We start from the raw sequence: 55,088 nt of genomic DNA, 5'->3' as shown, positions 1-55,088 counted from the left end.
GGACGTCTTCGATCTTGCTCATCGGTCTTCCTTAACGCTGGTAGATGGGGAACCTAGCGCACAGCGCCGCAACCCGTTCCCGCACATTCGCCTCGACGGCGGCGTCACCGTGCTCGCCCTTGGCGGCTAGGCCGTCGAGCACGTCGGCGACCATGTTGCCGATCTCGCGGAATTCGGCGGGGCCAAAGCCGCGGGTAGTGCCCGCGGGGGTACCGACGCGGATGCCGCTGGTCTTGACCGGGGGCAGCGGATCGTTGGGGATACCGTTCTTGTTGCAGGTGATGCCGGCGCGCTCGAGCGCCTCGTCGGCATCCTTGCCGGTGATGCCAAGCGGGGTGAGATCGATCAGCGCCAGATGGGTGTCGGTGCCGCCGGAGACGACATCGCTGCCACGCTCCTTGAGGGTCGCCGCGAGCACCTTGGCATTCTCCACCACCGCAGCGATGTAGCTCTTGTAATCGGGGCGCAGCGCCTCGCCGAACGCGACCGCCTTGGCGGCGATGACGTGCATCAGGGGCCCGCCCTGGAGCCCGGGAAACACCGCCGAATTGAGCTTCTTGGCCAGCGCCTCGTCATCGGTGAGGATCATGCCGCCACGGGGGCCGCGCAGCGTCTTGTGGGTGGTGGTGGTGACAACATGGGCGTGGCCGAACGGCGTCGGGTGCAGCCCGGCGGCGACGATGCCGGCGAAATGCGCCATGTCGACCATGAAATAGGCGCCGACCTTGTCGGCGATGGCGCGGAACCGGGCGAAATCGATGACGCGCGGATAGGCCGAACCGCCGGCGATGATCAGCTTGGGCTGGTGCTCGACCGCAAGCGCCTCGACCTGATCATAGTCGATCAGATGGGTGACCGGATCGACGCCATACTGCACCGCGTTGAACCACTTGCCGCTCATCGCTGCACGCGCGCCATGGGTGAGATGGCCGCCGGCATCGAGGCTCATGCCGAGGATGGTCTCGCCCGGCTTGACCAGCGCCAGCATCACTGCGCCGTTCGCCTGCGCGCCCGAATGCGGCTGGACGTTGGCAAAGCCGCAGCCGAAGATCTGCTTGGCGCGTTCGATCGCCAGCGTCTCGACCTCGTCGGACGGCGCGCAGCCCTGGTAGTAGCGCTTGCCGGGATAGCCTTCGGCATATTTGTTGGTGAACACCGAGCCCTGCGCCTCGAGCACCGCCTGGCTGACGATGTTCTCCGACGCGATCAGCTCGACCTGGGTCTGCTCGCGGGTCAGCTCATGCGCCACGCCGGCGAACACCGCAGGATCCGCCTCGGCAAGGCCGCGGGTGAAGAAGCCATCGAACTGGACGGCGTGCAGGTCTTGAGGCTGGGTGCTCATGCGAACTCCTTGGCGGGCGCGCCGCCGGTCTGGATCGTGGGGGCGGACAATTTGTCGACCCGCTGCTGATGGCGGCCGCCGGCGAACTCGGCGGCAAGGAAGGCGGCGAGACAGGCCTTGGCCATCTCCTCGCCGATCAGGCGGGCGCCCATGGCGATGGCATTGGCATCGTTGTGGACCCGCGCGAGTTCGGCCGAGAGCGGCTCCGAAACCAACGCGCAGCGGCAGGCGGGATGGCGGTTGGCGGCAATCGAGATGCCGATGCCCGAGCCGCACAAGGCAACGCCGCGATCGGCGCGGTTATCGGCGAGCGCCTGGGCAACGGCATAGCCGTAATCGGGATAGTCGACGCTGGCGCTGCCATCGGTGCCGCAATCGAGCACCTCGTGGCCGGCGTCGCGCAGCCAGCCGGCAAGCGTCGCCTTGAGCGACACGGCGGCGTGATCGGAGGCGATGGCGATGCGCACGGCGACAGGAGCCTTTTCGGCGAGTGACGGGATGGCTTGCGCCCTTACCGCCGCGACGGCCGCTTGGCCAGCCTCAGCGGGGATGTCGCCGACGTGGCCGTGCTCCCTGCGTCCGAAGCGTTGCGCCGCGAGACAAGTTGAGGAAGTTGTCACTCGGATAGTCGATTCTCAACTTTGATCGTTTCGATTTTGGCGACGATGAGAAAGATCCACTGTGGGTAGCAAACCCGCGGCATGTAGGACAGCGTCGCGCCGATCTGTTATGCCAAGCCCATGAAATCACTCGTCCGGATCGAAGCCGCGGCCGTCGCGGGCGGGTTCACCGCCGCCGAGTTCCTGCGCATGGTGAATGCGGGCGCCTTCTCCGACCTGCGCGTAGAGCTGGTTGCAGGGGAGATCGTCAAGATGATGCCTGCGTACATGGCGCACGGGGAGGCCAATGGGCGGCTGTTCGCGCAGCTGCTGCCGCTTTACGCGGGCACGGCAAGGCTGGCGATCGACCTGATCGTGCAGCTGGACGAGCATAATGTGCGCGCGGTGGACATTGCGGTGACAATTCCGGACGTCGCCAGCGACCGCGCGGTCGATCCGGCGGACGTGATCCTGGCGGTGGAGATTGCCGAGACCACGCTCGGCCGCGATCTCGGCGAGAAGCTGGCCGCTTATGCCCGCAGCGGCATTCCGCATTATTGGGTGGTGGATCTCGCCCCGCAGGTGATCCACGTCATGGCCGATCCGGAAGGGGAGACCTATCGCCAGCGCAGCGTCGTGCGCTTCACCGAGCTGCTCGCCGTGCCGACGACGGCTGCGTCGATCACGCTCGGCTGAATGGCCGCCGTTGCCGGCGGGTAGCGCCGGTCACGCGGCCTTGCGCAACTCGAGCCGGCTCCAGATCTCGACCAGCGCGCCCGTGAGGTCGCGCATCATCGCCTCGTCGTGGTTCGGGCCGGGGGTGAAGCGCAGCCGCTCGGTGCCGCGCGGCACGGTCGGATAATTGATCGGCTGCACGTAGACGCCATATTCGGCGAGCAGGATGTCGCTGATCTTCTTGGCCTTGACCGGATCGCCGACCTGCACCGGCACGATATGCGTCTCACCGAGCATTACCGGCAGGCCGGCCTCGACGAACATCGTCTTGAGCAGGGTCGCCGAGGCCTGCTGGCCCTCGCGCTCGACGCTCGACGCCTTGAGGTGGCGGACGCTGGCGAGCACGCCCGCGACCAGCACCGGCGACAGCGAGGTGGTGAAGATGAAGCCCGGCGCATAGCTGCGGATGACATCGACGATGGTCTGGTCCGCGGCGATATAGCCGCCCATCACGCCGAACGCCTTGCCGAGCGTGCCCTCGATGATCGTCAGCCGATCGGCGACGCCGTCGCGCTCGGAGATGCCGCCGCCGCGCGGGCCGTACATGCCGACGGCATGGACCTCGTCGAGGTAGGTCAGCGCGTTATACTTGTCGGCGAGATCGCAGATCGCGGTGATCGGCGCGACGTCCGCTTCCATCGAATAGACGCTCTCGAACGCGATCAGCTTGGGCGCGGCGGGATCCTCGGCGGCGAGCAGCTCCTCGAGATGCGCGAGATCATTGTGGCGGAAGATCCGCTTTTCGCAGCCCGAGTTGCGGATGCCCGCGATCATCGAGGCGTGGTTGAGCTCGTCCGAAAAGATCACGCAGCCGGGCAGCAGCCGGGCGAGCGTCGACAGCGTCGCCTCGTTGGAGACATAGCCGCTGGTGAACAGCAGCGCCGCTTCCTTGCCGTGGAGATCGGCGAGCTCCGCCTCGAGATCGACATGGTAATGGGTGTTGCCGCCGATGTTGCGGGTACCGCCGGAACCGGCGCCGACATCGTGCAGCGCCTCTTCCATCGCCTCAATCACCTTGGGGTGCTGGCCCATGGCGAGATAGTCGTTGGAGCACCAGACGGTGATCGGCTTGGGGCCGTTGTGACCGGCGAAGCACCGGGCATTGGGGAACATCCCCTTGTTGCGGAGGATGTCGATGAAGACGCGATAGCGGCCCTCGGCATGGAGACGATCGATCGCCTGGGTGAAGACGCGCGAATAATCCACTCGCTGCGTGTCGGTACCGTCCACAGTCATGATCGCAGTTGCTACGCCTCCGCCCCGCCCGATGCCAGGCAATTTGGCCACTATCCGTAATCGATCAAGGTATGATTGACCTTGGTCAAATTGTCCCAGGCGGCATCATAGTTCGGCCAGCGTGACAAAGCCGCGAGTCGCCAGCGCGGGCGTGAGCGCGCGCTCGGCGGCGCCGAGGCGGGTGAACACGGCGACGCCTGGCGGCGCCTGCTCGCGCCATGCATCGCCATCGGTGAGATGGGCGATGCGCCGCGCGATGCCCGCGCCGCCATCGACGAAGCGCACCGGGTGCGGCGCTGCAGCGGCGAGTTCGGCCTCGACCAGGGGAAAGTGAGTGCAGGCGTTGACGACAACGTCGATCCGGTCGCCACCGGGCTGGCCGAACAGGCCGGCGAGCACCGCGGCATAAGCGGCGGGCGGAGTCGGCAACCCGTGGAGCCTGGCTTCGGCCAGTTCGACCAGCGCCGCCGAGCCGTGGCGGATCACGGTGCAATCGCCGGCGAACCGCGCGGCCAGATCGTCGACATAGGCCTGGCGCACGGTGGCATCGGTGCCGAGCACGCCGATGGTGCGGGTGAGGCTCAGCGCCGCGGCAGGCTTGATCGCCGGCACCGTTCCGACCACCGGGAGATCGAGCGCGGCGCGGACCGCGGGCAGCGCGATGGTGGAGGCGGTGTTGCAGGCGATGACGATCAGCCGCGGGCGGAAGCGCTCGGCGAGCCGGCCAAGCAGCGCCGGCACCCGCGCGGCGATCTCCGACTCGGTCTTGATGCCATAAGGGAAGCCTGCCGAATCGGCGGCGTAGACGAACGGCGCGGTCGGCAGCAGCGCCCGGGCCGGCGCGACGATCGACAGGCCGCCAACGCCCGAATCGAAGAACAGAATGGGGCGACGATCCATGATCGCCGCCATATGCGGTGCGACGGCCAAGGCAAGGGCCGCGATCGACGGCCGCCGCACCAGCATCAATAGAACCGGCCTGATGGAGGTTGTTGCCGATTTTTGCCCCAATCCCTATGTATGTTGGCAAGGGGGACGACGTGCCGACAGCGATATTCTGGTTAGCACCCGCTTGCGCACTCGTGCTCGGCTATCTGCTGGGCTCGATTCCTTTCGGCGTGATCCTGACGCGGCTCGGCGGTGCGGGCGACCTGCGCACCATCGGCTCGGGAAACATCGGCGCCACCAACGTGCTGCGCACCGGCCGCAAGGGGCTGGCGGCGGCGACCCTGCTGCTCGACATGCTGAAGGGCGCCGCGGCGGTGTGGATCGTCGAGGCGCTGTTCCCCGGCAATGCGCTGATCGCGGCCGCCGCCGCCTTTATCGGCCATTGCTATCCGATCTGGCTGCGCTTCAACGGCGGCAAGGGCGTGGCGACGCTGATGGGCATCGCCGTGGCGCTCTACTGGCCGCTGGGCCTGATCTACGCGGCCGTCTGGCTCGGCCTGCTCGCGACCGTGCGTGTATCGTCGGTGGCAGGGATGGCGGCGGCGGTGAGCGCGCCGGTGGCGGCGGCGCTGTTCGGACGGTTCGATCTGGTGATGCTGCTGCTTGTGCTGGCGGTGATCGTGCTGTGGAAGCACGGCCCCAATATCGAGCGGCTGATCACCGGCACCGAGCCGCGTATCGGGCGCCAGCATGGCTGACGCCGCTCTCGCGCGGCTCCGTCTCCTTCGCAGCGCCGGGATCGGCCCGGTCACCTATCGGCAACTGCTCAGCCGGTTCGGCAGCGCCGAGGCGGCGCTCGATGCCCTGCCCGCGCTGGCGCGGCGCGGCGGCGGCCAGCCACCGACCGTGCCGGCGCCCGCCGCGATCGAGCGCGAGATGGCGGCCACGGCGCGGCTCGGCGCGCACTATCTGTTCCACGACGACCCTACTTATCCCGCGCTGCTGGCGCGGATCGACGATGCGCCGGCGGCGCTGATCGTCCGCGGCGACGTCGCGCTGGCCAGCCAGAGCTGCGTCGCCATCGTCGGCGCGCGCAACGCCTCGGCGGCGGCGTGCCGGATGGCGCGCGCGCTCGGCCATGCGCTGAGCGCCGAGGGCGTGACGGTGGTGTCGGGCCTCGCCCGCGGGATCGACACCGCGGCGCATGGCGGCGCCCTGCCCCGCACGATTGGCGTGATCGCGAGTGGCATCGACGTCGTCTTTCCGCCGGAGAATGCCGCGCTGCAGGAGCGGATCGCGCGCGAGGGCCTGCTCGTCGCCGAGCAGCCGCCCGGCACCGAGCCGCGCGCGCGGCACTTTCCCTACCGCAACCGGATCATCGCCGCGCTGTCGCTCGGGACGGTGGTGGTGGAGGCGGCGCCGCGCTCGGGCTCGCTGATCACCGCGCGGCTCGCCACCGAGGCCGGGCGCGAGGTGATGGCGGTGCCGGGCAGCCCGCTCGACCCGCGCGCGCAAGGCTGCAACCTGCTGATCCGCGAGGGCGCGACGCTGGTGCAGACCGCCGAGGACATCCTCGAGCAGATCCGCCCGTTCGATCCCCGCGCGGTGCGTGCGCCCGCCCCGTCATTCGCCGGCCCGCCGCCGGCGGATGCCACCGATGCCGAGCGGACGCGGCTCACCGCGCTGCTCGGGCCGGTGCCGGTGATGATCGACGAGCTGATCCGCCAGGCGGGCGCGTCGCCGGCGGCGGTGCAGACGGTGTTGCTCGAGCTGGAACTTGCCGGGCGGCTGGAGCGTCACGCCGGCGGCAGGGTGAGCCTGTGCGACGGCGGCGCTTGACGAGCAGCGCCGCGGCTCCCCATCCTCGTACGCGTACACGTAAGGACCCGTAGTTTTCCCATGCAGCTAGTTATCGTCGAATCGCCCGCCAAGGCGAAGACCATCGAGAAGTATCTCGGTTCGGACTATCGCGTTCTCGCGAGCTACGGCCATGTCCGCGACCTGCCCGCCAAGGACGGGTCGGTGAACCCGGACGAGGGCTTCGCGATGGAGTGGGAAAACTACGCCGACAAGTCCAAGCAGCTGAAAGCGATCGCGGATCTGTCCAAGACCGCCGACCGCCTGATCCTCGCCACCGATCCCGATCGCGAGGGCGAGGCGATCAGCTGGCACGTCCAGGAAGTGCTGCGCAACCGCAAGGCGCTGCCCAAGGATGTCCAGCGCGTCACCTTCAACGCCATCACCAAGGCCGCGGTGACGACCGCGATGCAGCACCCGCGCGAGCTCGATACCGATCTGATCGATGCCTATCGGGCGCGGCGCGCGCTCGACTATCTGGTCGGCTTCACCCTCTCCCCCGTGCTGTGGCGCAAGCTGCCCGGCGCCAAATCGGCGGGCCGGGTGCAGTCGGTGGCGCTGCGGCTGATCGTCGGCCGCGAACGCGAGATCGAGGCATTCGTGCCCCAGGAATATTGGTCGGTCACCGCCGACATGGAGCATGACGGCACGCCGTTCGTGGCGCGGCTGAGCCAATTCGAGGGCAAGAAGGTCGATCGTCTGTCGATCGGCAACGAAGGCGATGCCCTGCGCGCGAAGACCGCGGTCGAGGAGGGCCGGTTCTCGGTCCAGTCGGTCGAGACCAAGCCCGCCAGCCGCAACCCGCCGCCGCCCTTCACCACCTCAACCCTGCAGCAGGAGGCGGCGCGCAAGCTCGGCTTCTCGGCGGACCATACCATGCGGATCGCCCAGGGCCTCTACGAGGATGGCGCGATCACCTATATGCGGACCGACGGCGTGCAGATGGACGGCAGCGCCATCTCGGCCGCGCGGTTGGCGATCGCCAATCGCTATGACGCCTCCTACGTTCCCGATGCGCCGCGCCAATATCAGACCAAGGCGAAGAACGCGCAGGAAGCCCATGAGGCGATCCGGCCAACCGATTTCAGCCGTGACCGGATCGGCTCGGGCGATCATGCGCGGCTCTACGACCTCGTGTTCAAGCGCGCGCTCGCCAGCCAGATGGCGTCGGCGCGGATGGAGCGGACCAGTGTCGAGCTGAGCGACGGCACCGGCCGCACCAGCCTGCGCGCCACCGGCCAGGTGGTGCTCTTCCCCGGTTTCCTCGCGCTCTACGAGGAAGGCACCGACGAGACCGGCCAGGACGAGGAATCGCGCCGGCTGCCGCGGCTGCGCGAGGGCGATGCCCCGGCCAAGAAGGCGGTCAACGCCGAACAGCATTTCACCCAGCCGCCGCCGCGCTTCTCCGAAGCCAGCCTGGTCAAGCGGATGGAGGAGCTCGGCATCGGCCGGCCGTCCACCTACGCCTCGATCATCAAGACGCTGAAGGACAGGAGCTACGTCCGCGTCGAGAAGAACCGCTTCTTCGCCGAGGAGAGCGGCCGGCTGGTGACGGCGTTCCTCGAGCGCTTCTTCGAGAAATATGTCGGCTTCGATTATACGGCCGAGCTCGAGGAGGAGCTGGACGACGTCTCCGGTGGCCGCGCGCAGTGGCAGGCGGTGCTCGAGGCGTTCTGGCGCGATTTCAAGCCGCGCACCGCCGAGGTGATGGAGCAGCAGCCCTCGGCGATCACCGCCGAGCTCGACCAGTTCCTCGCGCCCTATCTGTTCCCCGACAAGGCGGACGGCAGCGACCCGCGGCTGTGCCCGAAGTGCGAGGCGGGCAAGCTGGCGCTGCGCGGCGGCAAGTTCGGCGCGTTCATCGCCTGCTCCAACTATCCGGAGTGCAAATACACCCGTCGCTTCGCGCAACCTGGCGGCGAGGATGGCGAGGACAGCGGCCCCGAAGGGCTGGGCAAGGATCCGGCGACGGGGCTCGAGGTGGAGCGCAAGTCGGGGCGGTTCGGTCCGTATATCCAGCTCGGCGAGGGCAAGGACGCCAAGCGCGCGTCCATCCCCAAAGACATCGGCGAGATGGACCTGGAATGGGCGCTGAAGCTGCTCAGCCTGCCGCGGGCGGTGGGCACGCATCCGGAGACGGGCGAGCCGATCACCGCCTCGATCGGGCGCTACGGCCCCTATCTCGCGCATAGCGGCAAATATGCGCGGCTGACCTCGACCGCCGAGGTGTTCGAGACGGGGATGAACGCCGCGGTGGTCAAGCTCGCCGAGGCGGCCGCGGGTGGCGGCCGCCCGGCACGCGGTGCGGCGCGGGCGCCGCTCAAGGAACTCGGCAAGCATCCGCGCACCGAGGCCGAGATCAAGCTGATGGAGGGGCGCTACGGCCCGTACGTCACCGATGGCGAGACCAACGCGACCCTGCCCAAGTCGATCACGCCCGAGGCGCTGACGCTGGAGGAGGCCGCGCAGCTGATCGACGCCCGCGCCGCCGCGGCCCCGCCGAAGAAAAAGAAGGCGGCGGCGAAGAAGCCGGCCGCCAAGAAGGCACCGGCGAAGAAGGCCGAGGCTACGGCGCCGGCAAAGCCGGCAAAGAAGGTGGCGGCCAAAAAGCCGCCAGCCAAGAAAGCGGCGGTGAAGAAGGTGGCCGCCGCGGAATAACGTCGGTTCACGGTCGGGGCCGGAGAACGGCGCCCGACGTGCTATTGAGCAGGCAGGAGCATAGGAACGCAGGCCGTGCGGCGCGTGGCTCTGGGTTCCGGCCAGTGTGGCAGTCCAAGCCTACACGTCACCCCAGCGCAAGCTGGGGTCTTTGGCGCCTCTTGTCCGTCGCGGCACGAGATCCCAGCCTTCGCTGGGATGACGGTCTGCGAGATGACGGCTTCTGGCGACGTCGTCCGCCGTCTGGCGCCCCCCGCACACGTCCGGCATCAACAACCAGCGATCAGGCCGCGCGGCGCTGGGTGCTGCCCATCCAGGCGCGGGCCTGGCGCTGGGCTTCGGCGATCTGGCGCATGGTCATGTTGCCGGCGATCTCGGCGCGGGCGTCGGCGGCCTCGCCGAACCCGGCCACCGCCGCGAGGTTGAACCACTTATGCGCCTCGATCAGGTCGATCGCGACGCCGGCGGTGCCGGTCGAATAGCAGATGCCGAGATCGAATAGCGCGTCCGGCTTGCCGCGCGCCGCATCGGCGGTCCGGCTGTCGATCAGAATTCGCGCGTTGTTCAGGCTGGTGCCCATTGGATGCCCCCATCGTTGATGAGAACACCCTGGCCCGAGTCCTACTACGAAATGGTTAACGCAATTAAAACCAGATTGATCAACAATTAGGCTCGATTCCGACATTGTCGATCAACCGTGTCGTACCCATTCGCGCCGCCGCAAGCAGCCGCCGTGGCCGATCGGGGGCGGGAGCAGGCGTGAGTGATTCGGCATCGGCCAGCTCGACGTAATCGACCTCGAAGCCCGCCGCGCCAAGCGCGCTGCGCGCATCATCAAGCACCGCGGCGACGTCCGCGCCCTTGGCGATTGCGCGCGCCGCGACGCCGAGTGCGCGCGGCAGCGCTACCGCTTTGGCGCGCTGGTCGTCGTCGAGATAGATGTTGCGCGACGACAGCGCGAGGCCATCATCGTCACGCTGGGTGGGCACGCCGACCACCTCGATGGCCATGTCGAGGTCGACCGCCAGCCGGCGGATGACCGCGAGTTGCTGGAAATCCTTTTCACCGAAGTAAGCGGCGTCGGCCCCGACCTGGTTGAACAGCTTGGTGACGACGGTGGCGACCCCGTCGAAATGACCGGGACGCGCAGCGCCATCGAGCCCGTCGCTGACGCCCGACACGCTGACGCTGGTGGCGAAGCCCTCCGGGTACATCGCCTCGACCGGCGGCAGCCACAGCAGGTCGCAGCCCGCCTCGGCGAGCATCCGCGCATCCGCCGCCTCGCGCCGCGGGTATTTGGCGAGGTCCTCATTGGGACCAAATTGGATCGGATTGACGAAGATCGACGCCACCACCTTGGTGCCTGGCCGCCGTGCCGCCTCGATCAGCGCCATGTGCCCCGCATGGAGCGCGCCCATCGTCGGCACCAGCGCGATTCGCGCGCCCTCGGCGCGCCATTCGGCCACGCTCGAGCGCAGGCTTTTCAGATCCCGGACCGTCTGCACCTAAACCCCCTCGAACAATGAGCGCGCGGCTTCTATGGAGGCACTGAACAGCGATCAACAAGGAAACGACCCGTGCCCTCAGGGCCTCATGTGATTGTGTTCGCCAACGAGAAGGGCGGCACCGGCAAATCGACCACGGCGGTTCACGTCGCGATCGCGCTCGCCGCCAAGGGATCGCGCGTGGCGTGCCTCGATCTCGATCATCGCCAGCGCACCGTCGGCCGCTACCTCGACAATCGCGCCGCGACCATCAAGCGCACCGGCAGCGCGCTGCCGATGCCGATCCACGCGACCCACGACGGCGAGACGGAGGCGGTGTTCGAGCGGCTGTGGGCCGAACTGTCCGACGGTACCGACTTCCTGGTGGTCGACACCCCCGGCCGCGACGATTATTTCGCACGCACCGCGGCGGCACTGTCCAACACGCTGGTGACGCCGATGAACGACAGCTTCGTCGATTTCGACCTGATCGGCCAGGTTGACCCAGAGACCTTCAACGTCACCCGCCCGTCCTTCTATTCGGAGCTGATCTGGGATGCGCGCAAGCAGCGCGCTCGCGCCGACGGCACCCAGATCGATTGGGTGGTGCTCCGCAATCGCCTGCAGCATATCGAGGCGCGCAACATGCGCCGGGTGTCCGATGCACTCGGCCAGCTTGCCAAGCGGGTCGGCTTCCGCATCATCCCGGGGCTCGGCGAGCGCGTGGTCTATCGCGAGCTGTTCCCCTCCGGCCTGACGATGATCGATTCCAAGGAATTCGGCGCGATGGGCCTCGGCCATGTCGCCGCCCGCCAGGAGTTGCGCGAGATGATGGCGGCGCTGCAGCTGCCCGAGGCGGCGGCACCGGTAGTGGCCGCCTGATGAAGTGGATCGTCGCGCTCGTCGTGATCTGGGGCGTGTGGCAATTGTTGCGCAAGCCCAAGCGTCTGCCGGTCGGCGATGTCGCCGAGGCGCGCGCGGTGCTGGGCGTCGAGCGCGGCGCCGATGCCGAGGCGATCCGCGCCGCGCATCGCCGGCTGGCGGCGCAGGTCCATCCCGATCGCGGCGGATCGGTGGACCTCGCCCGCCGCGTCAACGCCGCGCGCGACCTGCTGCTGAAGTCGCTCGACCGGGTGGAGTGAGGCTGCGGTGTCGGCGGTGCGATCAAGAAGCCCGCCTGCAACGGCGCCGGTCCACCACATAGTCCATCTTTCAATCCGTCACCCCAGCGAAAGCTGGGGCCTCTCGCGGCTCCGGTCCTGCCCTCCTCCACGAGATCCCAGCGTCCGCTGGGATGACGGCACAAGGCCGATCCTCTACCGCCGATCGCCATACGCATTACCCAGGAGCCAGGATGTCGCATCATTTCCACCCCAGCATCCTGCGCGAATATGACATCCGCGGCGTCACCGGGCAGACGTTGTTCGCGGCCGATGCCCATGCGGTCGGCCTCGCCTTCGCCGGCCGGGTGCGACAGGCGGGAGGACGCCGCGTTGCGGTGGGGCGCGACGGGCGGTTGTCGTCGCCGGCGCTGGAGGCGGCGCTGGTCGACGGGCTGACCGCCGGCGGGGTCGATGTGGTGCGGATCGGCGTCGGGCCGACGCCGATGCTCTACTTCGTCGAGGCCAGCCTAGAAGTGGATGGCGGCATCCAAGTAACCGGCAGCCACAATCCCCGCGATGACAATGGCTTCAAGATGGTGCTGCAGCACCGCTCGTTTTTCGGCGGCGACATTCGCGATCTGGCGGCGATCGCGGCCGGCGGCACGGCTCCCACCACCACGCACGGCCGCGTGACCGAGATCGACGTGGTCGACGCCTATGTCGCCCGGCTGATGGCGGGCCATGCCGGCGGCGTTTATCGGATCGGTTGGGATTGCGGCAACGGCGCCGCCGGCCCGGCGCTCGAGAAACTGATCGAGCTCCTCCCGGGTGAGCATCATGTGCTGTTCGCCGAGGTAGACGGCCATTTTCCCCATCATCATCCCGATCCTGCCGAAGAGGTTAATCTGATCGATCTGAAGCGGCTGGTCGCGGACAAAAAGCTCGATTTCGGTGTAGCCTTTGATGGCGATGCGGACCGGATCGCGGTGGTCGACGCGCAGGGCCGAACCTTGTGGGGCGACCAGATCCTGGCGCTGCTGGTCGAGCCGGTGCTCGCCGCTACGCCCGGCGCCCCGGTGGTGGCTGACGTCAAATCCTCCGATTATCTGTTCGCGCGGATCGCCGCGCTGGGCGGCCGACCGATCATGGCGCGCACCGGCCACAGCCCGATGAAGGAGAAGATGCTTGAGACCGGCGCGCCGATCGCGGGCGAGCTGAGTGGCCACATCTTCTTCGGCGGCGATTATTACGGCTTCGACGACGCGCTCTACGCCGCGGTGCAGCTGATTCGCGCGGTGCACCTGTCGGGCCGGTCGCTGACCGACTTGCGCAGTGCGATGCCCGAGCTGGTCAATACCCCCGACCTGCGCTTTCCGGTCGCGGCGAGCCGCAAGCTAGCGGTGATCGATGAGGTACTGGCGCGGCTGCGCGCCGACGATGCCGCGATCGACACCACCGACGGCCTGCGCGTCACGACGGCGGACGGCTGGTGGCTGCTGCGCGCCTCCAACACCCAGGACCTGCTCACCGCGCGCGCCGAGGCCAGCGACGCGGCCGCGCTCGAGCGGTTGCTCGCAGGGCTCGATGCGCAACTCGCCGCCTCCGGCATCAGCCGCGATTGACAGCGGCCGGCCGGCGAATAGGTTGCGCCCATGGTGGGGACTTACACAGCCGAGCGCGATGTCGACAGCTTCCGCGCGAGCACCGGGCGCTGGCTGCTCGGCAGCTTCGCCGGCTGGGGCACGCTGCTCCTATGCCTGGTCGGCGTCGGGCTGGTGATCGTCGCGATCCGCTGGTTGCAGAACGTCGCCTCATCCTATGAGATCACCGACCAGCGGCTGATCGTGAAGCGCGGGCTGATCATGAAATCGATCGACGAGATCGAGCTGTATCGGATCAAGGACGTCCGCGTCGATTACTCGCTGATCAACCAGCTCACCGATCTCGGCACCATCACCATCACCTCGTCCGATCGCACCACCGGCCACCGCGCCTTCGTGCTGCGCGACGTGCCCGCCGCGCGCGAGCGCCGCGAGGGGATCCGCAAGCTGGTCGACCGCGCCCGCCAGCGCCGTGGGGTGCGCGAGCTCGATACGGACGCCGAGGATCCGTACCTGCGGTGATCGCGCCCGGGCTGGCGTAAACGCCTCTCATGCCCCATCTGGAGTGCAATGCGCTCTCCCACCCGGCCCACGCCCCAGATCGTCCGCGTCATCGACCTCGAAACCACCGGCAGCGCGCCGCCCGCGCACGGCGTGTGCGAGATCGGCTGGCAGGATGTCGCGCTGCAGGCCGATGGCCGCTGGGAGCTGGAGGGGGACGGCGGATCGATCCTGGTCAATCCCGGTCGCGCGATCCCGCCGGTCACCCAGGCGATCCACCATATCTCCGACGAGGACGTCGCCGAGGCACCGTGGTGGCATGACGTCGCGCGCCGCGTGCTCGACCCCTACCCGCGCCGCGTCGCGCTTGCCGCGCATCGGGCGGATTTCGAGCAGCAATTCTGCACCGCGGCGCTGACCCATGGCGCCGAGTGGATCTGCACGTGGAAATGCGCGCTGCGGATGTGGCCGGGCAGCCCGAGCTTCTCCAACCAGGTGCTGCGCTACTGGCGGCGGCCCGAGGGGATCGACCAGCAGCGCGGCCTGCCGGCGCACCGGGCGTTCCCCGACGCCTATGTCACCGCCTTCCACCTGCGCGACCAGCTCAACGAGGCGGGGCTGCCGCAGCTGATCGAATGGTCACGAGATCCCGGGCTGATCCCGCGGGTGCGCTACGGCCCGGATCGCGGCAAGGAATGGCGCGAGCTCGATCATGAGACGCTGATGGGCTTCCTCACCGATCGCGATCCCGACATCCGCTTTACCGCCAATCACGAGATGGACCGGCGGCGCGGCGGCGGCAGCGTCGGCAAGGCGGGAGCCCAGGACCTGCTTCTATAGAGGTTTAGGCAGCAACACTGGCCAGTTGTCCAATCCTGTCCTAAAGCGCCCTTCGTGCTGCGTACCGTCAGGAACCACTTCGTCGTCTCCGAAGAGCGCTTCAGCCGCGTGCTGGTGTCGTTCATGGTTCTGGGCTTCGCCGCATTGGTGGTGGCGGGCATCGCCGCCGCCTGGGTGACCGGGCAGAACCAGGACCATAGCCGCTGGGTCAGCCACACCTATGAGGTGGAGGTCGCGGTCGCCAATGCGCAGCGGCTGGTGGAGCAGGGCGAGGCGTCGCGGCGCGGCTATCTGCTCACCGCCGACCCTGCTTATCGCACCGCTTATAGCCGTGCGCAGTCGGCACTCGGCCCGGCGCTTGATCGAATCTCGACGCTAACCGAGGACAACCCCCGCCAGATCGCGAATATGAGCGCGCTGCGCCGCTCGATCGGCGCGCTGCTCACCCAGCGTAACCGGACGATCACCCTGGTCGATGCCGGCCTCACTCCTGCCGCCGATGGCCTGTTCGCCAAGGAAGCCAGCGTGCGGCGGCTGACAGCAATCCGCCAGCGCTTCACCGGAATGGCGGACGAGGAACGCCGGCTGCTGACGATCCGCGACGATGCCCAGCGGCTTAGCATCAAGGCCTTCTATACGATCCTCTTGATCGCGGCGGCGCTGCTGCTGCTGGTCGCGCTCGCCTCGTTTGTCACGGTGCGCCGGTACACGGCGAACCTCACGGCGTCGCGGGACCGCCTGCGCAGCTTCAACGAGCGGCTCGAGGCAAGCGTCGCCGAGCGCACCGCCGATCTCTCGCGTGCCAATGAAGAGATCCAGCGCTTCGCCTATATCGTCAGCCACGATCTGCGCTCGCCGCTGGTCAATGTGATGGGCTTCACCGCCGAGCTCGAAGCCGCGACCGCGCCACTCGCCGAACTGGTCGACCGCGCCGAGGCGCAATGTCCCGAGATCGTCACCGACGAGGCGCGGCTGGCGGCGCGCGAGGATCTGCCCGAGGCGATCGGCTTCATCCGCACCTCCACCCAGAAGATGGACCGGCTGATCAACGCCATCCTCAAGCTGTCGCGCGAGGGCCGCCGCGTGATCACGCCCGAGCCGCTGGCGACCGACGCCATCGTCGAGGCGATCGCCGGATCGATGCAGCATGTGCTCGACGACCGCGGCGTGACCCTCACCATCGCGCGGCCGCTGCCGACGCTGACCACCGATCGCGTCGCGCTCGAGCAGATCCTCTCCAACCTGATCGAGAATGCGACCAAATATCTCAAGCCGGGGCGCGCCGGCGCAATCCACATCTCGGGCGAGGAGACGCGCGGCCGGGTGATCCTGGCGGTCACCGACAATGGCCGCGGCATCGATCCGCGCGACCATGAGCGCATTTTCGATCTGTTCCGCCGCTCCGGCCAGCAGGACCAGCCGGGCGAAGGCATCGGCCTCGCCCATGTCCGCGCGCTGGCCTATCGCCTCGGCGGCACCATCGACGTCGAGTCGCAACTCGGCGAAGGCTCCACCTTCCGGGTCAATCTTCCCAAGCAATTCGAAGTGCAGGAAAAACGATCATGAACGCTCATCAAACCGTCGGCATCGTGATGATCGAGGACGATGAGGGCCATGCGCGCCTCATCGAGAAGAACATCCGCCGCGCCGGCATCCTCAACGACATCAAGCATTTCACCGATGGCACCCAGGCGCTCGAATTCCTGTTCGATGCGCCCGACGGCCCCGCCAAGAACGGCCCGGCGCTGGTGCTGCTCGATCTCAACCTACCCGACATGAGCGGCACCGACATCCTCACCCGGATCAAGGCAGAGGGCAGCCCGCTCAAGCGCACCCCCGTCGTGGTGCTGACCACCACCGACGACAAGGTGGAGATCCAGCGCTGCTACGATCTCGGCTGCAACGTCTACATCACCAAGCCGGTCAATTACGAAAGCTTCGCCCAGGCGATCCGCCAGCTCGGCCTATTCCTGTCGGTGATCCAGGTGCCCGAAGTCGAGGATCAGTGAGCGACACCGCCGCGCCTCTTCCCAGCGTCCTCTACATCGATGACGATGCGGGCATTCGCCGGCTGGCGAAGCGCGCGCTGGAGCGGCGCGGCTATCGGGTGACGCTGGCCGAAAGCGGCAGCGACGGCGTGGCGGCGGCCGCCGCCGAGCGGTTCGAGCTGATCGCGGTCGACCATTACATGCCGGGCATGGACGGCCTCGAGACGCTGGAACGGCTGCACGAACAGGGCGACACGCCGCCGGTGGTCTATGTCACCGGCTCGGAAGAAGGCCGCATCGCAGTCGCCGCGCTCAAGGCGGGCGCGGCCGACTATGTGGTCAAGACGGTGGGCGAGGACTTCTTCGACCTGCTTGCCGCGACCTTCGAACAGGTTCGCACCCGCGCGGCGCTGGAACATGGCAAGGCGGCGGTGGAGGCGGACCTGCGCGCCAGCAACGCCCGGCTCGAGGCGCTGCTCGGCGAGGTCAATCACCGCGTCGCCAACTCGCTGCAGCTGGTGTCGGCGATGGTGCGGCTGCAGGCGAGCGCGCTCGGCGACCCGACCGCGCGGGCGGCGCTCGACGACACCCAGCGGCGGATCGGGGCGATCGCGCAGGTTCACCGTCGGCTCTATTCGGCCAATGACGTCGAGAGCGTCGACATGCAGGAATATCTCGGCTCGCTGGTCGACGAACTCGCCGAGACACTGTCGAGTGATTCGGCGCCGCACGCGTTGCGGCTGGTCGCGGACCCGATCCGGCTGTCGACCGACAAGGCAGTGTCGCTCGGCGTGATCGTCACCGAACTCGTCACCAACGCGTGCAAATATGCCTATCCGAACAGCGCCGGCGAGGTGCGGGTCGCGCTGCGCCGCGAGGATGGCGACGTGTTCCTGCTGGTGGTCGAGGACGATGGCTGCGGCATTGTCGTCGATGCCAGCCCCAAGGGCACCGGGCTTGGCACCAAGCTGATCCGGGCAATGGCGCAGAGCCTGCAGAGCATCGTCGAATATGAGCCGCGGGCGCAGGGCTGCCGCGCCGTGCTGCGCGCGGCAATGCACTAGGCATCAACGGTGACCGTGGCTCGTGGTCCTGGGCTCCTGCCGACGCAGAAGCCCAGGCGCGCCGCTTACGGCTTGCGGAACTTGTAGACAAACTGATCGGTGCGGCCGCGGATCGCGGGATCGAACACCTTCTGGCTGTGGTCGTCCGCCGCGTTGCGCAGCACCGGCGATTCGCCGACGAAGCGGAAGCCGGCGCTTTCCACCTGCTGCCGGACCGCGGCAGGATCGATGCGATGGGTAGTCGCGGTGTTGGCAAGGCCACGGCCTGCCGCATCGGCATGGTCGATCACCACATAGGTGCCGCCCTTTTTGAGCAGCTTGAACACCGCGGCGTTGAACGCGCGCAGCGCCGGCTCGCCACCGCCGCCATTGGGGATGTCGTGATAGTTCTGGACGGTCCAGAACAGGTCGACCGGCACGGGCGCGGTCGGCAGGTCGGTTGCCTGGACCTCGGCGGTGAGATTGGCGAAGCCGCGGCCGCGCAGCGCCGGCAGCGCCTTGTCGGCATATTTGCCGCCCGAGGCAGGCCATAGCGCGTAGACATGCCCCTTGGCGCCGACGACGCCGGTGAAGATCCGCGTCCAATAGCCTGCACCCGGCAGGTAATCGATCACCGTGTCGCCCGGCTTGACGCCCGAGAAGGCAAGCACCGCGGCGGCCTGGCGCCGGGCGTCGTCACCCTGCTGGTCGGCTCGCGCCGGATCGGCCAGTGCCTTGGTGATTGCGGGACTCACCGCCGGGCGCGATTGCGCCATGCCTGCCGTGGCGATCGCCGCCGCTGCCACTGCCATCATTCCGATCATGCGCATGCTTGCTCTCCCGTCGCTGGTTTCCCCTCCAGGAAACACTAGGTGGGAAGCATGAGCGATTTGCGTGACACGATCCAGAGCCAGGTGCACCGGCTGGTCGGCTTCGGCGACGGCGGCGTCGACCTGACCCGGCCGCCCGGCGACGACGGGCTGTTCGGCCCGGAATCGGCGGCGTGGAAGATCCACGGCGATTTCACCGCGATGATGGCCGGTGGCGTCTCGGCATTGCTGCTGCAGATGCTCCATCCCGGCGCGCTTGCCGGGGTATGGGATCATTCCAACTTCCGGCGCGACATGCTCGGGCGGTTGAAGCGGACCGCACAGTTCATCTCGGGCACCACTTATGGCGCCACCGCCACCGCCGAGGGGCTGATCGCGCGGGTGCGGCGGATCCACGACGCGGTGGCGGGAACGCTGCCGGACGGCACGCCCTACAGCGCCAACGATCCGGCGTTGCTGACCTGGGTGCATGTCGCCGAAGTATCGTCCTTCCTTGCCGCCTACCGGCGCTATCGTGATCCGGCGCTGCCGCCCGCCGAGCAGGACCGCTATCTGCGCGAATATGCGACCATCGCCGAGCGGCTCGGCGCCACCGACGTGCCCCAGAGCCGCGCGGCGCTCGACGCCTATATCGAGGCGGTGCGGCCGCAACTGCGCGCCGATCACCACACCCGCGAGGTGTCACGGGCGCTGATCGGGCAGCAGCCGGCGAGCCTGGCGATGGCGCCGGCGCAGAAGGTGCTGATGGAAGGCGGGATCGATCTGCTGCCCGGCTGGGCGGCGCGGATGCACGGGCTGGACCGGCCGTCGTTCGGGCGGCCGGCGGTGCGGGCGGGGGTGGCCGGAATCGGCACGGTGCTGCGCTGGGCGTTGCGCGACGGCTCGGCCAAGCGGACGGCGCGGGAGGGCGGCAGCCCCCCTCCCGCGCCGTAACGGTCAGACGTCCAGGTTCGCGACGTTGAGCGCATTGTCCTGGATGAACTCACGCCGCGGCTCGACCACTTCGCCCATCAGCTGGGTGAAGATCATGTCTGCCGCCGACACGTCGTCGGAAGTGACGCGGAGCATGGTGCGGTTGGAGGGATCGAGCGTGGTTTCCCACAGCTGATCGGCGTTCATCTCGCCCAGACCCTTGTAGCGCTGGATCGCGAGGCCCTTGCGCCCCGCGGCAAGGATCGCGTCGAGCAGCTGCGACGGCCGCGCCACCAGCGTCTCGCCGCGGGCGATCGTGGTGGTATTGCCTTCCTCGTCGGTTGGGGTGACGTCCTCGGGCAGCGGCGCGGCGGCCATGCCCTTCAGCGGCACCAGCTTGCCCGCCTGAACGAAGCTTTCCGCCTGCTCGGCCGAGAGCGTGTGGAGCTTGCGTGCCTCGGCGCTGGCGAGGAAGGTCGCCTCGATGATGTGGTGATCGGTGACGCCGCGCCACAGCCGCTCGAAGTGGATGCCGCCATCCTCGGTCAGCCGGGCGGACCAGGTCGCATCGTCGTCACCCGAATCGAGCCGGCGCGTGACCTCGGCGACGGTCGCCTGCCGCTGCTCGCGGGTGAAGGTGGGGTCGAGCGCGCCGCCCAGCGCCAGCACCTCGATGATCGCCGGATCGTAGCGCCGCGGCACGTAACGCATCAGCGAGCGCATGCGCCGGGCATGATCGGCAAGATGCTTGAGATCCGCGCCCGAGCGCGGCCCCGACGGCGCCTCGAACACCATCGAGCCGACGCCGGCATCGACCAGATAATCGTCGAGCGCGGCATCGTCCTTGAGATAGACCTCCGAACGCCCGCGGGTCGCCTTGTACAACGGCGGCTGCGCGATGAAGAGATGACCGCGCGCGATCAGCTCGGGCATCTGCCGATAGAAGAAGGTGAGCAGCAGCGTGCGGATGTGTGCGCCGTCGACGTCGGCGTCGGTCATGATCACGATCTTGTGGTAGCGCAGCTTGTCGGCGTTGAACTCGTCGCGGCCGATGCTGGTGCCCATCGCCTGGATCAGCGTGCCGATCTCGCGGCTGGCGATCATCCGGTCGAAGCGCGCGCGCTCGGTGTTGAGGATCTTGCCGCGCAGCGGCAGGATCGCCTGGAAGTGGCGATCGCGGCCCTGCTTGGCCGAGCCGCCGGCGGAGTCACCCTCGACCAGGAACAGCTCGGACTTGGCCGGGTCCTTTTCCTGGCAGTCGGCGAGCTTGCCGGGCAGCGAGGCGATGTCCATCACCCCCTTGCGGCGGGTGAGCTCGCGGGCACGCTTGGCAGCCTCGCGCGCCGCCGCGGCGTCGATGATCTTGCCGACGATCGACCGGCCGTGCGCGGGATTCTCCTCGAGCCAGGCGGCCATCTTGTCGGCCATCAGCGATTCGAGCGGCTGGCGCACCTCGGACGAGACAAGCTTGTCCTTGGTCTGCGAGCTGAACTTGGGATCGGGCAGCTTGACCGAGACGATCGCGGTGAGGCCCTCGCGCATGTCGTCACCGGTGAGGGTGACCTTCTCCTTCTTCAGCAGCCCCGACTTTTCCGCATAATTGTTGAGCGTGCGGGTCAGCGCGGCGCGGAACGCGGCGAGATGGGTGCCGCCGTCGCGCTGGGGGATGTTGTTGGTGAACGCGAGGACGTTCTCGTAATAGGAGTCGTTCCACTCGAGCGCGACATCGATCGTCACATCGTCGCGGGTGCCGCTGATCGCCACCGGCTCGGGCATCAGCGGGGTCTTGGCGCGATCGAGGTATTTGACGAAGGCGGCGATCCCGCCCTCGTAATAGAGCTCCACCGTCTTGCTGTCCTCGTGCCGCGCGTCGGTGAGGAACAGGCGCACGCCCGAGTTGAGGAAGGCGAGCTCGCGGTAGCGATGCTCGAGCTTGTCGAAGTCGAACTCGGTGATCTTGAACGTCGCCGGACTCGGCAGGAAGGTGACGCGGGTGCCCTTCTGGCCCTCGGTCGCGGGGCCGACCACCTTGAGCGGTGCCGCGGCATCGCCGTGGATGAAGCGCATGTAATGCTCTTCGCCGTCGCGCCAGATAGTGAGATCGAGATGCTCGGACAGCGCGTTGACCACCGAGACGCCGACACCGTGGAGGCCGCCCGACACCTTATAGGCGTTGTCGTCCGAGGTATTCTCGAACTTACCGCCGGCGTGAAGCTGGGTCATGATGACCTCGGCCGCCGAGACGCCTTCCTCGGGGTGGATGCCGGTGGGAATGCCGCGGCCGTTGTCGGTCACCGACACCGAGCCATCGGGATTGAGCTGGATGTCGATGCGGTCGCAGTGACCCGCCAGCGCCTCGTCGATCGCATTGTCGCTGACCTCGAACACCATGTGGTGGAGGCCCGAACCATCGTCGGTATCGCCGATGTACATGCCCGGACGCTTGCGTACCGCGTCGAGCCCCTTGAGCACCTTGATCGAGGAAGCGCCATATTCGTTGGCGTTGGGCGCCGAGGGCTGCTCGGCGTCGGAATTCTGCGGGTCTGTTGCCATGCCCAGCATATAGGCATTTCGCCCGCGAAACGGAAGGAAAATGGGGTGCGGGGCCACCCCCGCCCCCTGCGTGGAGGGTGAGGGTGGCCTGCCTATCCGTCAGCCCGCGAATTCGGCGGCACGGCGGCCGAGCAATGTCACCTCGACGCGGCGGTTCTGGCGCATCCCGGCGGGGGTATTGTTGGTCGCGACCGGGCTGCGCTCGCCATGGCCGGCGACGATGAACCGCGCCCGCGTCACGCCCATCGCATCGAGCGCGCTGCGCACGCTAGCGGCGCGGCGCTCGGACAAATCCTGGTTATGGGCGTCGGATCCGCGCGAATCGGTAAAACCGTCGATCGCGACGCGAACACCGGGATTGTGGCGCAGATAGCCGGCGAGCGGGCGCAGCCGATTGACCGCACCGGGGCGGAGCACGTCGCTGTCGGTGGCGAACAGCACGTCTTCGGACAGGGTCAGCATCGCGCCGCGCGGGGTCTGGCGAAAGCCATAGTCGTGCATGCCGCGGCGATCCCAGCCGTTATCCTCGACGACGGTGCGCCGCTCGACCACGACGACCCGGTCATGACCGCGGTGATCCTGGGCCTGGGCGCTGCCGGCGAGACCGGCGGCCAGCGTGGCGGCGGCGATCAGCATCGGCTTGAACACGGTCTTGGTCATTGATTGTCCTCCATCGCCCGCCCCGGCCGGCGTCAATGCCGTCGGCGCCGTGAACGATCCGTGACCACCGCCGACAGCCGCGGTTCAGCCGAGCGCGACCCGGGTCGCGCCGGCGCCGACCTCGGCGAACAGCGCTTCCTCGGTGCCGGTGATCCATACCTGCTCGTGGCCGGCGAGCCGGGCAAACAGGGCGGCGCGGCGCGCCGGATCGAGATGGGCGGCGACCTCGTCGAGCAGCAGGATCGGCGCACGGCCGATCCTGGCGGCGACCAGTTCGGCATGGGCGAGGACGATGCCGAGCAGCAGCGCCTTCTGCTCGCCGGTCGACGCCAGCGCCGCCGGCTGCCGCTTGCCGAGGTGGGTCACCGCGAGGTCGGCGCGATGCGGCCCCACCAGGGTACGGCCCGCGGCGGCATCGCGCGCGCGGCCTTGGCGCAGCTCGACGGCGAGCTGCCCCGCCTCCCCCGCCCAGCCGTGCAGCGCCAGCCCGGCACGCGCGAACGGCCCTTCAGGCTGTTCGGCCAGCTGGGCGCCGAGCAGATCCACCGCGGCCTGCCGCGCCGACGCCACGGCGGCACCATGGTCCGCCATCTGCGCCTCGAGCGCTGCAAGCCAATCGGGGTCGGCAGGCTCGTCCTGCGCGAGCAGGCGATTGCGCGCGCGCATCGCCGCCTCGTAGCGCGCGGCATGGCGGGCGTGGCCGGGATCAAGCGCGAGGGTCAGCCGATCGAGGAAGCGGCGGCGCTCGCCGGCGGGTTCGACGAACAACCGGTCCATCGCCGGGGTCAGCCACAGCACGGTGAGCCATTCGGCCAGCGCATTGGCGGTGGTGGTGGCGCCCTGGATGCGGACCTGCCGCCGCTCGGGGCTGGCGGCAAGCGTGCCGGTCGCCAGCTCGACCGGATCGTCGCCAACCGCGAGCGTCGCGGCGACGCCGAAGCCGCCGGGGCCGTCCTGGCGCGCCATGTCCGACAATGCGGCGCGGCGGAGCCCGCGGCCGGGGGCGAGCAGCGATACCGCTTCAAGGATGTTGGTCTTGCCCGCGCCATTCTCGCCGGTGAGCACCACGAAGCCGCGGTCCGGCGCCAGCACCAGGCCGGGGTGGTTGCGAAAGTCGGTGAGGACGAGGCGCGACAGCATCGCTGTTCGCCTAGCAGGATGAGAACGGGTTGCGCGCGCGAATCTTGCAGATGCTCATGACACCCTGCGTCACCCCGGCTGTTGCCGGGATGACGAGGAGACATCAGACGCGCATCGGCATCAGCACGTAGAGTGCCGGCGCCTTGTCGTTCTCGCGGATCAGCGTCGGCGCGGCGGCATCGGCGAGGTGGACCTCGACGGTGTCGCTGTCGATCTGGCCGAGGATGTCGAGCAGATAGCGGCTGTTGAAGCCGATCTCGAACGGCATCGAGGTATATTCGCCCGGCACTTCCTCGGCGGCGGTGCCGTTTTCGGGGCTCGTCACCGACAGCGTGATCTTGTCGCGATCGAGCGCCATCTTGACCGCGCGGGTCTTTTCGGTGGCGATGGTCGAGACGCGGTCGACGCCCTCCTCGAAGCTGCGCGGATCGAGCTTCAGGATCTTGTCGTTCCCAGTCGGGATCACGCGGCTGTAATCGGGGAAGGTGCCGTCGATCAGCTTCGAGGTGAGGATCGCCTGGCCGAGATCGAAGCGGATCTTAGTGCCCGACAGCGACACGCCGACCGAGCCATCGACCTCGTCGAGCAGCTTGCGCAGTTCGGCGACGCATTTGCGCGGCACGATCACGTCGGGCATCGTCTCGGCGCCCGACGGCCGCGGCAGGGTGACGCGGGCAAGGCGATGGCCGTCGGTGGCCGCGGCCTTGAGCACCGGCTCGGGACCATCCTCGGCGACATGGAGGAAGATGCCGTTGAGATAATAACGCGTCTCCTCGGTGGAGATGGCGAAGCGCGTCTTGTCGATGATTTGCTTGAGCGTCTCGGCGGGGAGCTCGAACTGCGTCGGCAGCTCACCCTCGGCGATCACCGGGAAATCGTCACGCGGCAGCGTGCCGAGCGAGAAGCGGGCGCGGCCGGCGACGATCGTCATCCGCCCTTCCGCGGCGGTGAGCTGGACCTGGCTGCCATCGGGCAGCTTGCGCGCGATATCGAACAGCGTGTGCGCCGACACCGTGGTCGAGCCCGCCTGGTCGACCGCGGCGAGGATCGATTCGTTGATCTGCAGATCGAGATCGGTCGCCATCAGCCGCAGCTGGCCCTCGGCGGTCGCCTCGAGCAGCACGTTGGACAGGATCGGGATGGTGTTGCGCCGCTCCACCACGGACTGGACGTGGCTCAGCCCCTTGAGGAGTGTCGCGCGTTCGATGGTCGCCTTCATCAATATCCCCCAACCCCCGAGTCCGGGGCGTAATCGCCCTTGTTCCTACCCATGAAGAAGGGGTCGGAGCAAGCGCCCCGACCCCTCTCCCGATTCCGGTAAACGCCGCGTTAACGGCGGCTCAGAACCTGATGCCGTAGCTGGCGACGATCTGGTGGCGATCGGTGTCGACGTCGAAGCGGCTGCTGGTGGCGCCGTCGGCGTAATCGATCTTGCCCTTCTCGTAGTTCGAATAGCGATATTCGAGCTTGCCGTAGGTGTGGCCGCTGAATGCGCGCTCGACGCCCGCGCCGACGCGCCAGCCATCGAGCTTGAACGAATTGTCGGTGGTGGTGTCGGTGTTGCCCGCGAGCACGTTGAGCTTGGCGTTGGTATAGCCGCCCTTGACGTAGAGCAGCGTGTTGGGCGTGACGATCACGCCGGCGCGGGCGCCGACATAGAGGTCGCGACCCGCCTTGACGCGGCCGTAGCCGAAGTCTTCGGTATAGTCGTTGCGGCTGCTCTTGGCGGTCGAGCCGGTGATCTCGCCCTCGGCACCGAGCACGACGCCACCGACCGCGACGTCATAGCCGACGCCGCCGCCGTACAGGAAGCCATCGGTCTTCTGGTCGTTGCGGCCGTTGTCATTGTCCTCGCTGCTGCCGGCGACGAGGTGATCCCAGCCGATCGTGCCCTCGACGCGCGGGCCGGTGAAGGTGGGGTTGGTGGACTGGGCGAGCGCCGGCGTGGCGGCGAGGGCGGAAGCGGCCAGCAAAACGGCCACGGAAAGCTTACGCATACAAGAACTCCATTGGTTACGCCTCCCGAACACAGGGGAGATCGGCTAAATGGGCGTGTCCGCGGCCGGTTGCATGAACCTCAGCTAAACACGGAAAAGCGTTGCTTTTACGCCACAGGGGGTTGAAACCGCCGGGCCATGGACCACCCGCCGCTGGCCCCTACCCGCCCCCAGGATCGCCGCGGCCGCGACTTCATCGCCCGGCACGGCGAGACGGTGTTCAATGCCGCCGGCCGGCTGCAGGGCGATCATCCCCACACCCCGCTGACCCGCGCCGGCTTTGCCCAGGCGGACGAGATCGGGCGGGCGATGCGCAACCTGCTCGGCGCCAGGCCCGCGCTGACGCTATGGGCGTCGCCGACCGGCCGCGCGCTGCAGACGCTCGCGATCATCGCCGAGCATCTCGGGCTCGACTGGCATGGCGCGCGCACCGACCCGCGACTGGTCGAGATTGACATGGGCAGCTGGGGCGGCCGCTATTATGCCGAGCTCGCCGCCGAGGTCGGGCCGGTGGTGGTACCCGGCGGACTGCTCACCCCCGCGCCCGACGGCGAGACCTATGGCGAGATCGCCGCGCGCACGGCGGCCTGGCTGGCCGATACCGATCATCTTGATGGCGACCGGCTGGTGATCATGCATGGCATCTCCAGCCGGGTGCTGCGCGGGGTCATGACTCGCGCCGCACCGCATCCGGCGTTCGCCGCACCGATCGCCTCGAGCCTGCCGCAGGGATCGCTGGTGATGATCGAGCACGGCAGCGAGCAGCTGGTGCATCGCGGCACCGGCCACGCCCCGGCATGAGAGCGGCGCTGGCGCTGCTGCTGGCCGCCGTCGCGCCGGCGGCGTCACGCGACACGATCGGCGTGTATCAAGGCTGGGGTGCGTTTCGCGATGCGACGCCGCACCGCTGCTTTGCGATCGCGCGGCCGATCGCGGCGGGCGGGCGCAGCACCGGCTTTGCCAGCATCGCCACCTGGCCCGAGCGGGGGCTGCGCGAATCGCTCCACATCCGCCTCAGCCGCGAGCGCGATCGTGCCGCCGGTGTCACGCTGACGGTCGGCGAGCGGCGGTTCGAGCTGGTCGCCAACAGCCGCGATGCCTGGGCCGCCGATGCGCCGAGCGATCGCGCGCTGGTCGCCGTGTTGCGATCGGGCCGGAGCATGAGCATCGAGGCGGTGGCCGCAGGCGGACGGCCGTTCGCCGATGTCTACGCGCTTGCCGGTGCGGCGACCGCAATCGACGCCGCGGCGTTGGCGTGCGTGGGGCATTAGCGATCCGTCACCGCAGCGAGGGGGTCCGGTGCGCGCTGGCGCCTGAGAGGCCAAAGTCCGCTGGCATGACGGATGTGGCGACGGGATGGAATTTTTGCCGATCTCTGCTATATGGCCGCGATGCTCACAGTGTCGACGCCGCCGATGCCCATCCCCGGGCACATCGATCCCGTGCCCGTTCCGCGGGCGCCAAGCCTGCGCGAGGACGGACGGGTCGACCTGATCGGGCTGACCAAGGACCAGCTGCGCCAGGCGCTGCTCGATGGCGGCATGGAGCTGAAACAGGCTAAATTGCGCGCCAAGCAGATCTGGCATTGGCTCTACAACCGCGGCGCCACCGAGTTCGCGTCGATGAGCGACATCTCCAAGACCATGCACCCGTGGCTGGAGCAGCGGTTCGTGATCGGCCGTCCCGAGGTGATCGAGGCGCAGGTTTCCACCGACGGCACCCGCAAGTGGCTGCTGCGCTCGCCCGACGGGCAGGACTATGAGGCGGTGTTCATCCCCGACGCCGATCGCGGAACCTTGTGCGTGTCGAGCCAGGTCGGCTGCACGCTCAACTGCCGCTTCTGCCACACCGGGACGATGCGGTTGGTGCGCAACCTCACCGCGGGCGAGATCGTCGGCCAGGTGATGCTCGCGCGCGATGCGCTCGGCGAATGGCCGTCGCAGCCCGAGGGCCGGATGCTCACCAACATCGTGATGATGGGGATGGGCGAGCCGCTCTACAATTTCGATGCGGTGCGCGACGCCTTGAAGCTGGTGATGGACGGCGACGGCCTGGCGTTGTCGAAGCGGCGGATCACGCTCTCCACCTCGGGCGTGGTGCCGATGATGGCACGTGCCGGCGAGGAGATCGGCGTCAATCTCGCGGTGTCGCTTCATGCCGTCACCAAGGAGGTGCGCGACGAGATCGTGCCGCTCAACAAGAAATACGGGATTGAGGAGCTGCTCCAGGCCTGCGCCGACTATCCCGGCGCCAACAACGCCCGGCGGATCACGTTCGAATATGTGATGCTCAAGGACAAGAACGATTCGGACGCCGAGGCGCACGAGCTCGTCCGCCTGCTGCGCAAGTATCAGCTGCCCGCCAAGGTCAATCTGATCCCGTTCAACCCCTGGCCGGGCGCGACCTACGACACCTCGACGCCCGAGCGCGTGCGCGCCTTTTCCGACATCGTGTTCCAGGGCGGGATCTCGGCACCGGTGCGCACCCCGCGCGGGCGCGACATCGACGCCGCCTGCGGCCAGCTCAAGACCGCCGCCGAGAAGAAGAGCCGCGCGCAGATGGACCGCGAGGCCGAGGAGAAGATGGCCGCGCTTGGCTGAGTGGCTGGCGGCAGGGCTGGCCGGCGGCGCGGGGCTGGTGGGCGGCGCGATGAACGCGCTCGCCGGCGGTGGCTCGTTCGCGACCATGCCGACGCTGATCGCGCTTGGCCTGCCCTCCACCCACGCCAATGCGACCAGCAACGTCGCGGTCGAGCCCGGCGCGATCGCGAGTGCCTGGGCCTATCGTGACGGTCTGACGCCGCTCTCGGGGGTGGGCGTGCGGACGCTGGCCGCGATCACCTTCACCGGCGGCCTGGCGGGCAGCCTGCTGCTGGTGCTGACCCCGCCGAGCGCGTTCGACGTGATCGTGCCCTGGCTGCTGCTCGCCGCGACGATCGCGATCGCGCTTGGCCGCCGCGCTGCCGACTGGCTGCATAGCCGGTTCGCCGCGGGGCCGCGCACGCTGGTCGCCGGTCAGGCGCTGCTCGGCATCTACGGCGGTTATTTCGGCGGCGGCATCGGCATGATGCTGACCGCGATGTGGGGGCTGCTGACCGGCAAGGAGCCGGCCGAGCTCGCCGCGCTGCGGACGCTGATGCTCGCCACCGCCAATGCCGCGGCGACCTTGGTATTCGTCGCGACGGGGATGGTCGGCTGGGCCTTGGGCGTGCCGATGATGGTCGGCTCGATCGCCGGCGGCTATCTCGGCGCGCTGCTCGGCAAGCGACTGTCGCCGGGGGTGATCCGCGGCTGGACCCTGCTGGTGACGATCGTCACCACGATCGTGTTCTTCTGGCGGGCTTATCACTGACCAGCAAGCGCATCCCTCACTCGCGTCATCCCTTCCGCTCGTGCTGAACCTGTCGAAGCACTGCGAGGCGCATGCCCTTCGACCAGTGCAGGGCGAACGGATCGGTTCGTATCAACGATTAGGTTGCTCTGCTCACGCCCCCGGCCGGCCCATTTTGAACAGCGCCTCCTCGGTAATCTCGAAATAATCCGCGGGGCCACCGCCGCGGGTGATCGGGCGGGCGCGCGCGGTCTGGTAGACGCCGTCGTCGATCATCGCGGCGTCGATATGGATACCGACGGCCTCGCCGATCACCAGATATTGATCGATCAGCGCGCCCTCCTTGTCCTGGAGCTGGATCAACTGGGTGAGCTTGCACTCAAATGCCGCGGGGCTCGCCGCCACCCGCGGCGGTGCGACCAGGCGTGACGGCGCCGCCTCGATCCCCGCCAGGGTGAATTCGTCGACGTCCGGCGGCACGATCGCCGCGCTCGCGTTCATCGGTTCGGCGAGCGCACGGGTCGCGAGATTCCAGACGAACTCGCCGGTGGCGCGGATGTTGGCGACGCTGTCCTTCATCCCGACGGATGAAAAGGCGATCAGCGGCGGGCGGTAGCTGATCAGGTTGAAGAAGCTGTAGGGCGCGAGGTTGCGCACCCCGCTGGGCGATACCGAGCTGATCCAGCCGATCGGGCGCGGGGCGACGATCGCGTTGAGCGGATCATGGGCGAGGCGATGGCCGTCGCGCGGCTCGTAAAAATGCCATTCGGTGTTCATGCGAACTTTGCTAGGCGGGTGCATGCCCGCCGCCAAGCCCGGAACGCTGATCCACCGCCACGCGCTCTCGACGCGGCTGTGGCATTGGCTCAACGCCATCGCGATCGTCATCCTGCTCGGCTCGGGGCTCGGCATCTCCAATGCCCACCCGCGGCTTTACTGGGGACGCTATGGCGCCAACTTCGACGCCGCCTGGGCGCAGCTGCCGCATTTCCCCGCCTGGATCACCATCCCCGGCAGCTACAATCTCGCCATTTCCCGGCGCTGGCATCTGTTCTTCGCCCTGGTGCTGGCATTCGGCCTGCTCGCGTTCATGGTCGCGAGCCTGATCAACCGCCACATCCAGCGCAACCTCAGGCTGCGCGCAGCCGAGCTGGCACCTGCCCATCTTGCCGAAGACGTGCGCGATCACCTCGCCTTCCGCTTCCACGATGCCGATGATCCCGGCGCCTACAACACGCTGCAGAAGCTATCCTACGTGCTGGTGATCTTCGGCGCGATCCCGCTGATGATCTTCACCGGCCTGGCGCTGTCGCCGGGGATGGATGCGGCCTGGCCATGGCTGCTCGAGCTGTTCGGCGGCCGCCAGTCGGCGCGCTCGCTGCACTTCATCGCCGCTGCGCTGATCGGCGGCTTCACCGTGGTCCATCTCGCGCTGGTGATCCTCGCCGGCGTTGGCAACGAGCTGCGCTCGATGGTCACCGGCTGGTGGAAGGTCCCTTCGGCATGATTGCGCGGCGCAACTTGCTGGTCGGCGGCGCGGGGCTGCTGCTCGCCGGCTGTGACCGGGTGGTGCAGATCCCCGCGGCGCGCAGCATCCTGTTCAAGGGCGAGGACATGCAGCGCGGGCTGCAGCGGGCGCTGATGGACCGCGGCGCGCTCGCGCCCGAGTTCCGGCCCGACCAGATGTCGCCGATCTTCCGCGCCAACGGCACCCACGATCCGGGGACACCGGCCTATGCGGCGATGGTCGCAAATCAGTTCGCTGATTACCGGCTGCAGGTGCGCGGGCTCGTCGATCGGCCGCTCTCGCTCAGCCTCGCGCAGCTTGCCGCGATGCCGGCGCGCTCGCAGATCACCCGCCACGATTGCGTGGAAGGGTGGAGCGCGATCGGCCAGTGGCAGGGGCCGCTGCTCGGTACATTGCTCAAGGCCGCGGCGATGCGGCGCTCGGCGCGCTATGTCGTCTTCACCTGCGCCGACCTGTTCAACGGCACGCCTTATTACGAGTCGATCGACACGGTCGACGCCTTCCACCCGCAGACCATCCTCGCGCTCAAGATGAATGGTACGCGGCTCGGCGTGGCGCATGGCGCACCGGTGCGGCTGCGCGTCGAACGCCAGCTCGGCTACAAGCACGCCAAATATGTGATGGCGATTGATGCGGTCGCGAGCCTCGACGGCATCGGCAAGGGCAAGGGCGGCTATTGGGAGGACAATGTGGATTACGATTGGTACGCCGGCATTTGAACCATTGCGGCCGATGCGGGCTAGCATCATTCCGTACCACTCGTTAGCAGACGCCGCATGGCGCTGATCGATCGTTTCCTCGCCCGCTTCGTCAAGCGCGGGCAGCTTACCGTTACCTACGCAGACGGGTCCATCAAGAGCTTCGGGCAGCCGGACGCGGCCTTCACCGATGTCGCGATCCGCTTCGCCGATCGCAGCGTGCCGGGGCGGATCGTCCGCCACCCGGCGCTGGGCGCGGCCGAGGCGTTCATGGATGGCACGCTGATCATCGAGCGCGGCGACGTGCGCGACCTGGTCAATCTGCTCAAGGGCAACACGCCCTGGGAAGACGGCGGCGGGCTCAACCCGTCGCTGCCGATCAAGCTGCTCGACACGGTCGTCCACCGGGTCGACCGGGTCAACATGGCGCGCCGCTCCAAGAAGAACGTCGCGCATCACTACGATCTGTCGGACCGGTTGTACGACCTCTTCCTCGACGCCGATCGCCAGTACAGCTGCGCCTATTTCACCGATCCCGCCAACAGCCTTGAACAGGCGCAGGCCGACAAGAAGGCGCATATCGTCGCCAAACTGGCGATCGGGCCCGGCATGCGCGTGCTCGACATCGGCTGCGGCTGGGGTGGCATGGCGTTATACATCCATGCCAAGACGGGTGCCGAGGTGCTCGGCGTCACCCTATCCGAGGAACAGCTAAAAGTCGCCCGCCGTCGCGCCGAGGACGCCGGCGTCGCCGACAAGGTCACGTTCGAGCTGATCGACTATCGCGCGCTCACCGGGCGCTTTGACCGGATCGTTTCGGTCGGCATGTTCGAGCATGTCGGCCCGGCGCACTACAAGGCGTTCTTCCGCAAGTGCCGCGAGCTGCTCACCGATGACGGCGTGATGCTGCTCCACACCATCGGCCGGATGGGCGGTCCCGGTGTCACCGATACCTTCACCACCAAATATATCTTCCCGGGCGGCTACAATCCGGCGCTGTCGGAGATCGTGCGCGGCTATGAAGGGCTGAAGCTGTTCCCGACCGACATCGAGGTGCTGCGCGTGCATTACGCGCTGACGATCGACCATTGGTATGATCGCACCGTGACCGCTAAGGACCAGATCGTCGCTTTGTACGACGAGCGATTCTATCGGATGTGGACCTTCTACCTGGCCGGTGCGGCGGCCGCGTTCCGCACCGGGGGCATGGTCAATTACCAGATCCAGCTGTCACGCAGCCGGCTCACCCTGCCGCTCACCCGCGACTATATGATCGAGGGTGAGCGCGCGTTGCGGGGCTGACGGCCGCTATTTGCGCGGCGCGGCAGGGCCGGCGGCGCCGCGTTGCGCGGCCTGGCGGCGGACCATCGCGGCGAACAGCGATTGCGCCTCGGGTTCGGTGACCTTGCCGTCCTTGTTGAGATCGGCGCTGGCGAACCACAGCTCGGCAAGACGCTTGGCGTGGACCGGGTCCGGACGCCGACCCTTCACCGCCATCCCTGCGGTGCGAACCTGCACCTCGCTGCGGCTGAGCACGCCATCCTTGTTGGTATCGGTCGCGGCGAATTCCTTGCGGAACAGCGCGATGTCGTTGGCGCTCAGGCTCTGCGCCGCGGCAGGATAAGCGCCGCCGAGCGCGAGCAGCAGGACAAGCGGGGTACGGACCATGGGAAACTCCTGGAAATGACCCGCGCAGTGGCGGAGCGCGGCTAAACGCGTGCTGAATGACGCGCGTTCCGGTTGCACCCGGCGCCCCCTCCCCCTAAGCGCCCCCCGATTGCCGAATGCCCAGACTTGCTGATGGAGCGTGCCATGTCCGAATCCGTGAACCGTGTCGTCCTTGCCTATTCGGGCGGGCTGGATACGAGCGTGATCCTCAAATGGCTGCAGCAGACCTACCAGTGCGAGGTCGTTACCTTCACCGCCGATCTCGGCCAGGGCGAGGAGCTCGAGCCGGCGCGCGCCAAGGCCGAGCTGATGGGGATCAAGCCCGAGCATATCTTCATCGACGACCTGCGCGAGGAATTCGTGCGCGACTACGTGTTCCCGATGATGCGCTCGAATGCGCTCTACGAGGGATTGTACCTGCTCGGCACCTCGATCGCGCGGCCGCTGATCGCCAAGCGCCAGATCGAGATCGCGCGGATGGTGAATGCCGATGCGGTGAGCCACGGCGCCACCGGCAAGGGCAACGACCAGGTCCGCTTCGAGCTCGGCTATTACGCGCTGGCGCCCGACATCAAGGTGATCGCACCCTGGCGTGAGTGGGATCTCACCAGCCGCACGCGCCTCATCGAGTTCGCCGAGCAGCACCAGATCCCCGTCAGCAAGGACAAGCGTGGCGAAAGCCCGTTCTCGACCGACGCCAACCTCCTCCACACCTCGTCCGAGGGCAAGGTGCTCGAGAACCCGTGGGACGAGGTGCCGGACTATGTCTATTCGCGCACGGTGAGCCCCGAGGACGCGCCCGACGTGCCCGAGTTCATCACCGTCGATTTCGAGCGCGGCGATGGCGTCGCGATCAACGGCGAGGGCATGAGCCCCGCGACCCTGCTCGCCAAGCTCAACGATCTCGGTCGCAAGCACGGCATCGGCCGGCTCGATCTGGTCGAGAACCGCTTCGTCGGCATGAAGAGCCGCGGCATGTACGAGACGCCGGGCGGCACCATTTATCACCTCGCCCATCGCGGCATCGAGCAGCTCACCCTCGATCGCGGTGCCGCCCACCTTAAGGACGAGCTCGCGCCGCGCTATGCCGAGCTGATCTACAACGGCTTCTGGTTCTCGCCGGAGCGCGAGATGCTGCAGGCGGCGATCGACCACAGCCAGGAGAAGGTGTCCGGCACCGTGCGGCTCAAGCTGTACAAGGGCGGCGTCTATGTCGTCGGCCGCCAGTCGGCGAACTCGCTCTACTCGGAAAAGGTCGTCACCTTCGAGGACGACCAGGGCGCCTATGACCAGCGCGATGCGGCGGGCTTCATCAAGCTCAACGCCTTGCGGCTGCGGCTGCTCGGCCGCCGCGACCAGTAAGCAGGCACCCATTCTGCCGTCATGCTGAACTGGTTACAGCATCCATGGCCCATCACCTGCCGCAAGCCAGGCGGCGGGTTTCGGGCCCTGGATTTCGAAACAAGCTCGGGATGACAGAGAGAATGGGTCCGGCGCGGTGCCCACCACCCTTGCTCTGTTAACGCCGCCTTAGCCTTGTCGCTTCATATCTTCGGGCATCTCCCGGGGGTTCGAGCAGGCATGGTGGGTAGTTACAGAACCGTTGACGTGGCGATCATCGGGGCGGGCCCCGCGGGCCTGACCGCCGCCTATCTGCTCGGCAAGGCGGGCTACTCGGTAACCGTCATCGAGAAGGACTCCCGCTATGTGGGCGGCATCAGCCGCACCGTCGAGCATCAGGGCTTCCGCTTCGACATCGGCGGCCACCGCTTCTTCTCCAAGTCGCAGTCGGTGGTCGACCTATGGAACGAACTGCTGCCGGACGACTTCATCGAGCGGCCGCGAATGAGCCGGATCTATTACGAGGGCAAATTCTACAGCTATCCGCTGCGCGCGTTCGAGGCGCTCGGCAACCTCGGCATCTGGCGCTCGACGCTATGCATGGCGAGCTATCTGCGCTGGAAGATCGCACCCAAGAAGACCGTGCGCAGCTTCGAGGACTGGGTGATCAACCAGTTCGGCCACAAGCTCTATTCGATCTTCTTCAAGACCTACACCGAGAAGGTGTGGGGCATGCCGTGCGACGAGATGAGCGCGGATTGGGCAGCACAGCGCATCAAGGGGCTGAGCCTCGGTGCCGCGGTGATCGACGGGCTCAAGCGCTCGCTCGGCCTCAACAAGCGCCCCAACGACGGCATGCAGGCCAAGACGCTGCTCGAAAGCTTCCGCTATCCGCGGCTCGGCCCGGGCATGATGTGGGACGCCGCGCGTGACCGCGTGCTCGAGCAGGGCAATCACATCCTGATGGGCCATGCGCTGAAGCAACTGGCGCAGGAGTCCGGCACCGGCCGCTGGCGCGTTGCCGCGACCACGCCGGATGGTGGCGAGGTGACGATCACCGCCAACCACGTCATCTCCAGCGCGCCGATGCGCGAGCTCGCCACGCGGCTGCAGCCGCTGCCGCAGACGCTGCCGCATGCCGCCGACCTCAACTACCGCGACTTCCTCACTGTCGCGCTGATGGTCCGCGCACCCGACCTGTTCCCGGACAATTGGATCTACATCCACGATTCCAAGGTAAAGGTCGGCCGCGTCCAGAACTTCCGCAGCTGGTCGCCGGAGATGGTGCCCGATCCCGCCATCGCCTGTGTTGGCCTCGAATATTTCTGCTTCGAGGGTGACGGCCTATGGTCGTCGAGCGACGAGGATCTGGTTGCACTCGCTACCCGCGAGATGGGCATTCTCGGTCTGGTTGAGCCGGACCAGGTGGTCGGTGGTACGGTGGTGCGTCAGGAGAAAGCCTATCCGGTCTATGACGATCATTATCGCGACAATGTCGACGCGCTGCGGACCGAGCTGGAGACGCGCTACCCGACGCTGCACTGTGTCGGCCGCAACGGCATGCACCGCTACAACAACCAGGATCATGCGATGATGACCGCGATGCTCACGGTGCGCAACATCGAGGCCGGTGAGCGGATCTACGATATCTGGGGGGTCAACGAGGACGCCGAATATCACGAGGCCGGCAACGAAGGCGAGCAAGCCGCGCTCGCAAGCGTGCGTGCGGTGCCGGGGCGGCTGCGCGCGGCATGACGGCCCAACGGCTGTGGCCGGCGGTGATCGGCGGCTGGCTGCTCGCCTCGGCGGTGCTGCTGATCGCTTTCTATCCCGCGATTACCTTGTTCCGCTTTCCCGACGCCGACGACGCCATGCGCCTGCTTGAGGTGCGCGACTGGCTGGGCGGCCAGAGCTGGTGGGATGTCGGCCAGCACCGCCTCAACGCCGGCCATTATCCAATGCACTGGTCGCGACTGGTCGATCTGCCGCTGGCGGCGGTGATCGCCCCGGCGACGCCGCTGCTCGGCCGGATCGATGCCGAACGGCTGGCGATGGTGGTCGTGCCGCTGCTGACGCTGCTCGCGACCATGGCGCTGGTGGCGCGGATCACCCGCCGGCTTGGCGACCTCGAGGCGGCCCAGTTCGTGGTGCTGATCGCGGCGATGTCGACGCCGATCGTGTTCCAGATGATGCCGATGCGGATCGATCATCACGGCTGGCAGACGGTGCTCGCGCTTGCCGCCGTGCTGTTGCTGATCGGACCGCCGACTTGGCGCCATGGCGTCGGCGCCGGCGCAGCGCTTGCCGCGCTGGTCACGGTATCGTTCGAAGGCCTGCCGATCACCGCTGCGATCGCCGCCGTGGCGACCTTGGCCTGGCTGGTCGACCGCCGGCGGGCGCCGTTCATGCTCGGGCTGATCTGGACGCTGTTCGGTGGTGCGGTGATCCTGCACCTAGCGACGCGCGGGCCGGGTTTCTGGCTGATGCCCTGCGATGCGATGTCGCCGGCGTGGATCGCAGTATTCGGCGTCACGGCGCTGGCGCTGACCGCGGCGAGCGCCGCGGCGCGGGCACCGCTCGCGGTGCGCCTGGGCCTGCTGGCGATCGGCGCAGCCGGCTGCCTGATCACCTTGCGCCTGTTCGTCGGTGCGTGCCTGAGCGGGCCGTTCGCTACGCTCGATCCGCTGGTGAGAACCTATTGGTACCAGAATGTCGCCGAGGGCATGCCGATCTGGCGGCAGGATCCGAGTTGGGCGATCGTCAACATCGCCTTGCCGACCGTCGGCTTGATCGGCAGCCTGCTGGCCATCCGCGACGCTTCGCCGGCCGTGCGAGAGCGCTGGTGGCTGCTGCTCGGCGTCATGGTGCCGGCAACGATCATCGCCTGCCTGGTGATCCGCGCCGGAGCGACGGCCAACGCTCTGGCGCTACCGGGATCGGCAGCGGTGCTGATGCGGCTGCTGAGGCGGGCGCGCGCCGTCCGCTCGGCACCGCTGCGGCTGATCGCGACGGCGGGGGCACTCGTCACCAGTTCTCCGGGGCTGGCATCGGAAGGGATCATCGCCGCCGCGCACGCGATGATAGGCAAGAAGGCCGCGGTGCCTTCGACGACTGACGTCCCGAGGTGCGCCAGGCCCGAGGACATCCGCAGCTTGGCCGCGCTACCGCCATCGATCATCTTCGCGCCGCTCGACGTCACACCGGAACTGGTCGCGACAACAAGCCACCATGCGATCGGTGGCAGCTATCATCGCAACGCCGCGGCAATCCACGCGATCATCGCGACCTTCATCGGTACGCCGGCTGAAGCCGAGACGATCATTCGGGCGAGCGGCGCCCGTTATGTCGCCGCCTGCCCCGGGCTCAACGAGGTGGAGCTATACGCGCATGTTGCCCCGGACGGCTTGTGGGCTCGGCTGCAGCGTGGCGAACGCTTCAACTGGCTGCGCCCGGTGCCGCTCAGGCACACGCGGGTGCTGGCCTGGGAAGTGATCCCGCACGGCAGCGCGCCGACCAGCTTCTGAGGCGAAGCGGCAAGCATCATATCCGTCATGCCGGGCTCGCCTTGGGATGACGATCGTGGCGCCAACCGCACGATCGCCTGCGCTGGATCGTTGCCGTCGCTGCTCTCGCGCCTTAGGGCGGTAACCATGACTGCGGAACGGCTTCACTGGTGGCAAACACGTTGGTTCGTCGTGGCGATGGTGATCGTCTCGATCGTGCCGCTGATCCGGCCCGCTATCCCCCCCTTGGTCGATCTGCTCGGCCATATGGGGCGCTATCGCGTCCAGCTCGATGCGGGCGCGCATGCCTGGCTCGCCGACTGGTATAACTTCCAATGGTCGCTGATCGGCAACCTCGGCGTCGATCTGCTGATCGAGCCGTTGTCGCGGCTGTTCGGGCTCGAGCTGGCGGTCAAGCTGATCGTGATGGCTATTCCCGCGCTTACCGTGTCCGGACTGCTGTGGATCGCGCGCGAGGTGCATGGCCGCATCCCGCCGACCGCGCTATTCGCGCTGCCGCTGGCCTATTGCTACCCGGTGCAGTTCGGCTTCGTCAACTTCGCGCTGTCCATGGGACTCGCGCTCAACCTGTTCGCGCTGTGGCTGCGGATGGGGCGGCTGGGGCATCTCAGCTGGCGCGCCGCGCTGTTCGTGCCGCTCTCCTGCGCTCTGTGGGTGTGCCATACCTTCGGCTGGGGCGTGCTCGGCGTGCTCGCTTTCTCGTCGGAGATGATCCGCCAGCACGATCTACGCAAGGACGGCCGCGGCGGTCATTGGCTGGAAAGCTGGATCCGCGCCGGGCTCGGCTGCCTGCCGCTCGCCCTGCCATTCGTGCTGATGGTGTTCTGGCGGTCGGGCGACCACGTCACCGGCAAGACCACGGACTGGTTCAACTGGCGGTGGAAGATCAACTGGGTGCTGATGGTGCTGCGCGATCGCTGGATGGCGTTCGACATCGCGTCGCTCACGGTGCTGTTCGTGATCATGTTCAAGGGCATGCGCGATTCGCGAGTGGAATATTCGCGCAATCTCAGCCTGTCGGCGCTGTTCCTGCTCGCCATGTACCTGCTGCTGCCGCGAATCGTGTTCGGATCCGCCTATGCCGACATGCGCCTCGCACCTTATGCGCTGGCGATCGGGCTGATCGCGCTGCGCCCGCGCGCCGGCCTGTCGATGCGCGGGGCGACGACGCTGGCGGCACTCGGGCTGCTGTTCTTCGGCGTCCGCATGGCAGGCACCACCGCGAGCTTCTGGATGTTCGCGCAGGACCAGGACCGCAAGCTCGCCGCGCTCGACCATGTGCCCGAGGGTGCCCGGTTGCTGACCATGGTCGGGCGGCGCTGCGTGGACGATTGGACCTATTCGCGGCTCGAGCACGTCCCCGGCATCGCCCTCGAACGCAAACTTGCCTACGCCAACGACCAATGGTCGATGGCAGGCGCGCAGTTGCTCACCGCCCGCTATGCGATCGCCGGCCAGTTCGCGCATGATCCGTCGCAGATCGTCACCGGGGTGCGCTGTCGCGGCGAATGGTGGCGGCCGATCGCGGTGTCGCTCGCCTATCTGCCGCGTCGCGCCTTCGATTATGTCTGGCTGATCAACCCGCCGCCCTATGATCAGGCGCTGGTCGCCGGCCTCACCCCGATCTGGCACGACGGCAGCAGCATCTTGTTCCGGATCGACGATCGTCGTCGACCCAATGTCACGCTCAACCCCGCGCTGTTCCCGCCGCGGCGCCGGCTGGTCAGTCGCCCGACCGTCTGAACGGCGCGAACGCGGCGAGATGGAGTTGATCGGACTCGACTGCCGCGCGCTCGCGCACCAGGAAATCGCCGACCGCCTGGCGGAAGTTGGGATCGGGCAGGTAGTGCGCCGACCAGGTCGGCACCGGCACATAGCCGCGAGCGAGCTTGTGCTCGCCCTGCGCGCCGGCCTCCACCGTCTTCAGCCCGCGCGCGATCGCGGCGTCGATCGCCTGATAATAGCATAGTTCGAAATGGAGGAAGGGCACGTCCTCGGTGCAGCCCCAATAGCGACCGTAGAGCGTATCTGCACCGATCAGATCGAGCGCACCGGCGATCGGCACGCCATCGCGCTCGGCCAGGATCAGCAGCACCTTGTCGCCCATCGTCTCGCCAAGCAGCCGGAAGAACGGGCGGGTGAGATAGGGCTGGCCCCATTTGCGGCTGCCGGTGTCCTGGTAGAAGGCCCAGAACGCCTGCCAGTGGCGCGGCTCGATCGCATCGCCGGTGAGATGCCGGATCGTCAGGCCCTCGACCGCGGCGGCGCGTTCCTTGCGGATCGCCTTGCGCTTGCGGCTCGCCAGTACCTCGAGAAAATCATCGAAGCTGCGATAGCCGTCGTTGGCCCAATGGAATTGCGTACCCTCGCGGATCAGCCAGCCCGCCGCCTCGAACAGCGGCAGTTGGGCGGGATCGACAAAGGTCGCATGCGCCGATGACAGGCCGTGCTGATCGATCACCGCCTCCACCGCCGCGATCAACGGCGCTGCGGCGGCGGGATCGCGCAAAAGCAGCCGCGGGCCCGGCACTGGGCTGAACGGCGCGGCGATCTGCAGCTTGGGATAGTAACTGCCGCCGGCCCGTTCCCACGCGTCGGCCCAGGCGTGGTCGAACACATATTCGCCCTGGCTGTGGCTCTTGGCATAGGCCGGGGCAATGCCGGCAGGCATGCCATCCGGGCCATCGACGATGATCGGGATCGATTGCCAGCCTGATCGCCCACCGACGCTTGCCGATTGCTCCAGCGCGACGAGGAAGGCGTGGCTGACGAACGGATTACCGGTGCCGGCACAGGCATCCCACTGATCGGCAGGAATCGCGCCGACACCGTCGGCAAGACGCGCGGTCAAGGTGGTCATGCCGTCACCACTCCCGGCGGACGAGGACGGTCGCCGGCTTGATCCATCGCATCTGGCTGCATGGTCGCCATATGCGGAGCCGGGGCGGTGCTAACAACCCCGGCCGGCCCATCAGTCGGCGAGTTGCACCACCGCATCGACTTCCACCGCGGCGCCAAGCGGCAGCACCGGCACGCCCACCGCGCTGCGCGCGTGCATGCCGGCATTGCCGAACAACGCGACCATCAGCTCGGAGGCGCCGTTGGCGACCTTGGGCTGGTCGGTGAAATCGGCATGCGAATTGACGAACACGCCGAGCTTGACGATGCGGCCGACGCGCGAAAGGTCGCCAAGGTGCTTCTTGAGCTGGGCGACGATCATCAGCCCGCAGGCGCGCGCCGCCGCCTGACCATCCTCGAGCGAGACGCCGTCACCAAGCCGACCGGTGACGAGCTTGCCATCGACGAAGGGCAATTGGCCGGACAGATGGAGCAGCCCGCCCGCCTCGACGATCGGAACATAAGCGGCAACCGGCGCTGCCGCCTCCGGCAAGGTGAGGCCGAGTTCTTCGAGCTTGCGGGCAACATGGTCCATGATGATCTCCTAATCAGGGCAGTGAAGCGATCGGTGCTGATCGCGAGGCTCAATGGGCGGGCGTGCCTGCCGCGAATTGCGCGGCTATCCAGTCGGCGGCGTCGCGCCAATCGTCGATCCGCGCATGCGCGTCGGGCGCCGCCGGCACGCTCGGCGCGAGCGTGGGCTCGGACACCATCTGCAGGCGATGAACCCCGGGGGCATGGCGGGCGACCGACTCGTGGTGGACGGCAAGGTCGTCGACGAACACCGTCACCGGGCTGCCGTGCTCGGCCACCAGACGCGACACCGGATCGCCCTTGCCGCCCTGGTTGCACTCGACGCGATGCTCGATGCCGAACTGCGCCAGCTGCTCGATCCGCGCGGTGCGGCATTCGTCCGTCAGGTTGGTGAGGATGACGATCTCGGCCGTCTCGGCGAGTCGCGCCAGTGCCTCGGCGGCATGCGGCACCAGCGTCTGCCGGTGCATCTCGCCCGGGAAGAAGCCGCCGAGCAACTGCCACATCTCGTCGCGCGACGGGATCGTACCGCCATCGCGGCGACGCATGCTGGTGGAGAAGTCATCGCCATTGGGCGTGAATTCGATGTCGTGCGCCTCGTCGAGCCAGGTGCCGAAATGCTTCACCATGTGAAGCAGCACCTCGTCGCAGTCGCAGATCAGCAGCGGCTTCATTGATTCTCCAGCTGGTAACGGGCGCGGACCAGCGCCTCGGGCTTGACCGCGAGCGCCTCGGCACAGGCGATGAGATCGGGTTCATAGGCTTCGAGAAACCCGAGCAGCGCGCCAAGCACGGCCGGTTCGCCGGCCCGTTCGCGCAGATCGTCCGGGTCGAGGCCCGTGGTAGCGATCAACCGGCTTGCCCGATCGTCGTCGCCGATCGTCCAGACCAGGGCACGCAGGGCCAATAGCTCCGCGTTTGCGTCGGGGGAGTTTGTATCGCGCTCGCGCATTGCCTATCGTCGCCTTGAAAGGATCGTGAAGCGGGTGGCAAAAAGGGTGCTCGTTGTCGAGGACAACGAACTCAATCTCAAACTGTTCTGCGACCTGCTGAGGGCGCACGCCTTTGTTGTCGAGCCGGTGCGCGACGGCCGCGAGGGCGTGGCCACGGCGCGCACCTTCCTGCCCGACCTGATCATCATGGACATCCAGATGCCGCACGTCACCGGCTATGAACTGATCCAGGAGCTGAAAGGCGACGACGACCTCAAGCACATTCCGGTGATGGCGGTGACCGCTTATGCCGGGCGTGACGACGAGGACCGGATCCGCGCCGCCGGCGCCGCCGCCTATGTCTCCAAGCCGATCAGCCTGATGCGCTTCATGGAAACGGTGAACGCGCTGCTATGAGGCAAACGTAAGACGCCCTGCTGCCGGTTGGGCAACAGGGCGTCGCGAGCTTCCAAGTGCCCTTGCCCCCCGAAAAGGGCTGGACGCTGCAAGCAGATCAATAACGTAGAGCAGGAAGGTTGGTTCCCACTGGTGCCGGATCGCTGCCGACGACACGGCGGCCACGCACCGGAGCCACAAAAACCAAGGGCGGCGCTCATGTGAGCACCGCCCCCAGCCCGTAGTGACGCAAAACACGACAATCGGCGAATCCGACTGCCATCAGCGGGTCTAGCGCCGACAAATGAACGCAATATGTCCAACAGCTGCCATTTGCGGCGGAAATCCGGCCAAGCTCAAACCGCTGCGGACATGACAAGAGCCGCCGGCGCTCATGCACCCGCGGCCCTACACGTCTTGTTCGACGCCAAAATCCCTAGGCAGCCACGCAGGCTGCCCACCAGATTACTTGATCTTGGCTTCCTTGAACTCGACGTGCTTGCGCACGACCGGATCGTACTTGCTGAAGCTCAGCTTCTCGGTCTTGGTACGCGGGTTCTTCTTCGTGACGTAGAAATAGCCCGTGTCCGCGGAGCTGACGAGCTTGATCTTGACGGTAGTCGGCTTGGCCATGAGCCCTAATCCTGAAAAACAAGGAGAGCGGCAGCACCAACGCCGCCGCTCGATCAGCCGCGGCGCATGGCCGAAGGCGGCGCTTAAGTCAACTCCGCCTGGCGTTTAAGGCGCCCTTTACCGCTCCTGATGCAGGGTAAGCCACGGCAGAGGAGCGACCAAGTTGGTACAGGGCAATGATCTCGACCACGTCAAGGCTGAGCTGTCGGCGCGAATCGCCTCACTCGACACCCGAGCGCCTTATGCGCGGCCGTGCGAGCTAGCGCCGGACGTCGACCAGATCCGCCTGATCGCGCATCGCAACGGGCTCAACCCCGCGGTGACGGTGACACATTTCCTCGATTCGGCGCTGTCGCGCGGCGAGCGCGGGGCGCTGGTCCACGGCTGGCTGGCGATGCTGAGCGACGCGGTGGCGAGCGATCGCCACGATCTTGCCGCCTGCAACGCCTTCGCCGCCGCCTGCTCGGTCCGCCTCGCGGGCTGACGGGCGGTGGATGCGCTGATGGCGGCGCTGGTCGCCGCGGCGCTGGCCCAGATCGGCGACCGCACGCCCTGGCTCGCGGCGATCCTCGCCGATCGCTATCGGCAACCGTGGCTGGTGATCGCCATGGCGGCGGCGGCGATGCTCGCTGCCGGCATGATCGCCGCGGCCGCTGCGGCGCTGATCGCCACCAGGATGACCCCGGAAGCCAAGCAGCTGTTCCTGGCCTTGGCACTGCTGCTCCAGGGCGGCGGATCGGTGATGCCGGCCAAGGCCCCCGACCGATTGCAGGGCTGGCGACTCGGCGCGGCACTGACCAGCCTGATCGGCTTGTTCGTGCTCGCCTTCGGCGACGGCATCCAGTTGATCGTGCTCGCACTGGCGGCTCGCACGGCCTTTCCCTGGATGGCGGCGATCGGGGCGACGCTGGGGTCGCTCGCGGTGATCGTGCCGGCCGTGATCCTCGGCGAAGCGGCATGGCAGGTGCTTCCCTTAAAGCGGGCGCGGCTGGTGATCTCGATCGGCTTCATCATGGCCGGTATCTGGCTGGGTCTGTGGGCGGTGGCACTGATCTAGCGGCTCACTCACCGCAAGCGGTGAAATGCCGCGCGCGGCGGGGAGCGAATTGCGTTATTGGATCGTTATCGCAACGACCCCATGATCCAGGAGCTTCCATGGCCATCACCAATCCGGCGCTCGACACGCCGACCGACCTGTCCAACACCGGCTCGGTCGCCGATGCGCTCAACGCCTCGCTCGCGGACTGCTTCGCGCTCTATCTCAAGACCAAGAACTTCCACTGGCATGTGTCGGGCCCGCACTTCCGCGACTATCACCTGATGCTCGACGATCAGGCGGCGCAGATCATCGGCGTCACCGATGCCATCGCCGAGCGCGTCCGCAAGATCGGCAACACCACGCTGCGTTCGATCGGCGACATCTCGCGGCGCCAGTCGATTGCTGACAACGATCAGGATTTTGTCGATCCCGCCGCGATGCTCGCTGAGCTGCGCGAAGACAATCTCAAGCTGGTCGAGGCGTTCCGCACCGTCAAGGAAGCCGCCGAGGCGGCCAAGGACAATGCCACCAGCGGCATCGTCGACGAGTGGACCGACCAGGCCGAGGAGCGTGCCTGGTTCCTGTTCGAGGCCAGCCGCAAGAGCTGAGCCTGTCCCGACGGCGGGAACCGGTGGATGCGACGCCGGTTGTCGCCGCAGGGAGACTATCCGATGCTCAAATGGGCGCTCATCTTCGCCGTCATCGCGCTGGTTTGCGCGTTGCTGGGCTTCGGCGGCGCGGCCTCCGCCTTTGCCGGCCTGGCCAAGATCATCTTCTTCGTCGCCGTCACCATCTTCGTCATCTGCCTGGTGCTCGGGCTGATCGCCGGCAAGGCGGTCAAGGACGCGGTGGACTGACCGCGGGGCCGAGCCTCACCAGCCACAGATCCGGCGGCGCGCCGATCCGGAACGGCAAGTTGCTGGTGCCGAGCCCAGCGGTGATGATGACCTTGCGTCCCGGGTCCTGGACGATCCCGCACCGGTAGCGCGGATCGAAGATGCGCTTGCTGTGCAGCAGATAGGGGCTGAGGGTGATGCCTAACACCACGCCCTGGCCGCAATGGGTATGGCCGGTCAGCACCAGCGGCGCGCTGCCCGGCGGCAGCATCGGCAAGAGATCGGGGCTGTGGGAGACCACCAGCCGCGCACCGCTGAGCCGCGCCGCCTGCCTCAACGCTTCGCCGGCATCGGCATGGCCGGTGAAGGCATCGTCTACCCCGATTACCGCCAGCGGTCCGCGCGCCAGCGCCTGGTTGGCGAGCACCGTGATCCCGGCCCGGCGCATCGCCGCGGCTACAAGGGTCGGCAGCGTGTAATGATCGTGGTTGCCGAGCACCGCGACCACGCCGAGCGGCGCCCGCAACCGGGACAGCGGCGCCGTCAGGCTTGGCGCATCGATCGCGGTGCGGCGGGGATCGTGGCCGTCGACGAGATCGCCGGCGATCACCACCAGGTCCGGCCGCAGCGCATTGACCTGGCCGACGATCCGCGTCAGCCGGCGCTGATCCATTACCACGCTGCCGATGTGGATATCGGCCAGCAATGCGACGGTGATCGGCGGGGCACCGGCCGGCCAATCGGGCAGCGCCACCGCCGTGCGGCGGACGATCGGATCCGCCCGCGCCTCGAGAAAGGCGAAGGCCGCGACCGCGATCACCGCCAGCACGCCCACGGCGATCACCGCCCCCACCCATTGCCGCCACGATCCGCTCATGTCGGCGCCTTAGCGGGAGCATTGCTGCCATGCCATGCGTTGCCCCCTCATGCACGCCTTCGCCGCGCTTCTCGACTCGCTGATCTACACCCGCGGCCGCAACGCCAAGCTGAAGCTGATCGCCGATTATCTGGTGGCGACGCCGGACCCGGATCGCGGCTGGGCGATGGCGGCGCTGACCGGGGATCTCGACCTGCCGGGGGTAAAGCCGGCGCTGATCCGCGCCTTGATCGAGGAGCGGGTGGACCCGGTGCTGTTCCGGATGAGCCGCGACTATGTCGGCGACACCGCGGAGACGGTGGCGCTGCTGTGGCCGGCCCCCGCGGTGCCCAGCGACCCTGAGCCGCTCTCGGTCGCCGATGCCGTCGAGCGATTACGCCACCTGTCGCGCTCCGACGCCCCGGCGGTGCTGGCGGGCATGCTCGACCGGCTCGACGCCGAGGAGCGGTTCGCGCTGCTCAAGATGGCGACCGGGGCGTTGCGCATCGGCGTCTCCGCCCGGCTCGCCAAGACCGCGCTCGCCCAGGCGTTCGGGCTCGATGTCGAGGCGGTGGAGGAGATCTGGCACGGCATCGCGGCGCCCTACCCCACCCTATTTGCCTGGGCGGAAGGTCGTGGCGTCCAGCCGACCCCGCTGGACGTGCCGGTGTTCCGCCCGTTCATGCTCGCCCACGGCCTGGAGGATGCGCGGGTGGACCTCGCGGATTATGCCGCGGAGTGGAAATGGGACGGGATCCGCGTCCAGATCGTCCATGTCGCCGGCGAGACCCGGCTCTACAGCCGCACCGGCGACGACGTTACCGGCAGCTTTCCCGATGTCGCCGCCGCCTTTTCGACTCCGGGCGCGGTGGATGGCGAATTGCTGGTCAAAGGCGAGTTCCAGGGCGGCGAGGCGGCGAGCTTCAACGCGCTGCAGCAGCGGCTCGGCCGCAAGAGCGTGTCGGCGAAGATGCTGGCCGAATATCCCGCGTTCGTCCGGCTCTACGACATCCTGTTCGACGGGCCGGAGGATCTGCGCGAGCTACCCTGGACCGAGCGGCGCGCGCGGCTGGAGGCGTTCGTGCCGCGGCTCGACCCCGACCGCTTCGATCTCAGCCAGGTGATCGAGGCCGAGGATTTCACCGAGCTGGAGGCGATCCGCGCCGGTGCCCGCGACGCGGCGATCGAGGGCGTGATGCTCAAGCGCCGCGATTCGCCCTATGTCGGCGGTCGCCGCGCCGGATTGTGGTATAAATGGAAGCGCGATCCACTCACCGCCGATTGCGTGATGATGTACGCGCAGCGCGGCAGCGGCCGCCGCTCGTCCTATTACAGCGATTACACCTTCGGCTGCTGGACCGAGGAGGGCGAGCTGCTGCCGGTGGGCAAGGCCTATTCGGGGATTACCGACGAGGAGCTCAAGATGCTCGACCGGTTCGTGCGGACTCATACGCTCAACCGCTTCGGCCCGGTCCGCGAGGTGGAGCGCAGCCTGGTGCTCGAGATCGCATTCGACTCGCTTCACGCCTCGACCCGGCACAAATCCGGCGTGGCGATGCGCTTCCCGCGGATTGCGCGGATCCGCATCGACAAGCCGGCGGCGGAGGCGGACCGGGTGGAGACGCTGCGCCGGCTGGTGACCTAGGCGGCGCCGCACCCCGTATTTACCCGGTAGTTTTGACCACAAGTTGAGTGAAGTTGTCGCCTACCGCGCGACGCTGGCCGTGGATCGTTTCCGGTTGCGCGACGATGAGAAAGAGGCTCGCTTCGGCGATTGTCGCCCGTGTCGTATCACCGGGCGCCGTTGTAGGACAGCGCGGTCACTGGACGCGGCCGACCTCGTCGCCGAGCGTGATCTCGAACAGCCGGGGCCAGTTCTTGCCGGTGACGAACAACCGGTCGTGCGCGGAGTCATAGGCGATGCCGTTGGCGACCGAATCGCGATCGGCGAGGTTCACCTCGGCGATCAGGGGGCGCAAGTCGATCAGTGCGTTGATCTTGCCGGTGGCGGGATCGATGCGGGCGATGAAGCCGGACATCCAGATGTTGGCGAGGATGCTGCCGCGGACATATTCAAGCTCGTTAAGCTGGCGCTGCGGCTTGCCGTTGAGCGTCACCTTAATGGTGCTACGCTGGGCGAAGGTGGCGGCGTCGAGCACGCGCAGCGTGGGCGTGCCGTCCGACAGGATCAGCTGGTTGCCGTTGGTGGTCATCCCCCAGCCCTCACCGGGGTAGGTGAAGCTCGCGGTGCGCTTGAGCGTGGCGCGATCCCAGCGGAAGCCGATGCCGGTCTGCCAGGTGAGGCTGATCAGCTGCTTGCCCCAGCAGGCCGTGCCCTCGCCGAACAGCTCAGGGGAGATGGCGACGCGCGCGCGCACCGTGCCGGTGGCGAGATCGACCCGGCGGATGTCGGACGCGCCGGTCTCGCCGGTGCTTTCATACAGCGTGCCGTCGCACCAGGAGAGGCCTTCGGTGAAGGCGTGCACGTCATGCGGGAAGCGATTGACCACGCGCGCCTCGAGCACCGGGATGCCAGCTTCGACCACCGGCGCGTCGTCTGACGCGGGATCAGCGGCCGGGCTGGTCTGGGCGGCGGCGAGCAGGGCGAGCGAGAGTAGGACGGGAATGGGCATGATCGGCTTTCGGCTCGACGGGCGACAACATGGAGTAGGCAAGGAAAAGCCCGGCCCCGCGGGTGCGGAACCGGGCTGTTCGTCACATCACGAGCGAAACGCTCGAGATGGCTTTAGGAAGACGCACCCTGCAGGTTCACCGCGGCGTACTTGCCACGACGATCGACCTCGAGCTCGAACTCCAGGCGATCGCCCTCGTTGAGGGTCGACATGCCGGCGCGCTCGACGGCCGAGATGTGCACGAACGCGTCGGGCTGGCCATCATCGCGCTGGATGAAGCCGAAACCCTTCATGGCGTTGAAGAACTTGACCGTGCCGGTCGCCTTCTCGCCGGTCAGCTGGCGCTGCGGGCCACCTGCACCACCGGCGCCGCCGGCTGCGGGACGCGGACCACGCTCGAAACCGCCTTCACGCGGCTCGCGCGGCGCACGATCAGTGACGGCCATCGGCTCGCCATCGATCTTTAGCTCGGTCGCCGAGATGCGGCCGCCGCGATCGACGAGGGTGAAGCCGAGCGGCTGACCCTCGGCGAGCGCCGACATGCCAGCCTGCTCGACCGCCGAGATGTGCACAAACACGTCCTCGCCGCCGTCATCACGGACGACGAAGCCGAAGCCCTTCTGCGCGTTGAAGAACTTGACCACGCCGGTGCCTTCGCCGACCACCTGGGGGGGCATGCCGCGACCGCCGCCGAAACCGCCACCGCCGCTGTTGCCACCGCCGAAGCCGCCGCCACCGCCGCCGCGGAACCCACCGCCGCCGCCGCCGCCACCGAAGCCGCCGCGATCACCGCCGCCAAAGCCGCCGCCACCGAAACCACCACGATCGCCGCCGCCGAAGCTGCTGCCGCCACCGAAACCGCCGCCGCCGAAGCTGCTACCGCCGCCGCCGCCGCCGAAATCATCACCGCCGCCGAAGCCATCGCGCTTGTCGCGCCCGCGTCCGCCACGATTGCCGCGGCCACCTTTGTCGTAACCCATATGCCCTGTTCGTCTTCCCGGTTCGCCCGCACCAATCCTCTCGAGATACTCATGCGCCGGACGACGAACGTGAGCCCTCGGGCGCGAAACCTTTTGCGCCTTGGGGATGCCCATAGCGCACTACGCAAGCCCTCGCGAACGAAATCGTCGCCGGATCAACCCGTTTTGTGGCAATAGTTGGTCCGTGACGGTCACAATTGGGTGAAATCTGGCAGCGGGGCGGTTTTGATCGGCGAAACCTTCGCCTGACGTGGCGTGCTCGGCGGGGGTGGCGCACCGAGTCGCCGCAGGCCGAGTGCGCGATGATCCTGTCCCAGTGAAAGCTGGGGCTCTCGCGACTCCCGTTTTGCGCTATCGCCGGAGATCCCAGCTTTCGCTGGAATGACGGATGGGCCGGTCGACCGTGCCCCTGACCTTCCCGCAAGGTTCGTCATTGAGCCGCAGAGGATAGCAGCGTAGGGCGCGGGGCATGACCGTATACTTCCACGAGGAAGACCTCGCCGCCGACGTCTTCGCCCCCGGTGCTTCCATTGCCGTCGACACCGAGACCATGGGCCTGATCACACCGCGCGATCGGCTGTGCGTCGTCCAGCTCTCCGACGGTGGGCCGGACGAGCATCTCGTTCGCTTCGGCCCGCGCAGCGACTATGCCGCGCCCAATCTCAAGGCGGTGCTCGCCGATCCGGCGCGGCTGAAGCTCTATCATTTCGGCCGGTTCGATATCGCCGCCGTCCAGCATTACCTCGGCGTGATCGCCGCGCCCGCCTATGACACCAAGATCGCGTCGCGGCTGATCCGCACCTACACCGATCGCCATGGCCTCAAGGAACTGGTGCGCGAATTGCTTGGCCAGGACATCTCCAAGCAGCAGCAATCGTCCGACTGGGGCGCGCCCGAACTGTCCGACGCGCAGAAGGATTATGCGGCGAGCGACGTGCGCTTCCTGCACCGCTTGAAGGAAGAGCTCGACCGGCGGCTGGTGCGCGAGGGGCGCGACCAGCTCGCCCAGGCGTGTTTCGATTTCCTGCCGCATCGCGCGGCGCTCGATCTCGCCGGCTGGCCCGAGATCGACATCTTCGCCCATGCGTGACGCCGATGGCTGAGGTCGCGCGCCCGCCCCGCACCGCGCGCCAGCGCTGGGCCGCGCCCGGCAGCCGTCACGATCGGCTGATCGCGACGCTCGGCTTCGGGCTGCCCGCGGCGATCGGCGTGCTCACCGCCTTTCTGGTGCTGGCGCCGCTGACCTCGACCGGCGACGTCTCGTTCGTGCTCGACAAGAACAAGGTGGAGGTCGCCAAGGAGCGGCTGAAGCTGCAGGCCGCCACCTATCGTGGCCAGGACGACAAGGGCCAGCCGTTCGCGATCAACGTCGCCTCGGGCGTGCAGAAGAGCTCCGCGGTACCGGTGGTGCAGATCAACAAGATGGCCGCCGACATCCAGCTCGACGATGGCCCGGCGCAGCTTCATGCCGACAAAGGCGCCTATGATCTCGACACCGAGAAATTGCAGGTGATCGGCCCGGTCGCGTTCCGCGCCGCCGACGGTTATCGGATCGACACCCAGGACGCAGTGGTCGACCTCAAGCAGAAAACGATGGACAGCGGCGGCAAGGGTGTCACCGGCGTGCTGCCGCAAGGCAATTTCAGCGCTAACAAGCTCCACGCCAATCTCGAGGGCCGCACCGTCAAGCTCGATGGCAATGCGCGCTTGCGGATCGTGCCGCGAGGGGCGAAATAGCGATGATGCGCGTTGCTCCTCCCCTGTTTGCCGCCCTGCTGCTCGTCGCCGCGCCCGTCGCGGCCCAGCAGAAGCACAATTCGAACGCGCCGATCGATTTCGGCGCCGATCATATCGAATTGCAGGACAAGGCCAATCGCGCGCTGCTGACCGGCAACGTCTCGGTCAAGCAGGCCGAGATGACGCTGACCTCGGCGCGGATGACCGTGACCTACACCGGCGAAGTGGTTGGCGGTAACCCGCAGGTGTCGCGGCTCGACGCTTCGGGCGGGGTCACCGTGCGCCGGCCCGACCAGACCGCACGCAGCCAATATGGCATCTACGATCTCAACCGGCGGGTGATCACCATGCTCGGCGCGGTGACGCTGACGCAGGGCGGCAACACCGTCAACGGCGGCCGGCTGACGATCAACATGGATACCGGCCGTGCGGTGATCGACGGCTCGTCGGTCGCCGGATCGAGCGGCGCGACCACCGGCAACGCCGCCGGCACCGTCACCCAGCGCAGCGGCCGGGTCACCGGCACCTTCTCGGTGCCCAAGCGCGATTGATCTCCACCGCCGGTGTCATGCAGGTTTCCTGCCAAGCCGATAGCTGATAACGGCCGGGCAACCTTTCAGCGCGAGACGTTCGGCCATGGATGCAGCCCTTTCTCCCGTCGCCACCGCGGAGCCGATCCACGAGGCGCCGGTCAACCACGGCCTGCAGGTCGTCTCGATCGCGAAATCGTACGACAAGCGTACCGTGCTCACCGACGTGTCGGTGCGGGTGGATCGCGGCGAGGTGGTCGGGCTGCTCGGCCCGAACGGCGCGGGCAAGACGACCTGCTTCTATTCGGTGATGGGGCTGGTGAAGCCCGATTCGGGCCGGATCATGCTCGATGGCGAGGATATCACCCGGCTGCCGATGTACCGGCGCGCGATCCTCGGCCTCGGTTATCTGCCGCAGGAGACCAGCATCTTCCGCGGGCTGTCGATCGAGAAGAACATCATGGCCGTGCTCGAGCTGTCCGAACCCGACGCTGCGGCGCGGCCGGTGAAGCTCGACAGATTGCTCGAGGAATTCGGCCTCACCCGGCTGCGCGCGGCGCCGGCGATGGCGCTGTCGGGCGGCGAGCGGCGCCGTGCCGAGATCGCGCGCGCGCTCGCGGCCGAGCCATCGATCATGCTGCTCGACGAGCCGTTCGCCGGCATCGACCCGATCTCGATCGCCGACATCCGCGACCTGGTGAAGGACCTCAAACGCCGCGACATCGGCGTGCTGATCACCGATCATAATGTCCGCGAGACGCTCGATATCGTCGATCGCGCCTACATCATCTACGACGGCCGCGTGCTATTCTCGGGCAGCCCGGCCGAGCTGGTCGCGGATGCCAACGTCCGCCGGTTGTACCTCGGCGAGGGGTTCTCGCTCTAGCCGATGAGCCTCGCTCCGCGCCTGGACATCCGCCAGTCCCAGTCGCTGGTGATGACGCCGCAGCTCCAGCAGGCGATCAAGCTGCTGGCGCTGTCCAACCTCGAGATCGAGGGCTTCATCGCCGAGGAGGTGGAGAAGAACCCGCTGCTCGAGGCGGCGCAGACCGACGAATTGGTCCGCCCCGAGCGCGCCGAGGCGCCCGAGCCCGCGGGTGCCGACGAGATGGTGGCGGGCACCGCCGCGGCCGAGCCGCTCGACCTCGACTATGCCACCGAGAGTCACCAGCAGGACAGCGTCGCCGATGGCGGCGGCGGGTTCGACGGTGCGCTGTCGATGACCGGCGGTGCGAGCGGCGGGCTCGGCGGCGAGGACGGGCCGGACCTCGATTCCTTCGCCGACACCGCGACCAGCCTCGCCGACCATCTGCTCGCCCAGGCGCAACTGGTGGTGGATGGCGCCGATTGGTTCATCGCCCAGCATCTGATCGACCAGCTCGACGAGGCGGGCTATTTAACGGTGCCGCTGCTCGACATCGCCAACCGGCTCGGCAGCTCGCTGGCGCGGGTGGAGGGCGTGCTCGCGATCATCCAGACGCTCGAGCCGACCGGCGTCGGCGCGCGCGACCTTGCCGAATGCCTGGCGCTGCAGGCCAAGGAAGCGGACCGCTACGACCCGTGCATGGCGCGGCTGCTCGATCATCTCGAATGGTTGGCGCGCGGCGATCTCGGGCGACTGAAGCGGATCTGCGGGGTCGACGACGAGGACATGGCGGACATGATCCGCGAGCTGCGCGGCTATGATCCCAAGCCCGGCTGCCGCTATGGCGGCGAGCCCGCCCAGGCGGTGTCGCCCGATGTGTTCGTCGCCCGCACCAAGGCCGGCTGGGGAATCGAGCTCAACGCCGCGACGCTGCCGCGGGTGCTGGTCAATCGCCGTTATTATCACGAGCTCAGCCATGGGCCGCAGGGCAAGCAGTCCAAGGCGTGGCTGTCCGAGGCGCTGGCGAGCGCCAACTGGCTGATCAAGGCGCTCGACCAGCGCCAGCGCACGATCATCAAGGTCGCCGCCGAGATCGTGAAGCAGCAGGAGGCGTTCTTCCTCAAGGGCGTCGCCTATCTCAGGCCGCTGACGCTGCGCCAGGTGGCGGATGCAATCGAAATGCACGAATCGACTGTGAGCCGCGTCACCAGCAACAAATATCTGAGCTGCGCGCGCGGATTGTTCGAGCTCAAATACTTCTTCACCTCGGCGATCCAGGCAGCGGACGGCGGCGACGCGGTGTCGGCGGAAGCGGTGAAGAGCGCGATCAAGAGCCTGATCGCTGGCGAGGGCGCCAAGATCCTGTCCGACGACACGCTGGTCGAGCTGCTCCAGGCCAAGGGCTTCGACATCGCCCGGCGCACGGTGGCCAAATACCGCGAGGCGCTGGGGATCGGCAGCTCGGTGCAGCGGCGGCGGACGCGGACGCTGGGCGGCTGACGCCCGCTGGCCCTCACCCTTCGCCGAAGGATGAGGGCCAGGGAGCCTAGAAGAACAGCTTGCGGATGCTGAGCCGCACGGTGCGGCCGAGCGGATCAAGATAGTCGGGCTGGTAGCTGACCGGCACCGTGCCATCGGCGTTGGTGACGTTCTGGCGCGTGTTGAACACGTTCTGCAGCGCCAGCGTGACGCGCATGCCGCGCACCCAGGGGTGCGCCTTGACCAGATCGAGCCGCTGGCCGAGATCGGCGAACAGGCGCAGGTCCGCGGTGGCAAGGCCGCCGAACGACAGCGGCTCGGGCGCCGCCGCGGTGCCGCCGTTGACGTGGGTGCCGGTCGCGTAATTGACCGAGAGACGCGCGCCGAGCCCGTTGTTGGAATAGCCGGCCTGGCCCTCGAACTCATGACGCGCCTGGCCGCCGCTGGCACCGATCGCATCGCCGTTGAGCAGATCGAGCGCGGGGCCACCGTCGGCGACCAGCACGCGATCAGTGAGATGCCAGGTGTGGTAGATCGCGAACTGGACCCGGCCGCCGCCCTGGCCGCGACCACCGAAGCCACCGCCACCGCCGCCAAAGCCGCCACGACCGCCCGGACCGCCGCCACCGGGGCCGCCGCCGCCTGGGCCGCCGGGAGGCGGTCCGCCGTCGCCACCTGCCCGAC

58 protein-coding genes and 1 pseudogene (1 of these 59 running past the window's edge) are annotated in these 55,088 nt (G+C 67.7%); 35 read left to right on the top strand and 24 right to left on the bottom strand.

The window, feature by feature from the left end; all coding sequences use genetic code 11:
* The 3 genes in view from OXR60_RS12930 to rpiB are tightly spaced (at most 9 nt apart) and all read right to left on the bottom strand, a layout consistent with a single transcriptional unit that may run on beyond the window.
* Positions 1-22: the beginning of a hypothetical protein gene (locus OXR60_RS12930; protein WP_267396325.1), read on the bottom strand. The gene continues 155 nt to the left of window position 1, outside the view; only the first 22 of its 177 coding nucleotides appear in the window; its start codon is at positions 20-22; its stop codon lies beyond the left edge, outside the window.
* 9 nt (positions 23-31) lie between these two features.
* Entirely contained in the window at positions 32-1,342 is a 1,311-nt protein-coding gene (gene glyA, locus OXR60_RS12925; protein ID WP_267396324.1) for a serine hydroxymethyltransferase, read from the bottom strand.
* Positions 1,339-1,809 (bottom strand): ribose 5-phosphate isomerase B, encoded by a 471-nt coding sequence (gene rpiB / locus OXR60_RS12920; protein ID WP_267396323.1) that lies wholly within the window; start codon positions 1,807-1,809, stop codon positions 1,339-1,341. The genes glyA and rpiB overlap by 4 nt, the downstream gene beginning before the upstream one ends.
* A 273-nt stretch (positions 1,810-2,082) precedes the next feature.
* Here rpiB and OXR60_RS12915 point away from each other — a divergent pair, with 273 nt between their 5' ends.
* Positions 2,083-2,637: a Uma2 family endonuclease gene (locus tag OXR60_RS12915; RefSeq protein WP_267396322.1), complete on the top strand. Its 555-nt coding sequence runs from the start codon at positions 2,083-2,085 to the stop codon at positions 2,635-2,637.
* A 30-nt stretch (positions 2,638-2,667) separates the two neighbouring features.
* Here the strand turns inward: OXR60_RS12915 and hemA are convergent, their stop codons facing one another.
* Positions 2,668-3,912 carry a 5-aminolevulinate synthase gene (hemA, locus tag OXR60_RS12910; protein ID WP_267396321.1) on the bottom strand — a complete coding sequence of 415 codons (1,245 nt, stop codon included), beginning with the start codon at positions 3,910-3,912 and terminating at the stop codon, positions 2,668-2,670.
* Between the two features lie 105 nt (positions 3,913-4,017).
* Positions 4,018-4,812: a glutamate racemase gene (murI, locus tag OXR60_RS12905; RefSeq protein WP_267396320.1), complete on the bottom strand. Its 795-nt coding sequence runs from the start codon at positions 4,810-4,812 to the stop codon at positions 4,018-4,020.
* A 140-nt stretch (positions 4,813-4,952) separates the two neighbouring features.
* Here murI and plsY point away from each other — a divergent pair, with 140 nt between their 5' ends.
* Genes plsY through topA form a run of 3 tightly spaced genes read left to right on the top strand, consistent with a single transcriptional unit; the run spans position 4,953 to position 9,315 of the window.
* The gene (plsY, locus tag OXR60_RS12900; RefSeq protein WP_267396319.1) at positions 4,953-5,558 is read left to right on the top strand and encodes a glycerol-3-phosphate 1-O-acyltransferase PlsY; all 606 of its coding nucleotides are present in this window, start codon (positions 4,953-4,955) and stop codon (positions 5,556-5,558) included.
* Positions 5,551-6,639, top strand: a complete 1,089-nt coding sequence (gene dprA / locus OXR60_RS12895) for a DNA-processing protein DprA (protein WP_267396318.1) — start codon at positions 5,551-5,553, stop codon at positions 6,637-6,639. The genes plsY and dprA overlap by 8 nt, the downstream gene beginning before the upstream one ends.
* A 60-nt stretch (positions 6,640-6,699) precedes the next feature.
* The gene (gene topA, locus OXR60_RS12890) at positions 6,700-9,315 is read left to right on the top strand and encodes a type I DNA topoisomerase (RefSeq protein ID WP_267396317.1); all 2,616 of its coding nucleotides are present in this window, start codon (positions 6,700-6,702) and stop codon (positions 9,313-9,315) included.
* Positions 9,316-9,598: 283 nt separating this feature from the next.
* Here topA and OXR60_RS12885 read toward each other — a convergent pair whose 3' ends face one another.
* Positions 9,599-9,895 carry an SEL1-like repeat protein gene (locus OXR60_RS12885; protein WP_267396316.1) on the bottom strand — a complete coding sequence of 99 codons (297 nt, stop codon included), beginning with the start codon at positions 9,893-9,895 and terminating at the stop codon, positions 9,599-9,601.
* A 79-nt stretch (positions 9,896-9,974) separates the two neighbouring features.
* Positions 9,975-10,820 (bottom strand): pantoate--beta-alanine ligase, encoded by an 846-nt coding sequence (panC, locus tag OXR60_RS12880; protein WP_267396315.1) that lies wholly within the window; start codon positions 10,818-10,820, stop codon positions 9,975-9,977.
* 72 nt (positions 10,821-10,892) lie between these two features.
* On the opposite strand from panC, the gene OXR60_RS12875 reads away from it, so the two are divergent.
* The 8 genes from OXR60_RS12875 to OXR60_RS12840 all read left to right on the top strand — a co-directional run bounded on the left by OXR60_RS12875 (position 10,893) and on the right by OXR60_RS12840 (position 17,896).
* Positions 10,893-11,681: a division plane positioning ATPase MipZ gene (locus OXR60_RS12875; protein WP_267396314.1), complete on the top strand. Its 789-nt coding sequence runs from the start codon at positions 10,893-10,895 to the stop codon at positions 11,679-11,681.
* Positions 11,681-11,941 carry a DnaJ domain-containing protein gene (locus tag OXR60_RS12870; protein WP_267396313.1) on the top strand — a complete coding sequence of 87 codons (261 nt, stop codon included), beginning with the start codon at positions 11,681-11,683 and terminating at the stop codon, positions 11,939-11,941. The genes OXR60_RS12875 and OXR60_RS12870 overlap by 1 nt, the downstream gene beginning before the upstream one ends.
* Positions 11,942-12,153: 212 nt before the next feature.
* Positions 12,154-13,524 (top strand): phosphomannomutase/phosphoglucomutase, encoded by a 1,371-nt coding sequence (locus tag OXR60_RS12865; protein WP_267396312.1) that lies wholly within the window; start codon positions 12,154-12,156, stop codon positions 13,522-13,524.
* 30 nt (positions 13,525-13,554) lie between these two features.
* Entirely contained in the window at positions 13,555-14,025 is a 471-nt protein-coding gene (locus OXR60_RS12860) for a PH domain-containing protein (protein WP_267396311.1), read from the top strand.
* A 48-nt stretch (positions 14,026-14,073) separates the two neighbouring features.
* Positions 14,074-14,844, top strand: a complete 771-nt coding sequence (locus OXR60_RS12855) for an exonuclease domain-containing protein (protein WP_267396310.1) — start codon at positions 14,074-14,076, stop codon at positions 14,842-14,844.
* 54 nt (positions 14,845-14,898) lie between these two features.
* The gene (locus tag OXR60_RS12850) at positions 14,899-16,410 is read left to right on the top strand and encodes a sensor histidine kinase (protein ID WP_267396309.1); all 1,512 of its coding nucleotides are present in this window, start codon (positions 14,899-14,901) and stop codon (positions 16,408-16,410) included.
* Entirely contained in the window at positions 16,407-16,853 is a 447-nt protein-coding gene (locus tag OXR60_RS12845) for a response regulator (RefSeq protein ID WP_267396308.1), read from the top strand. Before OXR60_RS12850 ends, OXR60_RS12845 begins: the two co-directional genes overlap by 4 nt.
* Positions 16,850-17,896 (top strand): response regulator, encoded by a 1,047-nt coding sequence (locus OXR60_RS12840; RefSeq protein WP_267396307.1) that lies wholly within the window; start codon positions 16,850-16,852, stop codon positions 17,894-17,896. The genes OXR60_RS12845 and OXR60_RS12840 overlap by 4 nt, the downstream gene beginning before the upstream one ends.
* A gap of 65 nt (positions 17,897-17,961) precedes the next feature.
* Here the strand turns inward: OXR60_RS12840 and OXR60_RS12835 are convergent, their stop codons facing one another.
* Positions 17,962-18,705, bottom strand: coding sequence for a methyltransferase (locus OXR60_RS12835; protein ID WP_267396306.1), 744 nt, complete (start codon positions 18,703-18,705; stop codon positions 17,962-17,964).
* A 51-nt stretch (positions 18,706-18,756) separates the two neighbouring features.
* On the opposite strand from OXR60_RS12835, the gene OXR60_RS12830 reads away from it, so the two are divergent.
* Positions 18,757-19,638, top strand: a complete 882-nt coding sequence (locus OXR60_RS12830; RefSeq protein WP_267396305.1) for an oxygenase MpaB family protein — start codon at positions 18,757-18,759, stop codon at positions 19,636-19,638.
* 3 nt (positions 19,639-19,641) lie between these two features.
* On the opposite strand, the gene gyrB is transcribed toward OXR60_RS12830, so the two are convergent.
* The 5 genes from gyrB to OXR60_RS12805 all read right to left on the bottom strand — a co-directional run bounded on the left by gyrB (position 19,642) and on the right by OXR60_RS12805 (position 25,967).
* Complete coding sequence (gyrB, locus tag OXR60_RS12825; protein ID WP_267396304.1) at positions 19,642-22,170, bottom strand: DNA topoisomerase (ATP-hydrolyzing) subunit B; 2,529 nt, start codon at positions 22,168-22,170, stop codon at positions 19,642-19,644.
* Positions 22,171-22,269: 99 nt separating this feature from the next.
* The gene (locus tag OXR60_RS12820) at positions 22,270-22,830 is read right to left on the bottom strand and encodes an OmpA family protein (RefSeq protein ID WP_267396303.1); all 561 of its coding nucleotides are present in this window, start codon (positions 22,828-22,830) and stop codon (positions 22,270-22,272) included.
* An 84-nt stretch (positions 22,831-22,914) separates the two neighbouring features.
* The gene (gene recF / locus OXR60_RS12815) at positions 22,915-23,970 is read right to left on the bottom strand and encodes a DNA replication/repair protein RecF (RefSeq protein ID WP_267396302.1); all 1,056 of its coding nucleotides are present in this window, start codon (positions 23,968-23,970) and stop codon (positions 22,915-22,917) included.
* Between the two features lie 103 nt (positions 23,971-24,073).
* Positions 24,074-25,189, bottom strand: a complete 1,116-nt coding sequence (gene dnaN / locus OXR60_RS12810; RefSeq protein ID WP_267396301.1) for a DNA polymerase III subunit beta — start codon at positions 25,187-25,189, stop codon at positions 24,074-24,076.
* A gap of 121 nt (positions 25,190-25,310) precedes the next feature.
* Positions 25,311-25,967 carry an outer membrane beta-barrel protein gene (locus OXR60_RS12805; protein WP_267396300.1) on the bottom strand — a complete coding sequence of 219 codons (657 nt, stop codon included), beginning with the start codon at positions 25,965-25,967 and terminating at the stop codon, positions 25,311-25,313.
* A 138-nt stretch (positions 25,968-26,105) separates the two neighbouring features.
* Here OXR60_RS12805 and OXR60_RS12800 point away from each other — a divergent pair, with 138 nt between their 5' ends.
* The 4 genes from OXR60_RS12800 to OXR60_RS12785 all read left to right on the top strand — a co-directional run bounded on the left by OXR60_RS12800 (position 26,106) and on the right by OXR60_RS12785 (position 29,318).
* Entirely contained in the window at positions 26,106-26,768 is a 663-nt protein-coding gene (locus OXR60_RS12800; RefSeq protein ID WP_267396299.1) for a histidine phosphatase family protein, read from the top strand.
* On the top strand, positions 26,765-27,238 hold the full coding sequence (locus OXR60_RS12795; protein ID WP_267396298.1) for an invasion associated locus B family protein: 474 nt from the start codon (positions 26,765-26,767) through the stop codon (positions 27,236-27,238). The genes OXR60_RS12800 and OXR60_RS12795 overlap by 4 nt, the downstream gene beginning before the upstream one ends.
* Positions 27,239-27,358: 120 nt before the next feature.
* Positions 27,359-28,567 (top strand): 23S rRNA (adenine(2503)-C(2))-methyltransferase RlmN, encoded by a 1,209-nt coding sequence (rlmN, locus tag OXR60_RS12790; RefSeq protein ID WP_267396376.1) that lies wholly within the window; start codon positions 27,359-27,361, stop codon positions 28,565-28,567.
* The gene (locus OXR60_RS12785) at positions 28,560-29,318 is read left to right on the top strand and encodes a sulfite exporter TauE/SafE family protein (protein WP_267396297.1); all 759 of its coding nucleotides are present in this window, start codon (positions 28,560-28,562) and stop codon (positions 29,316-29,318) included. The genes rlmN and OXR60_RS12785 overlap by 8 nt, the downstream gene beginning before the upstream one ends.
* Positions 29,319-29,450: 132 nt before the next feature.
* Here the strand turns inward: OXR60_RS12785 and OXR60_RS12780 are convergent, their stop codons facing one another.
* On the bottom strand, positions 29,451-30,074 hold the full coding sequence (locus tag OXR60_RS12780; protein WP_267396296.1) for a flavin reductase family protein: 624 nt from the start codon (positions 30,072-30,074) through the stop codon (positions 29,451-29,453).
* Between the two features lie 22 nt (positions 30,075-30,096).
* On the opposite strand from OXR60_RS12780, the gene OXR60_RS12775 reads away from it, so the two are divergent.
* From OXR60_RS12775 to OXR60_RS12765, 3 genes are read left to right on the top strand one after another with little or no spacing between them, the layout of a single operon-like run.
* Complete coding sequence (locus OXR60_RS12775; RefSeq protein WP_267396295.1) at positions 30,097-30,804, top strand: cytochrome b/b6 domain-containing protein; 708 nt, start codon at positions 30,097-30,099, stop codon at positions 30,802-30,804.
* The gene (locus OXR60_RS12770) at positions 30,801-31,544 is read left to right on the top strand and encodes a molybdopterin-dependent oxidoreductase (protein WP_267396294.1); all 744 of its coding nucleotides are present in this window, start codon (positions 30,801-30,803) and stop codon (positions 31,542-31,544) included. The genes OXR60_RS12775 and OXR60_RS12770 overlap by 4 nt, the downstream gene beginning before the upstream one ends.
* Before the next feature lie 57 nt (positions 31,545-31,601).
* Complete coding sequence (locus OXR60_RS12765; RefSeq protein WP_267396293.1) at positions 31,602-32,825, top strand: cyclopropane-fatty-acyl-phospholipid synthase family protein; 1,224 nt, start codon at positions 31,602-31,604, stop codon at positions 32,823-32,825.
* 6 nt (positions 32,826-32,831) lie between these two features.
* Here OXR60_RS12765 and OXR60_RS12760 read toward each other — a convergent pair whose 3' ends face one another.
* A complete protein-coding gene (locus tag OXR60_RS12760; protein WP_267396292.1) occupies positions 32,832-33,191 on the bottom strand; it encodes an EF-hand domain-containing protein in 360 nt (119 codons plus the stop codon).
* A gap of 144 nt (positions 33,192-33,335) precedes the next feature.
* Between OXR60_RS12760 and OXR60_RS12755 the strand changes: the two genes are divergently transcribed.
* The 4 genes from OXR60_RS12755 to OXR60_RS12740 all read left to right on the top strand — a co-directional run bounded on the left by OXR60_RS12755 (position 33,336) and on the right by OXR60_RS12740 (position 39,799).
* Positions 33,336-34,553 carry an argininosuccinate synthase gene (locus OXR60_RS12755; RefSeq protein ID WP_267396291.1) on the top strand — a complete coding sequence of 406 codons (1,218 nt, stop codon included), beginning with the start codon at positions 33,336-33,338 and terminating at the stop codon, positions 34,551-34,553.
* Between the two features lie 219 nt (positions 34,554-34,772).
* A complete protein-coding gene (locus tag OXR60_RS12750) occupies positions 34,773-36,287 on the top strand; it encodes an NAD(P)/FAD-dependent oxidoreductase (RefSeq protein WP_267396290.1) in 1,515 nt (504 codons plus the stop codon).
* On the top strand, positions 36,284-38,056 hold the full coding sequence (locus OXR60_RS12745) for a hypothetical protein (protein ID WP_267396289.1): 1,773 nt from the start codon (positions 36,284-36,286) through the stop codon (positions 38,054-38,056). The genes OXR60_RS12750 and OXR60_RS12745 overlap by 4 nt, the downstream gene beginning before the upstream one ends.
* A gap of 126 nt (positions 38,057-38,182) precedes the next feature.
* On the top strand, positions 38,183-39,799 hold the full coding sequence (locus OXR60_RS12740; RefSeq protein ID WP_267396288.1) for a hypothetical protein: 1,617 nt from the start codon (positions 38,183-38,185) through the stop codon (positions 39,797-39,799).
* Here OXR60_RS12740 and OXR60_RS12735 read toward each other — a convergent pair.
* The 4 genes from OXR60_RS12735 to OXR60_RS12720 form a co-directional block, all read right to left on the bottom strand.
* Positions 39,780-40,916: a GNAT family N-acetyltransferase gene (locus tag OXR60_RS12735; RefSeq protein WP_267396287.1), complete on the bottom strand. Its 1,137-nt coding sequence runs from the start codon at positions 40,914-40,916 to the stop codon at positions 39,780-39,782. The genes OXR60_RS12740 and OXR60_RS12735 overlap by 20 nt on opposite strands.
* A gap of 111 nt (positions 40,917-41,027) precedes the next feature.
* On the bottom strand, positions 41,028-41,492 hold the full coding sequence (locus OXR60_RS12730; RefSeq protein WP_267396375.1) for a RidA family protein: 465 nt from the start codon (positions 41,490-41,492) through the stop codon (positions 41,028-41,030).
* 46 nt (positions 41,493-41,538) lie between these two features.
* Positions 41,539-42,162, bottom strand: coding sequence for an HAD family hydrolase (locus OXR60_RS12725; RefSeq protein WP_267396286.1), 624 nt, complete (start codon positions 42,160-42,162; stop codon positions 41,539-41,541).
* Positions 42,159-42,440, bottom strand: coding sequence for a DUF3572 domain-containing protein (locus OXR60_RS12720; RefSeq protein WP_267396285.1), 282 nt, complete (start codon positions 42,438-42,440; stop codon positions 42,159-42,161). Before OXR60_RS12720 ends, OXR60_RS12725 begins: the two co-directional genes overlap by 4 nt.
* A 34-nt stretch (positions 42,441-42,474) precedes the next feature.
* Between OXR60_RS12720 and OXR60_RS12715 the strand changes: the two genes are divergently transcribed.
* Positions 42,475-42,837 carry a response regulator gene (locus OXR60_RS12715; RefSeq protein ID WP_267396284.1) on the top strand — a complete coding sequence of 121 codons (363 nt, stop codon included), beginning with the start codon at positions 42,475-42,477 and terminating at the stop codon, positions 42,835-42,837.
* A 444-nt stretch (positions 42,838-43,281) separates the two neighbouring features.
* Here OXR60_RS12715 and rpmG read toward each other — a convergent pair whose 3' ends face one another.
* Positions 43,282-43,449, bottom strand: a complete 168-nt coding sequence (gene rpmG / locus OXR60_RS12710) for a 50S ribosomal protein L33 (protein ID WP_267396283.1) — start codon at positions 43,447-43,449, stop codon at positions 43,282-43,284.
* A gap of 163 nt (positions 43,450-43,612) precedes the next feature.
* Here rpmG and OXR60_RS12705 point away from each other — a divergent pair, with 163 nt between their 5' ends.
* The 4 genes from OXR60_RS12705 to OXR60_RS12690 all read left to right on the top strand — a co-directional run bounded on the left by OXR60_RS12705 (position 43,613) and on the right by OXR60_RS12690 (position 45,345).
* Positions 43,613-43,933 carry a hypothetical protein gene (locus OXR60_RS12705; RefSeq protein WP_267396282.1) on the top strand — a complete coding sequence of 107 codons (321 nt, stop codon included), beginning with the start codon at positions 43,613-43,615 and terminating at the stop codon, positions 43,931-43,933.
* Positions 43,934-43,939: 6 nt separating this feature from the next.
* The gene (locus OXR60_RS12700; protein WP_267396281.1) at positions 43,940-44,506 is read left to right on the top strand and encodes a TMEM165/GDT1 family protein; all 567 of its coding nucleotides are present in this window, start codon (positions 43,940-43,942) and stop codon (positions 44,504-44,506) included.
* 98 nt (positions 44,507-44,604) lie between these two features.
* Complete coding sequence (locus tag OXR60_RS12695) at positions 44,605-45,096, top strand: DNA starvation/stationary phase protection protein (RefSeq protein ID WP_267396280.1); 492 nt, start codon at positions 44,605-44,607, stop codon at positions 45,094-45,096.
* Between the two features lie 63 nt (positions 45,097-45,159).
* Complete coding sequence (locus OXR60_RS12690) at positions 45,160-45,345, top strand: DUF1328 domain-containing protein (protein WP_267396374.1); 186 nt, start codon at positions 45,160-45,162, stop codon at positions 45,343-45,345.
* On the opposite strand, the gene OXR60_RS12685 is transcribed toward OXR60_RS12690, so the two are convergent.
* Complete coding sequence (locus OXR60_RS12685; RefSeq protein WP_267396279.1) at positions 45,326-46,201, bottom strand: metallophosphoesterase; 876 nt, start codon at positions 46,199-46,201, stop codon at positions 45,326-45,328. The genes OXR60_RS12690 and OXR60_RS12685 overlap by 20 nt on opposite strands.
* Positions 46,202-46,250: 49 nt before the next feature.
* Between OXR60_RS12685 and OXR60_RS12680 the strand changes: the two genes are divergently transcribed.
* Complete coding sequence (locus tag OXR60_RS12680; RefSeq protein WP_267396278.1) at positions 46,251-47,825, top strand: cisplatin damage response ATP-dependent DNA ligase; 1,575 nt, start codon at positions 46,251-46,253, stop codon at positions 47,823-47,825.
* A 175-nt stretch (positions 47,826-48,000) separates the two neighbouring features.
* Here OXR60_RS12680 and OXR60_RS12675 read toward each other — a convergent pair whose 3' ends face one another.
* Complete coding sequence (locus OXR60_RS12675) at positions 48,001-48,813, bottom strand: glutaminyl-peptide cyclotransferase (RefSeq protein WP_267396277.1); 813 nt, start codon at positions 48,811-48,813, stop codon at positions 48,001-48,003.
* 113 nt (positions 48,814-48,926) lie between these two features.
* Complete coding sequence (locus OXR60_RS19905; protein WP_276592230.1) at positions 48,927-49,793, bottom strand: cold-shock protein; 867 nt, start codon at positions 49,791-49,793, stop codon at positions 48,927-48,929.
* A 469-nt stretch (positions 49,794-50,262) separates the two neighbouring features.
* On the opposite strand from OXR60_RS19905, the gene OXR60_RS12660 reads away from it, so the two are divergent.
* The 5 genes from OXR60_RS12660 (at position 50,263) to rpoN (ending at position 54,425) form a co-directional block, all read left to right on the top strand.
* Positions 50,263-50,883 (top strand): ribonuclease D, encoded by a 621-nt coding sequence (locus OXR60_RS12660; RefSeq protein ID WP_267396276.1) that lies wholly within the window; start codon positions 50,263-50,265, stop codon positions 50,881-50,883.
* Positions 50,884-50,888: 5 nt separating this feature from the next.
* Positions 50,889-51,530, top strand: a complete 642-nt coding sequence (lptC, locus tag OXR60_RS12655; protein WP_267396275.1) for an LPS export ABC transporter periplasmic protein LptC — start codon at positions 50,889-50,891, stop codon at positions 51,528-51,530.
* A gap of 5 nt (positions 51,531-51,535) precedes the next feature.
* Positions 51,536-52,081, top strand: coding sequence for an LptA/OstA family protein (locus OXR60_RS12650; RefSeq protein WP_267396274.1), 546 nt, complete (start codon positions 51,536-51,538; stop codon positions 52,079-52,081).
* A gap of 85 nt (positions 52,082-52,166) precedes the next feature.
* Positions 52,167-52,946: an LPS export ABC transporter ATP-binding protein gene (lptB, locus tag OXR60_RS12645; RefSeq protein ID WP_267396273.1), complete on the top strand. Its 780-nt coding sequence runs from the start codon at positions 52,167-52,169 to the stop codon at positions 52,944-52,946.
* A gap of 3 nt (positions 52,947-52,949) precedes the next feature.
* The gene (gene rpoN / locus OXR60_RS12640) at positions 52,950-54,425 is read left to right on the top strand and encodes an RNA polymerase factor sigma-54 (RefSeq protein WP_267396272.1); all 1,476 of its coding nucleotides are present in this window, start codon (positions 52,950-52,952) and stop codon (positions 54,423-54,425) included.
* 46 nt (positions 54,426-54,471) lie between these two features.
* Here rpoN and OXR60_RS12635 read toward each other — a convergent pair.
* Positions 54,472-55,088: pseudogene (locus OXR60_RS12635) on the bottom strand (TonB-dependent receptor); the annotation flags it as partial.

It is taken from the genome of Sphingomonas sp. GC_Shp_5, assembly GCF_026540855.1.
Lineage (GTDB): Bacteria > Pseudomonadota > Alphaproteobacteria > Sphingomonadales > Sphingomonadaceae > Sphingomonas.
This window is presented reverse-complemented; position numbering and strand designations above follow the sequence as displayed.

Coding starts and splice junctions, on each gene's coding strand:
- OXR60_RS12725 (WP_267396286.1), bottom strand. CDS start 42,162: ATGAAGCCGCTGCTGATCTGCGACTGCGACGAGGTGCTGCTTCACATG.
- dprA (WP_267396318.1), top strand. CDS start 5,551: ATGGCTGACGCCGCTCTCGCGCGGCTCCGTCTCCTTCGCAGCGCCGGG.
- OXR60_RS12650 (WP_267396274.1), top strand. CDS start 51,536: ATGCGCGTTGCTCCTCCCCTGTTTGCCGCCCTGCTGCTCGTCGCCGCG.
- OXR60_RS12770 (WP_267396294.1), top strand. CDS start 30,801: ATGATTGCGCGGCGCAACTTGCTGGTCGGCGGCGCGGGGCTGCTGCTC.
- OXR60_RS12805 (WP_267396300.1), bottom strand. CDS start 25,967: ATGCGTAAGCTTTCCGTGGCCGTTTTGCTGGCCGCTTCCGCCCTCGCC.
- OXR60_RS12735 (WP_267396287.1), bottom strand. CDS start 40,916: ATGACCACCTTGACCGCGCGTCTTGCCGACGGTGTCGGCGCGATTCCT.
- OXR60_RS12750 (WP_267396290.1), top strand. CDS start 34,773: ATGGTGGGTAGTTACAGAACCGTTGACGTGGCGATCATCGGGGCGGGC.
- OXR60_RS12800 (WP_267396299.1), top strand. CDS start 26,106: ATGGACCACCCGCCGCTGGCCCCTACCCGCCCCCAGGATCGCCGCGGC.
- OXR60_RS12675 (WP_267396277.1), bottom strand. CDS start 48,813: ATGCCCATTCCCGTCCTACTCTCGCTCGCCCTGCTCGCCGCCGCCCAG.
- gyrB (WP_267396304.1), bottom strand. CDS start 22,170: ATGGCAACAGACCCGCAGAATTCCGACGCCGAGCAGCCCTCGGCGCCC.
- hemA (WP_267396321.1), bottom strand. CDS start 3,912: ATGACTGTGGACGGTACCGACACGCAGCGAGTGGATTATTCGCGCGTC.
- murI (WP_267396320.1), bottom strand. CDS start 4,812: ATGGATCGTCGCCCCATTCTGTTCTTCGATTCGGGCGTTGGCGGCCTG.
- OXR60_RS12745 (WP_267396289.1), top strand. CDS start 36,284: ATGACGGCCCAACGGCTGTGGCCGGCGGTGATCGGCGGCTGGCTGCTC.
- OXR60_RS12740 (WP_267396288.1), top strand. CDS start 38,183: ATGACTGCGGAACGGCTTCACTGGTGGCAAACACGTTGGTTCGTCGTG.
- rpmG (WP_267396283.1), bottom strand. CDS start 43,449: ATGGCCAAGCCGACTACCGTCAAGATCAAGCTCGTCAGCTCCGCGGAC.
- OXR60_RS12690 (WP_267396374.1), top strand. CDS start 45,160: ATGCTCAAATGGGCGCTCATCTTCGCCGTCATCGCGCTGGTTTGCGCG.
- OXR60_RS12870 (WP_267396313.1), top strand. CDS start 11,681: ATGAAGTGGATCGTCGCGCTCGTCGTGATCTGGGGCGTGTGGCAATTG.
- glyA (WP_267396324.1), bottom strand. CDS start 1,342: ATGAGCACCCAGCCTCAAGACCTGCACGCCGTCCAGTTCGATGGCTTC.
- OXR60_RS12865 (WP_267396312.1), top strand. CDS start 12,154: ATGTCGCATCATTTCCACCCCAGCATCCTGCGCGAATATGACATCCGC.
- OXR60_RS12855 (WP_267396310.1), top strand. CDS start 14,074: ATGCGCTCTCCCACCCGGCCCACGCCCCAGATCGTCCGCGTCATCGAC.
- OXR60_RS12845 (WP_267396308.1), top strand. CDS start 16,407: ATGAACGCTCATCAAACCGTCGGCATCGTGATGATCGAGGACGATGAG.
- topA (WP_267396317.1), top strand. CDS start 6,700: ATGCAGCTAGTTATCGTCGAATCGCCCGCCAAGGCGAAGACCATCGAG.
- OXR60_RS12755 (WP_267396291.1), top strand. CDS start 33,336: ATGTCCGAATCCGTGAACCGTGTCGTCCTTGCCTATTCGGGCGGGCTG.
- dnaN (WP_267396301.1), bottom strand. CDS start 25,189: ATGAAGGCGACCATCGAACGCGCGACACTCCTCAAGGGGCTGAGCCAC.
- OXR60_RS12795 (WP_267396298.1), top strand. CDS start 26,765: ATGAGAGCGGCGCTGGCGCTGCTGCTGGCCGCCGTCGCGCCGGCGGCG.
- OXR60_RS12775 (WP_267396295.1), top strand. CDS start 30,097: ATGCCCGCCGCCAAGCCCGGAACGCTGATCCACCGCCACGCGCTCTCG.
- OXR60_RS12780 (WP_267396296.1), bottom strand. CDS start 30,074: ATGAACACCGAATGGCATTTTTACGAGCCGCGCGACGGCCATCGCCTC.
- OXR60_RS12680 (WP_267396278.1), top strand. CDS start 46,251: ATGCACGCCTTCGCCGCGCTTCTCGACTCGCTGATCTACACCCGCGGC.
- OXR60_RS12915 (WP_267396322.1), top strand. CDS start 2,083: ATGAAATCACTCGTCCGGATCGAAGCCGCGGCCGTCGCGGGCGGGTTC.
- OXR60_RS12760 (WP_267396292.1), bottom strand. CDS start 33,191: ATGGTCCGTACCCCGCTTGTCCTGCTGCTCGCGCTCGGCGGCGCTTAT.
- rpoN (WP_267396272.1), top strand. CDS start 52,950: ATGAGCCTCGCTCCGCGCCTGGACATCCGCCAGTCCCAGTCGCTGGTG.
- lptC (WP_267396275.1), top strand. CDS start 50,889: ATGGCTGAGGTCGCGCGCCCGCCCCGCACCGCGCGCCAGCGCTGGGCC.
- OXR60_RS12695 (WP_267396280.1), top strand. CDS start 44,605: ATGGCCATCACCAATCCGGCGCTCGACACGCCGACCGACCTGTCCAAC.
- OXR60_RS12830 (WP_267396305.1), top strand. CDS start 18,757: ATGAGCGATTTGCGTGACACGATCCAGAGCCAGGTGCACCGGCTGGTC.
- recF (WP_267396302.1), bottom strand. CDS start 23,970: ATGCTGTCGCGCCTCGTCCTCACCGACTTTCGCAACCACCCCGGCCTG.
- OXR60_RS12660 (WP_267396276.1), top strand. CDS start 50,263: ATGACCGTATACTTCCACGAGGAAGACCTCGCCGCCGACGTCTTCGCC.
- OXR60_RS12860 (WP_267396311.1), top strand. CDS start 13,555: ATGGTGGGGACTTACACAGCCGAGCGCGATGTCGACAGCTTCCGCGCG.
- OXR60_RS12820 (WP_267396303.1), bottom strand. CDS start 22,830: ATGACCAAGACCGTGTTCAAGCCGATGCTGATCGCCGCCGCCACGCTG.
- OXR60_RS12720 (WP_267396285.1), bottom strand. CDS start 42,440: ATGCGCGAGCGCGATACAAACTCCCCCGACGCAAACGCGGAGCTATTG.
- OXR60_RS12835 (WP_267396306.1), bottom strand. CDS start 18,705: ATGCGCATGATCGGAATGATGGCAGTGGCAGCGGCGGCGATCGCCACG.
- OXR60_RS12765 (WP_267396293.1), top strand. CDS start 31,602: ATGGCGCTGATCGATCGTTTCCTCGCCCGCTTCGTCAAGCGCGGGCAG.
- lptB (WP_267396273.1), top strand. CDS start 52,167: ATGGATGCAGCCCTTTCTCCCGTCGCCACCGCGGAGCCGATCCACGAG.
- OXR60_RS12685 (WP_267396279.1), bottom strand. CDS start 46,201: ATGAGCGGATCGTGGCGGCAATGGGTGGGGGCGGTGATCGCCGTGGGC.
- OXR60_RS12885 (WP_267396316.1), bottom strand. CDS start 9,895: ATGGGCACCAGCCTGAACAACGCGCGAATTCTGATCGACAGCCGGACC.
- OXR60_RS19905 (WP_276592230.1), bottom strand. CDS start 49,793: ATGGGTTACGACAAAGGTGGCCGCGGCAATCGTGGCGGACGCGGGCGC.
- rlmN (WP_267396376.1), top strand. CDS start 27,359: ATGCTCACAGTGTCGACGCCGCCGATGCCCATCCCCGGGCACATCGAT.